At 74.7% G+C, this 48567-nt stretch carries 37 protein-coding genes, 4 tRNA genes and 1 riboswitch; of the genes, 13 read left to right on the plus strand and 28 right to left on the minus strand.

The window, feature by feature from the left end; translation table 11 throughout:
- From ACFVYI_RS25345 to ACFVYI_RS25360, 4 genes are all read right to left on the minus strand, one after another.
- On the minus strand, positions 1-2932 hold a 2932-nt coding region (locus ACFVYI_RS25345), incomplete at its 3' end, for an Ig-like domain-containing protein (protein WP_387889428.1).
- 723 nt (positions 2933-3655) lie between these two features.
- Positions 3656-3731 (minus strand) — tRNA-Arg (locus ACFVYI_RS25350).
- 32 nt (positions 3732-3763) lie between these two features.
- A tRNA-Arg gene (locus ACFVYI_RS25355) sits at positions 3764-3839 on the minus strand.
- A gap of 161 nt (positions 3840-4000) precedes the next feature.
- A tRNA-Ser gene (locus ACFVYI_RS25360) sits at positions 4001-4094 on the minus strand.
- Positions 4095-4272: 178 nt separating this feature from the next.
- Here ACFVYI_RS25360 and ACFVYI_RS25365 point away from each other — a divergent pair.
- Positions 4273-7962, plus strand: a complete 3690-nt coding sequence (locus tag ACFVYI_RS25365) for a PAS domain-containing protein (RefSeq protein ID WP_387889430.1) — start codon at positions 4273-4275, stop codon at positions 7960-7962.
- A gap of 74 nt (positions 7963-8036) precedes the next feature.
- Here ACFVYI_RS25365 and ACFVYI_RS25370 read toward each other — a convergent pair whose 3' ends face one another.
- Positions 8037-9698: a long-chain fatty acid--CoA ligase gene (locus tag ACFVYI_RS25370; protein ID WP_387889431.1), complete on the minus strand. Its 1662-nt coding sequence runs from the start codon at positions 9696-9698 to the stop codon at positions 8037-8039.
- A gap of 264 nt (positions 9699-9962) precedes the next feature.
- The gene (locus ACFVYI_RS25375) at positions 9963-10352 is read right to left on the minus strand and encodes a DUF4259 domain-containing protein (protein ID WP_387889433.1); all 390 of its coding nucleotides are present in this window, start codon (positions 10350-10352) and stop codon (positions 9963-9965) included.
- Positions 10353-10430: 78 nt separating this feature from the next.
- On the opposite strand from ACFVYI_RS25375, the gene ACFVYI_RS25380 reads away from it, so the two are divergent.
- Positions 10431-10628: a hypothetical protein gene (locus tag ACFVYI_RS25380; RefSeq protein ID WP_329488661.1), complete on the plus strand. Its 198-nt coding sequence runs from the start codon at positions 10431-10433 to the stop codon at positions 10626-10628.
- Between the two features lie 111 nt (positions 10629-10739).
- Here ACFVYI_RS25380 and ACFVYI_RS25385 read toward each other — a convergent pair whose 3' ends face one another.
- A complete protein-coding gene (locus ACFVYI_RS25385; protein ID WP_387889435.1) occupies positions 10740-12065 on the minus strand; it encodes a hypothetical protein in 1326 nt (441 codons plus the stop codon).
- A 62-nt stretch (positions 12066-12127) separates the two neighbouring features.
- Complete coding sequence (locus tag ACFVYI_RS25390; RefSeq protein WP_387889438.1) at positions 12128-13006, minus strand: DUF1906 domain-containing protein; 879 nt, start codon at positions 13004-13006, stop codon at positions 12128-12130.
- Between the two features lie 152 nt (positions 13007-13158).
- On the opposite strand from ACFVYI_RS25390, the gene ACFVYI_RS25395 reads away from it, so the two are divergent.
- Positions 13159-14226 carry a DMT family transporter gene (locus ACFVYI_RS25395; RefSeq protein WP_387889439.1) on the plus strand — a complete coding sequence of 356 codons (1068 nt, stop codon included), beginning with the start codon at positions 13159-13161 and terminating at the stop codon, positions 14224-14226.
- A 108-nt stretch (positions 14227-14334) separates the two neighbouring features.
- Here the strand turns inward: ACFVYI_RS25395 and ACFVYI_RS25400 are convergent, their stop codons facing one another.
- The 8 genes from ACFVYI_RS25400 to ACFVYI_RS25435 all read right to left on the minus strand — a co-directional run bounded on the left by ACFVYI_RS25400 (position 14335) and on the right by ACFVYI_RS25435 (position 23447).
- A complete protein-coding gene (locus ACFVYI_RS25400) occupies positions 14335-15093 on the minus strand; it encodes a pyridoxal 5'-phosphate synthase (protein WP_387889441.1) in 759 nt (252 codons plus the stop codon).
- Positions 15094-15565: 472 nt separating this feature from the next.
- Positions 15566-15895, minus strand: a complete 330-nt coding sequence (locus tag ACFVYI_RS25405; RefSeq protein ID WP_387889443.1) for a hypothetical protein — start codon at positions 15893-15895, stop codon at positions 15566-15568.
- Positions 15896-16345: 450 nt separating this feature from the next.
- Positions 16346-17710 carry an FAD-binding oxidoreductase gene (locus tag ACFVYI_RS25410; RefSeq protein WP_387889446.1) on the minus strand — a complete coding sequence of 455 codons (1365 nt, stop codon included), beginning with the start codon at positions 17708-17710 and terminating at the stop codon, positions 16346-16348.
- A gap of 302 nt (positions 17711-18012) precedes the next feature.
- Entirely contained in the window at positions 18013-19293 is a 1281-nt protein-coding gene (locus ACFVYI_RS25415) for an MFS transporter (RefSeq protein ID WP_387889447.1), read from the minus strand.
- A gap of 74 nt (positions 19294-19367) precedes the next feature.
- Positions 19368-20198, minus strand: a complete 831-nt coding sequence (locus ACFVYI_RS25420) for a MerR family transcriptional regulator (RefSeq protein ID WP_387889450.1) — start codon at positions 20196-20198, stop codon at positions 19368-19370.
- Between the two features lie 112 nt (positions 20199-20310).
- A complete protein-coding gene (locus tag ACFVYI_RS25425; protein ID WP_387889451.1) occupies positions 20311-21420 on the minus strand; it encodes a peptidoglycan-binding protein in 1110 nt (369 codons plus the stop codon).
- A gap of 184 nt (positions 21421-21604) precedes the next feature.
- Positions 21605-21692, minus strand: a tRNA-Ser gene (locus ACFVYI_RS25430).
- Positions 21693-21752: 60 nt separating this feature from the next.
- Positions 21753-23447: a S1C family serine protease gene (locus ACFVYI_RS25435; RefSeq protein ID WP_387889453.1), complete on the minus strand. Its 1695-nt coding sequence runs from the start codon at positions 23445-23447 to the stop codon at positions 21753-21755.
- A gap of 278 nt (positions 23448-23725) precedes the next feature.
- Positions 23726-23874: riboswitch (TPP riboswitch) on the plus strand.
- Between ACFVYI_RS25435 and ACFVYI_RS25440 the strand changes: the two genes are divergently transcribed.
- The 4 genes from ACFVYI_RS25440 (at position 23867) to ACFVYI_RS25455 (ending at position 28585) form a co-directional block, all read left to right on the plus strand.
- Entirely contained in the window at positions 23867-25336 is a 1470-nt protein-coding gene (locus tag ACFVYI_RS25440; RefSeq protein ID WP_387889454.1) for a purine-cytosine permease family protein, read from the plus strand. Its footprint overlaps the riboswitch before it by 8 nt.
- A 135-nt stretch (positions 25337-25471) precedes the next feature.
- The gene (locus tag ACFVYI_RS25445) at positions 25472-26296 is read left to right on the plus strand and encodes a glycerophosphodiester phosphodiesterase family protein (protein ID WP_387889455.1); all 825 of its coding nucleotides are present in this window, start codon (positions 25472-25474) and stop codon (positions 26294-26296) included.
- A gap of 531 nt (positions 26297-26827) precedes the next feature.
- Positions 26828-27436 carry an ATP-binding protein gene (locus ACFVYI_RS25450; RefSeq protein WP_387889565.1) on the plus strand — a complete coding sequence of 203 codons (609 nt, stop codon included), beginning with the start codon at positions 26828-26830 and terminating at the stop codon, positions 27434-27436.
- Positions 27437-27598: 162 nt separating this feature from the next.
- Positions 27599-28585 carry a DUF5926 family protein gene (locus ACFVYI_RS25455; protein ID WP_387889456.1) on the plus strand — a complete coding sequence of 329 codons (987 nt, stop codon included), beginning with the start codon at positions 27599-27601 and terminating at the stop codon, positions 28583-28585.
- 326 nt (positions 28586-28911) lie between these two features.
- On the opposite strand, the gene ACFVYI_RS25460 is transcribed toward ACFVYI_RS25455, so the two are convergent.
- Positions 28912-29550, minus strand: coding sequence for a bifunctional DNA primase/polymerase (locus tag ACFVYI_RS25460; protein WP_387889458.1), 639 nt, complete (start codon positions 29548-29550; stop codon positions 28912-28914).
- A 625-nt stretch (positions 29551-30175) separates the two neighbouring features.
- On the opposite strand from ACFVYI_RS25460, the gene ACFVYI_RS25465 reads away from it, so the two are divergent.
- The gene (locus ACFVYI_RS25465) at positions 30176-31660 is read left to right on the plus strand and encodes a PP2C family protein-serine/threonine phosphatase (RefSeq protein ID WP_387889461.1); all 1485 of its coding nucleotides are present in this window, start codon (positions 30176-30178) and stop codon (positions 31658-31660) included.
- A 181-nt stretch (positions 31661-31841) separates the two neighbouring features.
- A complete protein-coding gene (locus tag ACFVYI_RS25470) occupies positions 31842-33341 on the plus strand; it encodes an aminopeptidase P family protein (protein WP_387889462.1) in 1500 nt (499 codons plus the stop codon).
- Positions 33342-33395: 54 nt separating this feature from the next.
- Here ACFVYI_RS25470 and ACFVYI_RS25475 read toward each other — a convergent pair whose 3' ends face one another.
- Both ACFVYI_RS25475 and ACFVYI_RS25480 read right to left on the minus strand, forming a co-directional pair.
- The gene (locus tag ACFVYI_RS25475) at positions 33396-34808 is read right to left on the minus strand and encodes a hypothetical protein (protein ID WP_387889465.1); all 1413 of its coding nucleotides are present in this window, start codon (positions 34806-34808) and stop codon (positions 33396-33398) included.
- Entirely contained in the window at positions 34805-35497 is a 693-nt protein-coding gene (locus ACFVYI_RS25480) for an RNA polymerase sigma factor (protein WP_387889466.1), read from the minus strand. The genes ACFVYI_RS25475 and ACFVYI_RS25480 overlap by 4 nt, the downstream gene beginning before the upstream one ends.
- A gap of 242 nt (positions 35498-35739) precedes the next feature.
- Here ACFVYI_RS25480 and ACFVYI_RS25485 point away from each other — a divergent pair, with 242 nt between their 5' ends.
- Positions 35740-36777 carry a helix-turn-helix domain-containing protein gene (locus tag ACFVYI_RS25485; RefSeq protein WP_387889468.1) on the plus strand — a complete coding sequence of 346 codons (1038 nt, stop codon included), beginning with the start codon at positions 35740-35742 and terminating at the stop codon, positions 36775-36777.
- Positions 36778-36802: 25 nt separating this feature from the next.
- Here the strand turns inward: ACFVYI_RS25485 and ACFVYI_RS25490 are convergent, their stop codons facing one another.
- Positions 36803-37579, minus strand: a complete 777-nt coding sequence (locus ACFVYI_RS25490) for a MerR family transcriptional regulator (protein ID WP_387889471.1) — start codon at positions 37577-37579, stop codon at positions 36803-36805.
- A 356-nt stretch (positions 37580-37935) separates the two neighbouring features.
- Here ACFVYI_RS25490 and ACFVYI_RS25495 point away from each other — a divergent pair, with 356 nt between their 5' ends.
- The gene (locus ACFVYI_RS25495) at positions 37936-38694 is read left to right on the plus strand and encodes an aquaporin (protein WP_387889474.1); all 759 of its coding nucleotides are present in this window, start codon (positions 37936-37938) and stop codon (positions 38692-38694) included.
- A 16-nt stretch (positions 38695-38710) separates the two neighbouring features.
- Here ACFVYI_RS25495 and ACFVYI_RS25500 read toward each other — a convergent pair whose 3' ends face one another.
- The 8 genes from ACFVYI_RS25500 to ACFVYI_RS25535 all read right to left on the minus strand — a co-directional run bounded on the left by ACFVYI_RS25500 (position 38711) and on the right by ACFVYI_RS25535 (position 45745).
- On the minus strand, positions 38711-39931 hold the full coding sequence (locus ACFVYI_RS25500; RefSeq protein ID WP_387889477.1) for a hypothetical protein: 1221 nt from the start codon (positions 39929-39931) through the stop codon (positions 38711-38713).
- Between the two features lie 182 nt (positions 39932-40113).
- On the minus strand, positions 40114-41295 hold the full coding sequence (locus ACFVYI_RS25505) for an LPXTG cell wall anchor domain-containing protein (protein WP_387889479.1): 1182 nt from the start codon (positions 41293-41295) through the stop codon (positions 40114-40116).
- A 413-nt stretch (positions 41296-41708) separates the two neighbouring features.
- Complete coding sequence (locus ACFVYI_RS25510; protein WP_387889481.1) at positions 41709-42287, minus strand: flavodoxin family protein; 579 nt, start codon at positions 42285-42287, stop codon at positions 41709-41711.
- A gap of 111 nt (positions 42288-42398) precedes the next feature.
- Positions 42399-42980: a GNAT family N-acetyltransferase gene (locus ACFVYI_RS25515; RefSeq protein WP_387889483.1), complete on the minus strand. Its 582-nt coding sequence runs from the start codon at positions 42978-42980 to the stop codon at positions 42399-42401.
- A gap of 97 nt (positions 42981-43077) precedes the next feature.
- A complete protein-coding gene (locus ACFVYI_RS25520) occupies positions 43078-43953 on the minus strand; it encodes an NAD(P)-dependent oxidoreductase (RefSeq protein WP_387889486.1) in 876 nt (291 codons plus the stop codon).
- Between the two features lie 153 nt (positions 43954-44106).
- The gene (locus ACFVYI_RS25525; protein ID WP_387889489.1) at positions 44107-44520 is read right to left on the minus strand and encodes a hypothetical protein; all 414 of its coding nucleotides are present in this window, start codon (positions 44518-44520) and stop codon (positions 44107-44109) included.
- A 43-nt stretch (positions 44521-44563) separates the two neighbouring features.
- Positions 44564-44980, minus strand: coding sequence for a PPOX class F420-dependent oxidoreductase (locus ACFVYI_RS25530; RefSeq protein WP_387889568.1), 417 nt, complete (start codon positions 44978-44980; stop codon positions 44564-44566).
- A 204-nt stretch (positions 44981-45184) separates the two neighbouring features.
- Entirely contained in the window at positions 45185-45745 is a 561-nt protein-coding gene (locus ACFVYI_RS25535) for a heme-binding protein (protein WP_387889491.1), read from the minus strand.
- Between the two features lie 170 nt (positions 45746-45915).
- Between ACFVYI_RS25535 and ACFVYI_RS25540 the strand changes: the two genes are divergently transcribed.
- Positions 45916-47355 (plus strand): sensor histidine kinase, encoded by a 1440-nt coding sequence (locus ACFVYI_RS25540; RefSeq protein WP_387889493.1) that lies wholly within the window; start codon positions 45916-45918, stop codon positions 47353-47355.
- Entirely contained in the window at positions 47352-47996 is a 645-nt protein-coding gene (locus ACFVYI_RS25545; RefSeq protein ID WP_387889495.1) for a response regulator, read from the plus strand. Before ACFVYI_RS25540 ends, ACFVYI_RS25545 begins: the two co-directional genes overlap by 4 nt.
- Positions 47997-48567 lie beyond the last annotated feature (571 nt).

The following is a 48567-nucleotide window of genomic DNA, read 5'->3' on the forward strand; positions in this document are numbered from 1 at the left end:
CCGAAGGAGCGACCGCCCCGACACCCGGCGGGACGACGATCGGCAGCAACCCGGGCAGGACGGACTCCAGAACGGGCTCCACGGCAGGCGCCGCAGAGACCGACACCGAGGGCGAAACCGTCGGCACCGGCACGGCAGAGGCCGTTGCCGTCGGCCGACCGGCGACCGACGCCCCCGCGCTCGGGCTGACGACCACCCCAGGGCTGACAGTCGGGCTCGGGGTGGCCGAGGGCACCGAAGGAGCGACCGCCCCGACACCCGGCGGGACGACGATCGGCAGCAACCCGGGCAGGACGGACTCCAGAACGGGCTCCACGGCAGGCGCCGCAGGAACGGACGGGGTCGGCGGCACCGACACCGACGGTGACGGGACCGACGGCGACGGCACGGCAGGGGCCGTCGGCTGACCGACCGGCAGGGTGGCAGCGGGTACGGACGGAGAAGGAACCGCAGCCGGGGCCGGGGTGGCCGCCGCAACGGACGGCGACACCGCAGTCGGCGACGGCACCGCAGACGCGGTCGCCGCCGCAGCGGGCGACGGCACCGAGGACGCCACCGGCGGGACCGACGGCGCTGCCGTCAGCGCGGCCGACGGCGCAGGCGAGGCCGCCGAGGCGGACGGGGTCGCCGGAACCACCGGAACGACCGGTTCGGACGGGGCTCCGGGCGACGGCACGGCAGCCGCCGCGACCCGGACGGTGACGGCGTCCGCCGCTGTCCCGTTGCCCGCCAGGTCGGTCGCGGTGACGACCAGCCACTGCTCGCCGTCCGTCAGATCACGGTTGGCCGTGCAGGCCCAGCTGCCGTCGACGGCGGCGGTGGCCCCGCAGGCCACGACCCGCTCCGCCGAGGCCGAGCTGCCGGACCGGGCGGTGACGATCACCCTGGCCCCGGGCTCGGCCCGGCCGCCCAACTTGGGCCGGGCCGCCCGGAGCGTCTCGCCCGCGGTCGGTGTGGTCAGCACCGGCCGGTCCGGCGGCACGGTGTCGACGACCAGCGCGGTGGCCCGCCCCGCCGTCCGGTTCCCGGCGGCGTCGACGGCGGTCGGGGTGAGCTGGTGGCGCCCGTCCGGCAGGTTCTCCACCGGCAGGCAGGACCAGCCGCCGTCGGACCGCACGGCCGTGCTGCACAGCTCGCCGGCCGCACCGCCGCCGACCCGGTCGGCGACCGAGACGGTGCTGCCCGGCTCCCCGGTGCCGGTCAGCTGGAGGCCCGGGTCGTTGGTGTACTCGGGGAGGGTGAGCACGGGAGCGACGGGCGGCGCGGTCTTCACGGTGACCCGGACGGGATCGCCGCGCAGCACCAGACCGCCGCTGGTGGTCTCCACCGGGGTGAGGGTGTGCGCGCCGGCGGCGAGCGGGCTGCCCGGCCGGCAGGACCAGTCACCGCCCCGCTCGACCCGGGCCTTGCAGAGCACCGCGTCCCCGTCGCGCACCTCGACCGTCGCCCCGGCCACCGCGCCCTCACCGCGCACCTGCGGGCGGGCGTCGGCGACGACGGTGCCGTCGACCGGGGTGGCGATCTCCGGCCGGGCGGCGCCGACCGTCAGCCTGATCCGCTGGTCCGAGACCTGGCCGGAGTCGGCGAAGCCGCCGGCCGGCACCAGTTGGGCCGCGTCCCGGCCGATCCGCAGCCTGGCCCAGGTCTCCCCCGACGAGGCGTTGGCGGGGACGGTCCACTCCAGGGTGGCGCTGTCGGCCGTGGCGGGGACCTCGGTCTGCACCCGCTCGGTCGGGTCGAACCGGCCGTTGCGGTCGAAGTCGACCCAGCCGGCCAGCGTGGCGGGGGCGCTGTCCACCGCGACCGGGACGGTGACCCGGTAGTACCGGCCGATCGCGGCCCCGGCCGGGTAGCCGACGGCCGGGTCGCCGCCCTGGTACTCGCCGCGTCCGGGCTGGAGCTGGGGCGGCGCCGGGCTGGACCAGACGCTGCGCCGGCCGGCGCCGTGGTCGAGCTGGACCAGCGGCTCGCCGGCCGCGTCGGTGCTCCCGGCGGGCGCGGCGGGCGGCACCAGGGGGGTCGTCCCGGTGGTGCCGGCCCGCCGGTCGTGCCGGGCGGCGCCGGCGGCGTCCGCGCCGAGGAAGAGGTCGGAGAGCAGGTGGGAGGCGTTGCCGTAGCCCTGCGGGGCGGTGCCGACGCCCTCGTCCAGGGTGACGGTGTACGCCTGGGTGAGCGGCGCCGGGGCGGTGGTGGAGCCGGCCCGGGCGGTGGAGCGCTGCTCGACCCGGAAGACGGCGGTGCGGAAGGTGCCGGCCAGCTCCAGGCTGCCCTCCGCGGCGGATCCTGCCTCGGCGTCGCTCCCGCCGCCCGCGCCCGCGGGGGCGAGGCTGTTGCCGTCGACCGTCCAACCCGGCCAGTCGGTGCGGTTGACCAGGGCGGGTGCGCCCGGTGAGCCACCGGTGAGCGTCAGCCTGGTCGCGGTGCTGGTGCTGCCGCCCTTCCCGGTGGCGATTGCGGCGAGCCCGCTGACGTGCAGCCGGGGATTTCTGACCGGTCGGGAAAAGGCGAGCCGAAGCGTTCCGACGGTGCGCCAGGAACCATCCGTCTGCGGACGGTTCTCACTGACCCGGAAGGTCTGCGCGGGATCTCCGGGCCGCAGTCCGTCCGTATAGAGGGCGGCCGCCCGCCCGCCGCCGGAGCGGTCAGCCAATTCACCCGGTTCGGCCGTGACGTCGAAACCGGGAGCGGCGGAGAAATCGAGCTGGACGGTGAGACCGGAGGGAAGGACGGCGCGCTGCTCGCCCGACCAGGTGTCGGGGGACTGCTGTGCGACGGAGGAGGGCGGGTTCCAACCGATCAGCAGCGCGGCCGCCAGGGCGGCGGAGGCGCCGGCCGCCGCCAGCCGCGGCCGCCGCACTCCCCCCGTCCGGGGCGCGTGCCGGTCCGGGGCCGGGGCGGACAGGGCGGCATCGCGGGGGAACTGTCGGCTCATCCGGCTCTCCTTCGGTATCGGCTGCCGGGGTGGCCGGGCAGTCTGGGCACAAGATCTGACAAAACGGAATCACGATCCTGGGCCGGTAATACTGCGACACCTGCACTATTGGCCGCGTCCCACCCGTTCGGCGGTCATCCGACCGGCAGGAAAGGATGTACCCGAAAGGGATGGATTTCATCCATTAGGCGGCGTATCGCGCGGAATCCCGGCGAGCCCAACCGAGGTCCACCGTCCGGCACCTGACCATTCATCGAGCGGCTCTGTTCGAATTTCCGGGGCGCCCGGTGGGGCCGGGGCCCGCGACCGCGAACCCGGTACTCGTCAGGAGCGGTTCCGCCGTCGTCGAACCCCCACGGCCCCCGCCGTCGCCGAGCCCTTCCACCGGCGTCCGTTCGAGCGCAGTCCCGGCGTCCGTGATCCCCGCCCCCCGAGCAGCCGGGCGATCAGCCGGGCGAGCGACCGGATCGGCCTTCGGCGCGAGCGCCCGGCACCCCGGACGGCATCCAGGGCCTCCCGTGGACCTGGCGGGACCTTCCGTGGACCCTCACGCCCGCACAGTCGGCCCGCAATCGGCCGGGTCGGCCGGGTCGGCCGGGTCGGCCGGGGCATCCCCCTCGGCGGGCCGCCGGACCTCGACCGGGCCGGCTGCCGGGACGGGCCGACGGGCGACCCGGGCCGGACAACGGAGAAGCCCCCGGCCGGTGGCCGGGGGCTTCTCGCTGGTGCGCTCAGCAGGATTCGAACCTGCAACCTCTTGATCCGTAGTCAAGTGCTCTATCCGTTGAGCTATGAGCGCAAGTGCCGGGCGGACCCGGTCTTGCGAAGGTTTGGTGCGCTCAGCAGGATTCGAACCTGCAACCTCTTGATCCGTAGTCAAGTGCTCTATCCGTTGAGCTATGAGCGCTCGCCCTGGTGAACGTGTCAGCGGGGCGTTGCGGGGACAACATTACATGACCTGCGACGCGGGGCGAAATCGATTGATCCGAGCCCCCGGGGCGACCGGTCCCGACCGGCCCCGGACATGCGAGAAGCCCCGCCGACGTGATCGTCGACGGGGCTCCCGACTGGCGGAGGCTGAGGGATTTGAACCCTCGATGGGCTTTAAGACCCAAACCGCATTAGCAGTGCGGCGCCATAGACCGGACTAGGCGAAGCCTCCCCACACCTGGACCGCGCCCGCGTGGCGGACTCGCTCCGTGTGCCAGTGATGATGCCACAACCCGAGGGCTCGGCACCAACCACCGCCAACGTTACTAGGCGGGTCGTCCCCGCCGCAAAGAAGAATGAGATACTGCCCTCTCCGGAGGAGCTGCCCTGAGCCGAGGAGACCTGTCGACGTGAGCAGCAGGCCGATCCGAGGCGCTGCTCGCCTCGCCGCCATACTCGACGCCCTGCCCGACGCGTTGTTGCTGGTGAACAGCAACGGCACTGTCGTCGATGCCAACAACGCGGCCGTCCAGGCGCTCCAGACGCCCGGCACCTCGCTGGTCGGCATGGGCGTCCTGGACCTGCTGCCGGAGTTCGACCCGAGCCGGATCCCCGGCTCGATGCGACCGAAGCCGCACGCGGACGACGCCCTCGACCGCCCGGTCCGGATGACCGCCCGCCGTACCGACGGCACCGCCTTCCCGGTCGAGGTCTCCGGCAACGACTTCGCCGACGACGGCGCCGGCTCCGGCGACGGGCGCGGCTACGCGCTCTCCCCGCTCGTCCCCTACGACCCGTACCGCGAGGGTTCGCGGCCCTCCGGCAGCGACCTGCTCCTGCTGCTGGTCCGCGACCTCTCCAGCCGGCTCGGGGTCGAGGCGGAACTGCGCCGCCAGCACAAGCAGACCGAGATGATCCTGCGGGCCGCCGCCGAGGGCGTGCTCGGCGTGGACCTCGAAGGCCGCTGCGTGCTGGTCAACCCGGCCGCCGCGCACATCCTGGAGTACCGGGCGAGCGAGCTGGGCGGGCGCGAGCTGCACCCGCTGATCCAGCACTCCCGGGCCGACGGCACCCCGTTGGCGCTGGAGGAGTCCGCCCTGCTGGACACCCTGACCTCCGGGCGCAAGCACCGGGTGCGCGGCACCGTGCTCTGGCGCAAGGACGGCCGACCGGTCACCGTCGACCTCACCACCGCCCCCGTCCGCGACGGCGACCAGCTGGTCGGCGCGGTGATGACCTTCACCGACCGCAGCCGTGAGCTGGCCCTGGTCGCCCGCAACGACCACCTCACCGCCGTCCTGGAGAGCGAGCTGGGCGGCGCCCTGACCGCGCTGCACCGGCGGATCGACGCGCTCGCCGCCGACCCGGCCGGCCAGCTCTGGCCCGAGGCCAACTGGACGCTGCGGCGGCTGGCCGACGAGTGCCGTCGGTTCGGCAAGCTGATCGACGGCGTGCTCGCCCACCAGCGTTCCGAGGCCGGCGGTGACGGCTCGTCGTCCGGCGGCTCCGGCGAGGACGACAAGGACGGGAAGAAGCCCGCCGACCGGGTGCCGGTCAGCCTGGACAAGGTGATCCGGCAGGCCGTCGAACACGCGGGCGAGCTGGTCGGCGCCGGACGGGTGCGGTTCTCCGTGCACGCCGCCGCCGTCGAGGTGATCGCCGACGAGCAGCGGCTCGCCCAGGCGCTGGCCCACCTGGTCGCCGACGTCAGCGGGGTCGCGCTCTCGCTGGACGCCCCGCCCGCCCTCGCCTCTCCCGGCCTGGCCGCCCCCGGTGCCCCCGCGCTGCCCCCGGCCGGCGGCGACGCGCCGATGGTGGTGCTCGCGGCCGCCCAGCGCGGCGACGTCGCCCGGGTGGAGATCCGCGGGCCCGGACGCGGCGGCAGCCCCGTCCACCTGCCGATAGCCCGCACGGTGGTCGAGCGTCACGGCGGCGTGCTCCAGCCGCACGAGCTGCCCGGCAAGGCCGGCACCACGTACGTCGTCGAGCTTCCGCTGGACCCGGTCGCGGCGAAGGCCGCCGCCGAACGCGCGTCGGCCGAGGGCCGGTCGGACCGGCCCAAGGAGACCGACAGCGCCGTGCTGCCCGACCTGCCGGGCATCCCGCAGCTGCCCGCGGCCCGGCGGGCCGAGGACGATGCCGAGACGGCGCCGGTCGACGGCCCGGCGGCCGGCGAGGCGGCCGACCAGGCCTCCGGACCGGAGCAGGGTGCGAAGGACGAGCCGGCGCAGGCGCCGGTGGCCGAGCGGCGCGGACGCCGGGGCCGGCCGGCGGCCGAGCCCACCGCCCCCGAGGCGGACGCGGCTGCCGCCGCCGCTGCCGAACGGTGGCCGAACGCCCCGGCACGGGTCGAGCGGGCCGTCCCCGAACAGTGGAACGGCACCGGCAACGACCCGGCGTACGGACGCCCGGGCCTGGGCGGCCCGACCCCCCAGCCGAGCGACCCGTGGGGCAAGGACGACGGCCGCTCCGGCACGGCGTACGCGGTGCCGGTCGACGGCCGCCCCGACGAACGCGCCGCCGCGCCCGCCCCGACGGCGCAGCGCGGCCCGCTCGCGCTCGGGCCGGCCACGACGCCCACCGAACCCGCTCCACAGGATCCGGCCGGCACCCCGGCGGACGGCACGCCCGCCGGCGGCACCCCGGCGACCGGCGTACCGGTCGGCGAGGCCGCGGCCGAGGGCGCTCCGACCGGCGCCGAGGCCTTCGGCCGGCCCGGCCGGGAAGCCGACGGCGGGGAGGAGCCGAAGCCGTCCCGGCGGCGCCGCGCGCTGCCGGCCAACGAGGACTCGTCCGGCGGGTTCGCACTCCCCGGCATGCCCGACTCCGCCGCCCCGCTCTACCCCGGCCTGGAGCACGCGCTGCCCGCCGGCCCCGCGCCCGCGCCGCCCGAACCGGCCGCCGCGGCGCCGACCGGCCGGCGCCGCCGGCTCGCCGTTCCGCCCGGCCCCGACACCGAGCCCCAGGGGCCCGGCCAGGCGCACGGAACCGCGCCGGGAACGGCTACGGCCGAGGGCGCTCCCGGCGCGCTGGAGCTCGCCCGGCCCGCGCTGCCCGCCGCCGGGGCGGACGGCCCGGCCACCTCCGGTCCGGACGGTCCGCAGCCGGTCGGCAGCGGCCTGGCCGAACTCGCTCCGCCGCGCCCGCTCGGCGCTCCCGGTGCCCCGGGTGGCTCCGCTCCGGGTGGCTCCGGCCCGTCGGGGCAGGGCGGCCCGGCCGCGGCCTTCCCGGTCGCCCCGGCCGACGCACCCCAGTTGCCCGCCGCGCCCGAGGCCCGGACGGCGCCGCGCCCGATGGCCGAACTCCCCGCCGCCGGCCACGACGACCCCGCCGAGCACCCCGCCCAGGCCCTCCCCTCCGGGGACGGCAGCCCGCGCCGCCTGCTGGTCTGGCCCGAGCCCGACCCGGCCACCCGGCAGGCCCTGCAGGACCGCGGCTACCACCCGGTGATCGTCCGCTCCCGCGAGGAGGTGGACGCCCAGATCGCCGGCTTCCCCGCCGCGCTGTTCGTCGACCCGCTGACCGGCCCGATCACCCGGACCGCGCTGCAGTCGCTGCGCACGGCGGCCCTCAACAGCCGGGTCCCGGTGCTGGTCACCGCCGGCCTCGGCCAGGCCACCCGGGACGCCGCGTACGGCGCCGACCCCGCCGTGCTGCTGCGCGCCCTCGCCCCGCGCGACGGCGAGAACCACGCCCCCCGGGTCCTGCTGGTCGAGGGCGACCCGGACATCGCCGCCGCCATGATCAGCAGCCTGGAGCGGCGCGGCATGCACGTCGAGCACGCGACGGACGAGACCGACGCCGTCGCCCGCGCCAGCAGCGTGCAGCCGAACCTGGTGGTGATGGACCTCTTCCAGATCCGCCGCCGGCGGGTCGGCCTGCTGGACTGGCTGCGCACCAACGACCGGCTGCACCGCACCCCGCTGGTCGTCTACACCTCGGTCGACCTCGACCCGCGCGAACTGCCCCGGCTGCGCACCGGCGAGACGGTGCTGTTCCTCGCCGAGCGCTCCACCAGCGCGGACGTCCAGTCCCGGATCGTCGACCTGCTCGGGCGGATCGGCGCGATGGGCGAGGCGGGCGTCGCGGCCGCCGGCTGACGCGGCCGGGGGCCGGCCACCTGTGGTGACCGGCCCCCGGCGCCGTCCGAGCGTGCCCTGCCGCCCGTGTCGGCCTACTCCTTGCCGAGCACCGTGACGTCGAGCTCGTCGGCCGCGTAGCCGGCGCGGATGACCTTCTTGTCGAACTTCCCGACCGAGGTCTTCGGCACCGCCTCGACGATCGCCCAGCGCTCCGGCAGTTGCCAGGAGGCGACCCGCTCGGCGAGGAACGCGCGCAGCTCCCGCAGCCCCGCCGTGGCGCCCGGCCGCAGCACGACGGTGGCCAGCGGGCGCTCGCCCCACTTCTCGTCCGGGACGGCCACCACGGCGGCCTCCGCGACCTCCGGGTGGGCCATCAGGTGGTTCTCCAGGTCCACCGAGGAGATCCACTCGCCGCCGGACTTGATCACGTCCTTCGCCCGGTCGGTCAGCGTCAGGTAGCCGTCCGGAGTGATGGTGCCGACGTCACCGGTGCGCAGCCAGCCGTCCTCGGAGAACTTGTCGTCCGGGCGCTCCGGGTCGTGGCCGGCGCCGCCGTAGTACGCCCCGGCGATCCAGGGCCCGCGCACCTCCAACTCGCCTGCCGAGACGCCGTCGTGCGGCATCCGCTCGCCGCCCGGGCCGGTCAGCCGGGCCTCGACCGAGGCCGGGAAGATGCCCTGGGTGACCCGGTACGGCCACTCCTCCTCGGGGGTGAGGCCGCCGGGCGGCTGGGCGAAGGCGCCGAGCGGCGAGGTCTCGGTCATGCCCCAGGCGTGCACCACCCGGATGCCGTGCCGCTCGTCGAAGGCCTTCATCAGCGAGGGCGGGCAGGCGGAACCGCCGATGACCACCATGCGCAGGCTGGAGGTGTCGTAGTCGCCCGCGTCCAGCTCGTCGAGCAGGCCGCTCCAGATGGTCGGCACCGCGGCGCCGACGGTCGGCCGCACCCGGGCGATCATCTCGGCCAGCGGCTTCGGCTGGAGGAAGCGGTCGGGCATGAGCAGGCCCGCGCCGGACATGAAGGCGCCGTGCGGGATGCCCCAGGCGTTGACGTGGAACATCGGGACGACCGGCAGCGCGATGTCGCGCGGGGTGAAGGCGAAGTTGTCGCCGGTGTTGACCTGGAGGCCGTGCAGAAAGATCGAGCGGTGGCTGTAGAGCACGCCCTTCGGGTCACCGGTGGTGCCGGAGGTGTAGCAGAGCACGGCGGCCTGGCGCTCGTCGATGTCGGTCCGCCACGGGAACGTGGTGGGCCGGCCGGCGATCAGGTCCTCGTAGTCGTGCACGGCGCCGGCGAAGCCGGCCAGCACGGACCGGTCGCCGGGACCGCTGACCACGATGTGCTTGAGCGTGGGGGCGAGCTCGGGGAGGACGGCGGCCAGCAGCGGGAGAACGGTGCCGTTGACGATGATCACGCGGTCGGCGGCGTGGTTGACGATGAACGACAGCTGGCCCGCCGGGAGCCGCAGGTTGAGCGTGTGCAGCACCGCCCCCATGGACGGCGCCGCGAGGTACGCCTCCAGGTGCTCGGCGTTGTTCCACATCAGCGTGGCCACCCGGTCGTCCCCGGTCACCCCGAGTTCGTCCCGCAGCGCGTGGGCGAGCTGCGCGGCGCGCGCCCCGACCTCGGCGTACGTCCGGACGAGGGGCCCGGTGCCGTCCCAGGTGGTGACGGTCGACCGCCCGTGGATCGTCGACCCGTGCTCCAAGATCCGGGCGACGGTGAGCGGGACGTCCTGCATCGTGCTGAACACGGGTCCTCCTTGACCTGGCGGCACTGCGGCTGCGACTGCGCGGCTACCGGGCGGCCTACTGGGCGGTAATACAGGCAGTCCAGCCCGATTCTGCCTCTCCGCCTGCCCGCTGTCAGCATCCCTGCCCCGTTGCCCGGGTCACGGCTTCACGGCACTCGCGGGCGGCGCACCCGCCCCTCGGATCACTGCCCGGCCCGGTCGGTCCCGGTCGGGCCGGGGCGGTCCCGGTCCGTCTCGGGGGTCCTGAGTCGGCCTCGGTCGGCATCAGTCGGCCTGACCGTCCTGGTCGCGCTCCCGGGCCAGGGCCGCCAGGCCGTCGAAGGTACGGAGCAGGACCGCCCTTCGCTCCTCCTTGTGGCCGGGGGCGGGCTCCAGGCCGTCGATGCTCCGCTCCCAGACGGCCATGAAGTCCGCCTTCCAGCCCTCGATCGTCGCCGCGGAGGGTAGCCCGGCGCCGACGTAGTGCCGGGAGGCGATCAGGTGGAGCAGTTCGAGGTTGCAGGGGACGGCCACGCCCCAGTACTCGTCCGGCTCCAGCTCGACCCGGTCGCCGGACATCGCCCGCTCGACCTCGTCGAGCAGCCGGCCGGTGAGCTCGGAGAGGTGGTCGGCCGCCGTGTCGCTGTCGAAGTTGCCGCTGCCCCAGGTACCCATGCGTCCTCCGTGATCGGTCTTTTCGGTCAGCCCCGTTGTAGCGGACCGCACCGACAGCGGCACGCGATACTGAGGGGCATGAGCGACAGTCATGACGATCGCCGGGTGCAGCCGGAGCCGGCCGGGTTCCGAGTGCCGTGCCCGTGCTGTTCCGACGGGGTGCGGACGCGGGCGCGGCTGGGCGTTCGGGCCGACCGGTCGGGCACCGGCCACATCCCGGAGACCTGCCGGGACTGCGACGGGCGCGGCTGGCTGTCGCTCGGCCTCCGGGACTGACCCCGCGCCCCGGCCGCACGGCGGCGCAGCGGGCGGCGCAGCGGGCGACGGGGCGGGCGACGGGGCGGCGCAGGCGGGGGCCGGAGCGGACGGCGCGTCGGCTGCGACCGGTCAGGCCTGCCGGTCGGGACGGTGGAGGCGGACGCAGACCTCGGGTTCCGGCAGGTAGGCCGGGTCCAGGAAGAACCCCTGTTCGGCGGCGACCCGCAGGACGTGCTGGGCACCCGCACCGCGATAGGTCGCGAGGTTGACGCGGATCCGACGGGGGGCCTCGGCGCCCCGGTTGGTGCCCTGGCGGGTCTCACGGACGACGACGCGGCGCACGTGGCGGTCCCAGGCGGCGGCGCTGCCGGAGAACTCCGCCCAGAAGGCGCGCGGCCCGACCCCCCAGCGGGCGCCCCAGCGGTCCCAGTAGTCGGGCTCGGGGTGCTTCACCCAGAAGGCCAGCAGGCTGAGCACCCAGCAGACGGGGACGTAGGCGATCTGCAGCACGAACATGAACGGCAGCAGGAGCGCGGAACGAGTCGGACGAGCCCCCCACGGCGTGCCCGGGGCGGCCGGCGGATCCTGCGGGCCCGGCGCGGACACCCGGGCCGGGGCGGGGAACCGCCGGCTGACCCGGACGCGCGCCAGGTCACCACCGGAGGGCACGCCCTGCCAGCCGTACCGCTCCGCGAGCCGCACCACCCCGGCCGCGCCGAGGCCCCGGTAGAGGCGCACCGCGAGCTTGACCCCCATCGTGCGGCTGAGGTCCGCCCCGACCTCGCCGTCACCCGCGGCGTACGCCGCCTCGGCCGCGCGGATCCGGCGCTCCAGGATCGGGCCGACGTACCGCTCCCAGTCCTCCGGACGGCCGGTGAGCTCGGCCTTGAGGCGGCGCGGCGGGACGAAGGTGCGGTTGACCTTCAGCCAGGAGTCGGAGTCGGGGGCGGACGGGCCGCTCGCGCCGCTCCAGAGCAGGATCGCGAACAGGGCGGCCAGGGCGGCGATCCAGAGCGGTGCGTAGATCCACTGGAGGGTGAACTGCAGCAGCACGGCGATCCGGCTGCGGCGCGGCTGCGGGCCGGGGAAGCCGCCGTCGAAGGCGGCGCCGGGCGCTACGGCGGGCGACTGGGCCGCCGGTGCGGCGGGCGCGGGCCGGACCGGCGCGGGCTGGGCGGGGAACGGCTCGGCGTACGGGTTGGCCTGCGGCCGGCCGCCCTGCGGGTACGGGTTGCCCTGGGCGTACGGATTGGCCTGGGTGTACGGGTTCGGCTGGGCGTACGGGTTGGGTCCGGCGTACGGACCGTCCTGCGGGTGGGGACCGCCCTGCGGGTACGGCGTGGGCTGTGGGTACGGCGTGGGCTGTGGGTACGGCGTGGGCTGTGGGTACGGCGTGGGCTGTGAGCCGGCTCCGTGTCCGCCCGTTCCGGCGTAGTGCCCCTGACCTTCCGACACGCCCGTCCCCCTCCGTGTGACCAGTCGACGGGACACCCTATCCGGCCGGGGATCGCGGCCCGTCAGCTCGCCAGCGGGGCGTCCACCTTGTTGCGATCGACGGTGAGCGTGGCGCCGCCGTACGTCTCCTCGACATTGCCCCGGTACTGGTGGACCCGCTGGCGGTCGGCCCAGAGGTCGGGGGTGAGGGCACCGCCGCCGACGGTGTCGGCGTGGTCGTCCCAGCGGGCGTACCAGAGCGTGTCGGGCAGCGGGGCGCTGCCCGCGCGGGCGGCCGCGGCGAGGTCGGCGACGCCGGAGTCGAGGCTGGAATAGAAGCCGGACCGGTAACTCATCCCGTGCAGCGCCTGGGTCCAGCCGAGCACGAAGTCGACGACCGCCTGGCCGCAGGCCGGATCGCGCATCGGGTACGACTCGATGTCCAGGAAGACCGGACTGCCCTGGCCCAGCCCGACGGCCGTGAGGCCGCGGACCGCCTCGGCCGCCTCGTCCCGGCCCTGCTCGGCCGCGCGCGCCGGGTCGATCCGCCGGGGCTTGCCCTTGAGCTCACTGCACGGCGCCTGCAGCCCGACGTGGACGGGCAGGAACCGCCACCCCATCGCCCGTGCCTGGCGGACCCAGTCGGCGGTGAGCCTCGGCTGGGCGCAGCCGCGCTGGGTACCGCTGGTGTAGATGCCGAGCGCGCCGTACGGGGAGGCGCCGCGCCAGGCGCGGAGGGTGTCGAGCGGGGGCGCGGTGCAGGCGTCGAAGGCCTCGCCGCTGTAGAGGTCGCGGGCCCGCAGGGCCGGCGGGCCGGACCGGTCGGGCAGGACGGTGGCCCGGATGCGGGGCACAGCGGCAGCCACCGGGGCGGTCGCCTCGGCGCTGACGCCTGCCCCGTCGATCGCGAGCAGGAGCACGAGGGAGGCGGCAGCCAGGGCCGCCGGGCGGAGATAGCGCACCCGGCCTTGATACTGACGGACCATCGGACGATTGCGGCAACCTCGCCGCATGAGCCGGAGAAGCTCACCCTTTCGGGCGCACCCGTCCACATCCGTCCACATTTTAGTAACGAGCTTGCCCCTGACTCACTCCTTACGGCAAACTCGCCACCATGCCCACGTCCCATACCGGCCAAACCACCTCCCCGACGCCGGCCGCCGCCGTCGCCGAGGCCCTTGCCATGCCGCCCGCCCCCAAGGGCGAGCCTGCCGGCGAGCGCGGTGGCTGGCGACGAGACGGGGCCCCCGACCCTGGGCTGCCACCGGGCGCGCAACCCGCCGGGCCATCCGGCCGGCGGTACTCGAAGCTCGTGCGGCGCCCGGAGAGGATCCCGGCGCCGCTCTTCTGTCTGGCCGCGATGTTCCTGGTGCAGCTCGGCATCGCGCTGTCCAAGCCGCTGTTCGGCCCGCTCGGGGTGAGTGGCACGACCTTCCTGCGCCTCGGGTTCGCGGCGGTGATCCTGCTCGCCGCCACCCGCCCCCGGCTGCGTGGACGCCGGCCGCGCGACCTCGCCGCGGCCGGCCTGCTCGGGGTGGCGTCCGCCGGGATGACGCTGCTCTTCGCCGGGGCGATCGACCGGCTGCCGATGGGCACCGCCGCGACCATCGAGTTCCTCGGCCCGCTCGCGGTCGCGCTGATCTTCGCCCGCCGGGCCAGCCACCTGGTCTGGGCGCTGCTCGCGGCCGGCGGGGTGGCCCTGCTGACGCTGCTCGGCGAGGGCGGCGGCGGATCGTCACTCGACCCGGTCGGCCTGGCCTACGCCTTCGGGGCGGCCGCCTGCTACGCCGCGTACATCCTGTTCACGGACAAGGTCGGCGCCACGTTCCAGGGGTTCCAGGGGCTGGCGGTGTCGATGACCGTCGGCGCGCTGACGCTGGCGCCGTTCGGGCTCGGCCAGGCCTGGGACGGGCTGACCGCCCCCGGCGCCTCGCCGCTGATGCTGCTGCTCGCGGTGGCCGGGGTGTCGCTGCTGCTCCCGGTGATCCCGTACACGCTGGAGATGACCGCGCTGCGCCGGATGCCGCAGCGGGTGTTCAGCGTCCTGGTGAGCCTGGAACCGGCGGTCAGCGCGCTGGTCGGCCTGGTGGTGCTGGGCCAGCTGCTCGGCGCGGTGCAGCTGGCCGGTATCGGCTGCGTGGTGGCCGCCAGCGTGGGGGCCACGCTGACCGGGCGGCGGTGACGTCGATTCGGTGACCGCGCGGTGGCCGCCGCGCCGCGGTGACCGGCCGTGGCGGCCCGGCCGGCGGCCCTGCAGCCCAACGGCCCGGGCCGCCCGGCCCACCGGCCGCTACGGCCAGAGCAGGGTTCGCGACCACTCCGGGGTGCGGACCGGGCCCGTCCGGGTGTAGCGCAGCCGGACGTGGCGACGGTTCGCGTCGCCCTGCCAGAACTCCACCTCGTGCGCCCAGAGCGTGTAGACGGCGTGCCCGGCCGCGACGGCGTCCGGGGTGGCCTCCAGCCGGCGGCGGGCGACGGCCTCCGCCTCGTCGTACTCGGCCGGCGAGGCCAGCGGCTCGCTCTGCCGACCGACCAGCGCACCGACCCGGGCGGCCGGGGAGCGGGTGGCGAACTCGGCCGCCGCGACCTGGTCGGCAGCCCGCTCGACCGTGCCGCGGACCCGCACCTGGCGGCCCAGCGGCGGCCAGTAGAGGGTGAGCGCGGCAGCCGGGTGATCGGCGAGCTGGCGGCCCTTCGGGCTGTCGGCGGCGGCCGAGAAGACCCAGCCGGTGCCGGAGGCGTCGACGTCGCGCAGCACCAGCACCCGGGCGTCGGGCAGGCCGTCGGCGTCGACCGTGGAGAGCGTGGCCACCTGCGGGTCCAGCACGCCGGCCGCGAGCGCGGTCGCGAGCCAGTCGACGAAGAGCGCGCCGGGCTCGGCCGGGGCCGAATCGGCGTCGAAGGACGGCAGTGGGCGGGCCATCGGAGGGCGGCCGAGCAACAGCTCGGGCACGGACCTGGGCTCGGGCCTCGTCGCGGGCCTCGACTCCGACCCCGGGGCAGGCCTGGCCTCGCCCGGGCCGATCAGGCCCTCCTCCTCCGCTGCCATCGCGCCCTTCCTTCCGGTTGCCGCGGTCGCAGCCCCTCGCCGGCCGGGCCGACGGGGCCCGGGCGCGGGGTGCGCTGTCGGAGCGCAACCGTACCGCCGACGGGTGACGGTTCCGCGCGCGCCCTGGCCCGGAGCGGGCTCGGGGCCGGCCCCGGGTCCGCTCGGGTCGGCGTGCGGCACGCCCGCGGCGGAATCCGGCCCGGCGCCCGGCCTGGCGCCTGGTCCCGCCTCCGGCCCAGCACCCGGCCCAGCACCCGGCCCAGCACCCGGCCCATGCTCAGGGCACCGCGCCCCGAACGCACTCGTGGGCGGTGCCGATGTCGGCACCGCCCACGAGGCCGGTTCGCGGTGACCCTTTCCGCTGCCCGGTTCCGTGCGTCGAGTTGTCTCGCTTCGAGCCCCACCGCGAGCGCTCAGCGCACTCGCGGTCACCCACCTCCGGCGCCCCCGCCGGCGATGGCACCCGCTCCCGTCAGTTGAAGACCGGGGCGAAGACGATGTTGAAGTTCTTGTTGGACTGGCCGGCCAGGATGACGCCCGAGTTGTCCTTCACCGCGAGGGTGTTGGACTGGTTCGAGGCACCGGATCCGGTGGCCGTCTGCTGGGTGGAGACGTAGTTGCCGTCGACGGAGCCGAAGACGTTGCCCGTCCCGGTGTTCGACACCACGCCGGCGTTGGAACCGTCGTTGGCCAGTGCGCCGTTGTCGGCGGCGGCGGACCCGGCACCCGCCAGCAGCAGACCTGCCGCCAGCGGGGCCGCGACCAGAAGACCGGCCAGCCGGCGGTTACGGATGCGAGCCATGAGAGCCTCCAAGAAAGCTGTAAATCGTGCATTGTGTGCGGGAGTTCGTCGGCCAGACGATCACCTGCGGGCTGCGACGCCGAGAGACAGACTTCCGCAACAAATCGACAAAGCACCACCTCGCGGCTCAGTTTTCGCCCGTTAGCGTGATATCCAGGGCAACGGCGAATAACGGGCGCCTCAGCGGATAGTGCGCCGACACACCGGCACCCACCTGCGACTTAGCCCGAACGGTGGCCGCTGGAAGCGCCCTTGCGAGAGGCGTGCGGGGAGCACACGGAGAAGCACGCGCACCACCCTGGCGCGCACCACCGGCAAACACGCCCCCCGAAGGGAGCGCCACCCTCCCTTGTCGATATATCCAGCCACCCTGCGACTATTCCAAAAATCCTACTTAGCCCCCCGGAAAAGGGAAGCCAGAGGGAGGTGGAGGACAGGAAGAGCTGACAATCAGACCGCCTTACCGGGGTTGAGAATGCCCAGTGGGTCGAAGACCGCCTTCAGCTGCCGCTGCAGCTCCATGGCCACCGGCCCCAGCTCGCGCGCCAGCCACTCCCGCTTCAGCAGCCCGACCCCGTGCTCCCCGGTGATCGTGCCGCCCAACTCCAGCCCCAGCGCCATGATCTCGTCGAAGGAGCGCTGCGCCCGGGCCGACTCCTCGGGATCGTCGGCGTCGAAGATGACGATCGGGTGGGTGTTGCCGTCCCCGGCATGGCTGACCACCCCGATGGTCAGGGCATGGCGCTCGGCGATCGCGGCGACGCCGTTCAGCATCTCGGCCAGCCGCGAACGCGGCACCGCCACGTCGTCGATCATCGTCGTCCCCAGCCGGTCCAACGCGGGGAGAGCCAACCGCCGCGCCTGCAAGAGCAGTTCGGACTCCGCCTGGTCCTCCGCCGGCACCACCTCGGTGGCACCAGCCGCCCGGCAGATCTCCCCCACCGCCGCCAGCTCGCCCGCCGGATCCGGCCCGTCGAAGGCCACCAGCAGCAGCGCCTGGGTCGACTCCGGCAGCCCCATCTGCCCCAACTCGTTGACCGCCCGCACGCTGACCGCGTCCATCAACTCCATCAGCGACGGCGTGAGGCCGCGCGACATCACCTCGCACACCGCGGCGCCCGCCGTGTCCGCGCTCGGGAACTCCGCCGCCAGCGCCAACTGCGGTGCCGGCGCGGGCCGCAGAGCCACCACGGCGCCGACCACCACGCCCAGCGTGCCCTCCGAGCCGACCAGCAAGCGGGTCAGGTCGTAGCCGGCGACCCCCTTGGCCGTGCGGCGACCGGTGGACAGCAGTCGCCCGTCCGCCAGCACCACGTCGAGGCCGAGCACGTACTCGCTGGTGACGCCGTACTTGACGCAGCAGAGCCCGCCCGCGCCGGTGCCGATGTTGCCGCCGATGGTGCAGGACTCCCAGCTGGACGGGTCCGGCGGGTAGGCGAGGCCCACCTCCCCGGCGGCCCTGGACAGTTCCGCGTTCACTACACCGGGCTCGACCACCGCGATCCGGTTCACGGGGTCGACCTCCAGGATCCGGTTCATCTTCACCATCGACAGCACGATGCAGCCGTCGACGGCGTTGGCCGCGCCGGAGAGCCCGGTCCGGGCGCCCTGCGGCACCACCGGTACGCGCAGTTCGGTGGCGGTCCGCAGGACGTGCTGCACCTGCTCGACCGTCTCCGGGAAGACCACCACCGCGGGGGTGCCGGCCGCGCAGAAGCCCGCCATGTCGTGGCTGTAGGCGGCCATCACGTCCGGGTCCACCACCAGTGCCCCGGGCGGGAGACCCGGTGCCAGTCGGTCCGTCAGATCACTCATCGCCGCCTCCGATCGCCGCGCGGCGCGCACCACCCGGGCCGTACGCCGCCGGTCGTACGGCGTCCAGCCGTACGCCGTCCGGTCGCAGGAGATCGAGTCGAACGCCGCCCATCGCCCTCTGCTCGCACTCTGCCCCGCCTCCGCACGACCGGCAAGTACGCCGCTCCGGCCCGCCCGTGTCCGGTTCTCGGTCCAGGGGCGGGGTCGCACCACCGGCCCGCCGTCCGGCCCGCCCCGCCCGAGGAACCGGCCCACCCGAGGAGCCGGCCCGCCGGGCGCGGGTCAGGCCCACCGGGCGCGGGTCAGGCCCGGCGCAGCACGGTGGACGCCCATCCGGCAAGCCCGGCCGCACCGGTGGCGAGCGCGCAGAGCGACGTCGGCCACCGGGCACCGGCCGCGTCGGCGAGGAGGCCGAGCAGTCCGGTCGACAGCACCAGGGCCGCGCTCTGCACCAGCGTCAACAGGGCCTGGATCCGGGAGAGATGGGTGGCCGGGGCGCTGCCCAGCACCAGCGGTCCGAGGTGGCAGGCGAACAGCCCCGTCCCGGCCCCGGCCAGCACGCTGCCCGCCACCGCCGTGACCGGCTCCGCCGCCCAGGCCAGCATGGCGATCCCCACCGAGGCCGCACAGAGCCCGGCCGCCGCCCCGACCCCGGGCCGGCGCAGGGCGCCCCGCCAGGAGACCAGGCCCGCCGCCGCGAGCACCCCGGCCCCCTGACCGCCGGCCGTCAGGCCCGCGGCCCAGGCGCCCCAGCCATGGGCCCGGGCGAGCAGCGGCGCGAGGAGCGAGGCCACCGGCAGCAACGCCCCGGCGGCGGCGCCGGTGAGCAGCAGCGCGGCGCGCAGCAGAGGATCCCGCAGCGCCAGCCGGACCCCGGCCGCCGCCTCGCGAAGCAGCCCGGGCCGGGCCGGACCCCGGGCCGCGTCATCCGAGCCGAACGACCGCGACCCCTCCGGCTCCGCCACCCGAAGCCTCAACAGCACCAGCAGGAGCACCCCGAAGCTCGCCGCGTCCGCCAACGCCACCCCCGGCAGCCCGCCCACCGCGACCAGCACGCCGCCGAGCGGCGCCCCGAGCAGGGCCGCGATCTGCCCGCCGGCCTGCCGCAGCGCGAGGGCGCGCGACAACTGCCCCGGGCCCACCAGGCGGCGCGGCATCGAGCCGCTCGCCGGGAGGTAGAAGGCGTCGACGGTGCCGATCACGGCGGCCGCCGACACGAGCAGCCAGAGCGGGGTGCCCCAGCCGCCCGAGGCGGCCGCGAGGGCCAGGGTGGCGACCAGCATCACCGCGTCCCCGGCGAGCATCACCCGGCGGGCGCCGAACCGGTCCGCCACCGCACCGCCCAGCAGGACCAGGACGGTGCGGGGCAACGTGATCGCGGTCAGGACCAGGCCGGCCGCGCCCCCGCCGTGGGCGGAGGCCGCCCACCCCAGGGCGAGGTAGAGCGCGGCGTCCCCCAGCAGGCCGGCCTGGGTGCCGGCCAGCCAGAACAGGTACGGGCCCGGCAGCGCGGTCCGCGCCGGGCGGTCCGGCACGGCGGTCGCGGTCGTCCCGGCGGGTGTGGTCGTGGTGCTCGTTCCCATGGCCGCCGACCGTAGGACCCTCGACCAGGTCGAGGGCAAGGCCCTGCCCCGTCCCGCCGCTCCGTCCGCCCCGCCTAGGAACGGACCACCGGCTCCTGGAACTCCGTCACCCAGTCCGTCGGCGAGTCCGGGCACTCCAGGTACAGCTCCCGCGCGTACCCCGTGGAGCGGTAACCGTTCTCGTCGATGAACCGGGCCAGCGTCTGGAAGGCACCCAGCGCGTCGTCCATCGACCCCCGGTGCACGACGGTCGCCGCCTCCGCGATCTCCGGCAGGTCGACCACGTCGAAGCCGCGCTCCCCCGCCCCCGACACCGCCGCCCCGACCGGGACCGCCACCCGGATCAGCACCGCGCCGTCCCCCTCCGGCACGTCCTCGTACCGGGCCACGGACGGCCCGGCCTCCACCACCCCGGCCTCCGCCAGCCGACGGCAGAGCTCCCCGAACAGCGGCCCGATCACCGGCCCGATGTCCTCCGGCTGGTAACTGGCCGCGACGGCGGTCAGCTCCGCCACCCGGACCGACGGCACCCGCTTCACCACGACATCCTGCGCAGGCATGGTTCCCTCGCTCTCGATCGTCCGGAGCCTCGCCTCGACCCGGGTCAGCCGCCGGGCGTCCGCCGCCATCGCCGCGGCCAGCTCGGCCTGCCGCAGCCGCAGCATCCCGCGCAGCTCCGCCACGTCCACCCGCTCGTCCAGGACGGCCCGCACCTGCTGCAGGGTGAGGCCGAGGTCCTTGAGGGCGATGACGCGGTTGAGCCGAGCGAGCTGGGCGGCCTCGTAGTGGCGGTAGCCGCTGACCGGGTCGACGCGTGCCGGGTGCAGCAGCCCGATGGCGTCGTAGTGGCGCAGCATCCGGACCGACACCCGGCCGTGCTTGGCGAAGTCTCCGATGTTGAACATGATGCCTCCAGTGCAGACCCTCACACCGTGTCATGGTCAAGCACCGGCTCTCCCGGCCGGGCCGCCGGTCCGTCCGTCCACCGGTCCGTCAGTCCGGAGGTCCGTCCGTCCGTCAGTCCGTGACGTCGAACCCGCGCCGCTCCCCCAGCTCCCGCAGACTCCGTTGACCGGGAATGCCGTTGGCGTCCGAGCCGGCGTACCCGAGACTGCGCTGGAAGGCCGCGTAGGCCTGCACCGACCTGCTGCCGAGCGAGCCGTCCACCCAGCGCTGCTCCAGGAACCCCTCGTCGGCCAGCGCCTGTTCGACGATCCGGACCTCACCGCCGTAGGTCTCGTGCCCCTGCTCGGCACCGGGGTCCGTCCGGGCCGCCGTGACGATGTGGGCCAGCGAGACGCGGCGCGGCGAGGGCAGGTGGCCGAGCAGCCGGCGCAGCGACTCCTCCCCCGGGACGCCGTCCGCGTCGCCGCCCGAGTAGCCCAGACTGCGCTGGTAGTCCTGGTAGTTGAGGGTGTCGGCGTCACGCCAGTCCTCGTCCGGGCCGGCCGTGTAGTGCGAGCCGTGCCCGGCCGCCACCAGCGCCTCGCCCACCTCGCGGACCTGCGGCCCGTGCGCTCCGTAGCCGTACTCCAGACCGTTGATCGTCACCCGGTTGCGGGCCGGCCCCGAGTCCGACCGCGGCGGGGGCAGCGGGCCGCCGGAGTTGCCGGCGGCGATTCCGGGCAGGACGACGTCGTAGAACTGCCGCACCCGGGCGTCCCCGGGGCAGGCCGTGCCGCCGTCCGACCAGTCCGGGAAGAGCCGGTGGAAGCCGAAACCCGCGTCGTCCGCAGTGCGGCAGACCCGCGCCGGGATCCCGTGCTGCCGGTGCAGCCAGACGCCCAGCGCGATCAGCGCGGCGACCTGCGCGGCCGTCCACGGGTCGGTGTTCTGGTCGTTGCTGGCCGACTCGACGCTCACCGCCCCCGTGCCGTCCGCCCTGCGGTTGGCCCGCATATTGGCGTCCGCCCGGGTCTCGGTGCCGATGAACTGGCCCACGCTGCCGTCGTAGCCGACCCCGAAGTGCGACTCCAGATTGGTCGAGTCCCGCCAGTACTCGTAGATTCGGCGCGGCGCCCACGGCGCCGCGATGCTGTGGAAGATCACCTGCGTCGGCACGATCGCCGGCTGCTCGTCCGACTCGGGCTGAAGCTCCAGCCTCTCAGCGCCGGGGTACCAGGCCATCCGTCTCTCCTCGCCGGGCCCAGGGCAGTCCGCCCCTTACCTCCGACGAACGAGCCCCTCAGCCCCTCACGAGGACACCCCCGCCCCAAACCCCCCGTTCAGGTGAACCCCGCCCCGGAAAACGCAGAAGGCGGGTGCCGACTCAACGTCGACACCCGCCTTGAGCAGGTGGTTCTCCTACCAGCGGAGAGCGTGGGATTCGAACCCACGGTACGGGGTCACCGCACGACAGTTTTCAAGACTGTTCCCTTAGGCCGCTCGGGCAGCTCTCCAGGCGGAGGTCAGCCTAACGGGTCCGGCGGGGTTCAGTGCACCTGGTTTCGGGAGTGCGGTCAGTCGCCGACGCGCTCGGCGAGGGTGACCTTGGTGGTGAGGGTCTGGCCGTTGCGGGTGTACTCGATGTCGACGGTCTCGCCGGGCTTGTGGGTCCAGATCTTGCTGACCAGGGCCGGGCCGTTCTCGATCGGGCTGCCGCCGAGCTTGGTGATGACGTCGCCGGGCTTGAGGCCGGCCTTGTCGGCGGCGCCGCCGGGGGTGACGGCCGGGGTGCCCTGGATGTCGCGGGTCTGGATCTGCGCGCCGTCGCCCTTGTAGTCGTCGTTGCGCAGGACGTCCAGCTTGGCGTAGACCGGCTTGCCGGTCTTGATCAGCGTCTCGGCGACCCACTTGGCCTGGTTGATCGGGATGGCGAAGCCGAGGCCGATGCTGCCGGCCCGGCCGGTGCTGGAAGTGTTGGACTGGATCGCCGAGTTGATGCCCATCACCGCGCCGCTGGCGTCCAGCAACGGGCCGCCGGAGTTGCCGGGGTTGATGGAGGCGTCGGTCTGCAGGGCGTTCATGTACGAGGACTGCGCGCCGGTCTCGTCGCCGGAGGCGACCGGGCGGTCCTTGGCGCTGATGATGCCGGTGGTGACGGTGGACTCCAGGCCGTACGGCGCGCCGATGGCGATCGTGGAGTCGCCGACGTTGACCTTGTCGGAGTCGGCCAGCGGAAGCGGCGTCAGCTTGTCCTTGGGCGGGTTGTCGAGCTTCACCACGGCGACGTCGTAGCCCTCGGCCCGGCCGAGCACCGAGGCGTTGTAGGAGCTGCCGTCGGCGAACTTGACGGTCAGTTTGCCGCCGTTGGAGGCGGGGGCGACGACGTGGTTGTTGGTGAGGATGTGGCCCTCGGTGTCGAAGACGAAGCCGGTACCGGTGCCGGACTCGCCGTTGCCCTGCGCCTTGATGGTGACGACGCTGGGCAGCGCCTTCTGCGCGATGCCGGCGACGGAGCCGGGGGCGGGCTCGTTCTTCTGGGTGTTGTTGGCCTGGACGGTGGTGCTCTTGTGGTCGTCCGAGGCGGTGATGCCACCGCCGTTGCGGTCCGCGACGGTGACGCCGAGCGCGCCGCCGGCCACACCGGCGACCAGGGCGACGGCGGCGATCAGCGCGATCAGGCCGCCGCGCTTCTTGCGCGGGCCGCCGGGCTCGGGGGCGCCGGGGTACTCGGCCGGGTAGCCGAGCGGGCCACCGGGGTAGCCCGGGCCGCCCGGGGTGCCGGTGCCGCCGGGCGGGGCGTCGTGGGCGCCCCAGCCGCCGAGCGGCTGGCCGGCGCCGAACGGGTGGTGCGGCGCGGGCGCGGCCGGAGCGGCCGGAGCGCCGTACGGGTCGTGGGCCGCCGCCGGGACCGGGGTGCCCGGGGTGGCGTACGGGTTGGTGACCGGCGCGGGGGCCGGGGCTGCCGGAGCGGCCGGGGCCGCGGCCGACACCGGGGCCGGGGCGGGCGGCAGGACCGGCGGAGGTGCGTCGATGTACCCGGTCTCGGCCGCGACGGGCGCCGGGGCCTGAACCGGCTCGGCCGGGGCCGCGGGTGCCGGCTCCGGGGCGGCGATCTTGCCGAACGCCAGCGTCGGCGTGAACCCGCCGGCCGGCGGCGCGGCCGGGGCGGCGGGCGCCGGACCGTCATGAGCGGGACCCACTACCCCCTGGCCGTCGGAGGGCTGCTCCCCCTGTGGCCCGGTGGGCCCAACCTCGCGCTCGGTGCTCACGGACGACCTCCATAGCTGACAGGACCAACAACCATAGTTTTTCGCACAATCGATTCGATTGCCGTAAGGACCCCTCTGAAGAACTCATAAGAATCCTTAGCCCGGCCCGACAACCGGCCCGACAACCGGCCCGACAACCGGCCCGGCAGCGGCCCCGGCAGGCCCCTCGCAGGCCCCGCGCAGAAGGCCTCACGTGGCCGCCCCGCGGCGTCCCGCGATGCGGACCGCCGGACGCCTGGCCTTGGCGTTCAACCCCGCGCCGGTTAGCCTGTCGCTCCAAACTGACACGCGGGAGCTTGGACCCACCAGGCTGAGAGTGCGCCGGTCGACCGTACGCCACGGGATCCGTGGACGGACCGTCGAGGGGGCGCAGACCGCCGGAACCTGTCCGGGTAATGCCGGCGTAGGGAGTATCGGCCATGCCGCCTGCTTCGCCATCCTCTTCTTCGGGCGCGCCCGCGTCCAAGGGTTTCTCCGAGTCGTCCGCGACCGATCCTTGCGACGCCGCCGACGGCGCTCCCGGTTCCACGGGCGCCGCCACCGCCGTGCTGGACCGCCCGGAGCGGGCCGACCGGGTCGAGGCCCCGTTCGTCCTGGACACCGAGCCGCCGCGCACGCTCCGCTTCCGGGACCACTTCGCGCTCTGGATGAACCTCGGCGTCAGCCTGATCGGCTTCACCACCGCCGCCACCGTGCTCGGTGCGCCGGGCAGTGAGCTGTCGCTGGCCGCCGCGATCACCGCGATCGTGGCCGGCACCGTGGTCGGCACCGCGATGCTCGGCGTGGCCGCGCTGATCGGGGCCCGGACCGGTGCGCCGGCGATGGCCAACCTGCGCGGCCTGTTCGGGACGAAGCTCTCCTACGTGCCGACGGTGCTGAACATCGTCCAGTGCATCGGCTGGGGCGTGTACGAGCTGCTGGTCATCGCGATGGGCGCGCAGACGGTGGCGCACACCGAGGGCTACCGCTGGGTCTTCGTCGTGCTGGCGGGCGCGGTGACCACCGCGCTGACCATCTGGCCGCTCGGCGCGATCGCGGTGCTGCGCCGCTTCGTCGCCGCGGCGGTCGCGGTGGCGATGGTGTACTTCACCGTCCAGCTGGGCCGGGGCGGCGTGTCCGACCCGGGTGCGGGCAACTGGCACGGCTTCCTCAAGGCCACCGACGCGATGATCGCGGTGTCGATCTCCTTCGTGCCGCTGGCCGCCGACTACACCCGGCACTCGCGCACCGCCCGCTCCGCGTTCTGGGGCAGCTTCTCCGGCTACACCGTCGCCCAGGTCTGGTGCTACGTGCTCGGCCTGTTCGCGCTGCTGCAGGCCGACGGCGACGCCACCCGGATCTTCGACTCCTTCCTGGGCGTCTGGGCCGGCTGGTTCTTCCTGCTGGTGCTGGTGCTGCGCGAGACCGACCAGTCCTTCGCGAACGTGTACTCGACCGCGATGTCCGTCCACAACCTGCTGCCGAAGGTGGACCGCCGGGTGCTGACCGGCGCCACCGGCCTGCTGATCACCGTGCTGGCGCTGCAGATCACCGAGTTCACCGACTCCTACTACGCCTTCCTCGGCCTGATCGGCTCGGTGTTCGTGCCGATGTTCGCGGTGCTGGCGGTCGACTACTTCCTCGGCGCCGGCCGGCGCGGCTGGAACCTCGCCGACGACGCGCCGTCCCGCTGGCTGATGCTGCTGCCCTGGGCGCTCGGCTTCGCGGTCTACCAGCTGATCGCGCCGACCGCGATCGCCGGCTGGTGGACGGACTTCTGGACGTCGGTGCAGGAGGCGCTGCACTTCACGCCCCAGGAGTGGACCTCGGCCTCGCTGTTCGGCTTCCTGGTGCCCGCCCTGGCCACCTGGGCGCTCACCCCGCTCACCCGCCGCACCACCGCGGCCTGACCGGCCGGGCGCCCGGCACCGAGCAGCCGAAGCGCGGCAGCAGGAAGCCCGACGCCCGACGCCGAAGCGAAGACGGCCCCGCAGGTTGGGGCCGTCTTCGCCTGTGTGTCACTTCCGCCGCCTATCGTGGACGGCGTGACCAGCCCCGACCTCTCCCCGGCGGCGGCGCGCACCGCGCCGCCCGTCCAGGTGATCGCCCACCGCGGTTCCTCGCACGCCCTGCCCGAGCACACCCTCGCGGCCTATCGCCGGGCGCTCGACGAGGGCGCGGACGCGGTCGAGTGCGACGTCCGGGTGACGGCCGACGGGCACCTGGTCTGCGTGCACGACCGCCGGATCGGCCGGGTCTCGGACGGCCGCGGCACGGTCTCCTCGATGACGCTGGCCCAGCTGGAGGCGCACGACTTCGGCGCCTGGAAGACGGGTGAGCCGAGCGCGGACCCGGACCTGCGCGGCGTCCTGCGGCTGGAGAGCCTGCTGGAGCTGGTCACCGACTGCGGACGCCCGGTGGACCTGGCGATCGAGACCAAGCACCCGGTCCGCTTCCGGGGCCGGGTGGAGGCCGAGCTGCTGCGGATGCTCGACCGGTTCAAGATCGGCGGAGCGCCGGAGGGCGACCGCCCGCAGGCCCGGATCATGAGCTTCTCCTCGCTGGCGCTGACCAGGGTGGCCGCCGCCGCACCGGAGTACCCGCGGGTGTTCCTGTTCGAGCGGACCCTGCCCCTGCAGGGCCGGCTGCGCCCGGGTGCCTCGCTGCCGGGCGGTGCCCGCATCGCCGGTCCGGGCATCGACCTGGTGCGGGCCAGGCCCCGGCTGGTGACGCGGCTGCGGGAGCTCGGCCACCAGGTGCACGTCTGGACCGTGGACGAGCCGGCCGACGTCGAGCTCTGCCTGGAGCTCGGGGTCTCGGGGATCATCACCAACCGCCCGGCGGAGGTCCTGGCCCAGCTCGGCCGGTGAACCGGCCCGCGCCCGCGGGGCGGCGCCGGTCCCCGGGTTCACGGGTTTCCCGAGCGCTGCTGCATCCCGTCGAGGACCGTCGAGAATCCTGGGGTGCGTCGAGCACCATCGAGCGCGTCGAGCACCATCGAGCGCGTCGAGCACCATCGAGCGCGTCGAGCACCATCGAGCACTTTTGGGTCCCACCAGTCCCGCTGGTCCCACAGGACTCTTCGTGCCCGGGAACCCCGGTGACCACGCACCTCAGTTCGGCCTTGTCCGGCACTTCGGGCCCGTCCGTCGACGGTCGCTTTGGTAGGGACTCAAACCTTCCCCGTCGTTTTCTGTCGGAGATTATGCGTTCTCACGACAGAGGGTGAGCGCGGAATCACCTGACGCGCACCGTCTGTCGCTCGGCTTGAAATGTCCGCGCGGGATCGCCGTGCGGTCGTTTCCGACCCATTACCAAGGGGCATCCATCCCTCGGCATACGCTGAAGGAGGTCCGGGGGTGGCGTTGATGGTGGCGCGTGAAGTGCCGACTTCATCGACCATGGCAGTGCCGCACGGCCCAGCGAGTGTCGGGGTCGCACGGCGCCGACTGCGTCGAGATCTGGGAGACCGGGAGATACCGGAACCGGTCATTGATGATGCTGTTCTGATCCTTTCCGAACTGCTGAGTAATGCATGTCGTTACGCGCGGCCGCTCGGCCCGCTGCCCGTGCTCGGTCGCTCCGGCCGGGCGGAGATCGTCGACCAGGTGCTCGTCGCCGTCCCCTCGGGGCCGGCCGAACCGGTCAGGGCGACCGGCGCTCCCGCGTCGAGCGGGCCCCCGGCCCGCCCCACGGGGCAGGGCAGGGGACAGCCGACGGCCCAGGCCCAGCCGGACGACGGCGAGGGCAACGGTGGCGTCCTGGTGCGCTGGCAGATGCACGCGGACGGGATCCTCACCGTGGAGGTGACCGACGGCGGTGCGCAGACCCGGCCGTCCCCCGCCAGCCCGTCGCTGACCTCGCGCGGCGGCCGCGGACTGAGCATCGTCGACCAGCTGGCCAGCGACTGGGGCGTGCGCGACGCGCCCGGCGAGGTCACGGTCTGGGCCGCGCTGCCCGCCCGGGCCCGGCACGCCAGGCGCACCGGCGGTGATGCCCGCAGCGCCTGACCCCTGCCCGAGCGCCCCCGCGCGGCGCCCGGCGGCACCCGGTCCGACGCTGCCGCGACAGCCTCCGCGGGGCACTCCCCGCCCCGGCGCGTGCCCACGCGCCGGGGGAACGTCAGTAGGCTGCCCGGAGCACACCAAAACCGCCACCGGGAGAGCCGCACCATGGGCAAGAAGGCCGCCAAGAAGGCGCCGCAGCGCAGCCAGTCCACCACCGCCGTCACGGGTGAGGTCCCCGTGGTCGGAGCCCGCGAGAACTGCCCGTGCGGTTCGGGCCGCCGGTACAAGGCCTGCCACGGCCGGGAGGCCTCGCACGCCGTTCAGGAGCTGGTGCACCGCCCGTTCGAGGGCCTGCCCGGCGAGGCCGACTGGGTGGCGCTGCGCGAGCTGGTCCCGGCCGCGACCGTGCCGCTGACGCTGGCCGCCGGGGTGGCCGAGGCCGCCAACGGCGACGTCCCGTCGGTGACGCTGGCCACCGTGCTGCCGCTGGCCTGGCCGGCGCTGCGCCGCCAGGACGGCTCGATCCTGCTCGGCCTGCAGACCCAGTCCGCCTCCGGCGACCTGAGCCGCGACCTGGCGGACGCCCTGGAGCTGGCGCTGGCCGCCGAGCCGGGCTCGCCCGTCCCCGCCCGCCGGACCGTCGCGGGCGGCCGCCGCCTGCAGGACCTGCTGGACGGCTCGGCCGAGTTCACGCCCGCCGTGCACACCGGCTTCGAGTTCTGGCTGGAGGACGCCGAGACCGCCACCGGCGAGGTGGCCGCCTCCCTGGAGCGCGCCAACGCCTCGGCGATCCCGACCGAGAAGCTGACCGGCGTGGACTCCGCGTACTGGTGCGGCACCCCGGACAAGAACCACCTGCGCTGGGTGATGACCGTGCCGGAGGAGCAGCTGCTCGACGCGCTGGCCCGGCTCACCGCCGCCGACCAGTCCTCGCTCGGCCCGGACACCCGGCTGGTCGGCTCGTTCCGCGCGCACGGCCTGACCGTCCCGGTCTGGGACCTGCCGCTCGCCATGACCGCCACCGACTGCGAGAAGCCGGCGGCCGAGTTCGCCGAGCGGCTCGCCGCGACGCTGGCCGACCCCGCGCCGCTGACCGGTGAGGAGCGGCGGGCCCGCGCCAACCTGGTGAACCGTCAGGTCACCCTGAACTAAAGGGGACTCGGATCCGGGTGATACGCGTCACATTGGCCGCCGGTACTGCAATTTCCGGGCGGGCAGGGCCTCTTGGAAATTGGCGCGGGCGCGGATCCTTGTTACTGTCTAAAGAGTCCGGTCGCTGGTGCATCCCCCGTCGCCAGCGGCCGGATCTTTTGTTTTCCGGCCCGGCCGGTGGACCGTGCCCGATCAGTACGCCGACCGGCACCGCAGGCCCGGCCCGGCCGGCCCCCGCCCGCCGCATCAGCCCGCCCCCGACCCGGACGAGAGCGCGGGCAGGAGCAGGGGCGATGCCGCCGGTGGGAGCCCCGCCGGAGCGCCGGTCAGTACGCCGAGCGCCCGCTGTCCAGTTGGACCGTCGCCTCGACCAACTCCCCCAGCAGCGGCCCGACCTCGGGCAGCCACACACTGCCGTCCGCCGCCGGGCGCGGCGGCAGCACCCAGCGCACCCCGCCCCCCGACCCGCCGCCGGGCGGCAGCGGCAGGAAGCCGCCCGACCCGTGGTACCGCAACGACCCCGGGACCCAAGGCAGTTGAGCGAGCATCTCGCCGAGCGCATCCAGCGAGTACGGGGCCACCAGCATCGCGTACCGGCCGGGCATCGACAGCACCGGGCCGAGCGGGAGCCGCAGCGCGGCGAGGTAGGCCAGCGCCCGGGCGCCGGCCGCCGCGGGCAGGCTGACCGCCGAGACCGTCCCGCCGGTCGCCGCGAGCACCGGCGCGTCCGGGCTCTGCCGCTCCCACCACCAGCGCACCATCCGGGCGTCGGTGGTGGCCGCCAGCAGCGGCGGGTCGTGCGGGTGGGCGCCGGGAACGGAACAGTCCTCGTCCCCGCACGAACAGTGGCCGCCGAGCAGCAGCGTGCCGGGGACGACCGGCCAGCGGTGGTCGACGGCGGCGGCCAGGGCGGCGGCCAGCCGGACGGAACGGGCTGCCGACCGGCTCCTCGAGTTCTCGCGCATGACGCTCGTTCCTTTCCGTGACCGCTCGGGGTCGCTCCGGCCCCGCCTGCCCACATCGGGGAACGCCGCACCGGCCCGAACCGGGCTGGCGGGCTTGGCGAGCGGCGTGGCGGGGGTGGAGCACGGTGTGGAGCACGACATGAAAGAGCCGCGGATGAGAACAGCCCTTGGAACGAGAATCCCGTATGCGACCGGATGGACGCCGCCCGGGCGCGGTTGGTTCCACCGTACGAGTGAGTGACTTCCGGCCGACCCGGCCGACGGGCGGCGAAAGCATACGATCCGGACGGCCGTGGGAACCGTCCTGACGGTTCTGCCCGTTCTCCGGCCGCTCCATGCCCTCGGGCCCGGCCGGGGCGCGCACGAACGGAGCGGTCCCCGGGCCGGGCCTCGCACGACGGGCAACGCGACGGGCAACGCGGCGGGGAACGCGGCGGGGAACCGGCCACCCGCGTCGTCATGGATCTGGACATGCCCCGAATGGCCTGTGTAGAAGTGGTGGCATTGCTGTCGATCAATGACGAGTAGTAGCGAATCGAGGCGAAACACGCCCTTTGGCCGTGCTCGCTCCAATCGGCCGTACCTGGGGGTTCCGCATGACACGTACCGCGTCAGGAGTGGCGGCATGACCGAGTCCCACCCACCGTCGACATCCTCCGAGCCGGGCGATCCCCGTCGCCCCCGCGGGCTCTCGGTGCTCGACCATCCGGGCTTCCCCGGGACCCCCGCCGGACCGGCCGGGCAGCAGGTCTGCCCCGCCGACGAGCCCCGGACCGCTACCGGGCCGGCCGGCGCCCCGGAGGGCCGCACCGCACCCCCGGCCGGCCTGCAGGACCGTTTGGCCGGACGGCTGTCCGATTTCACCAGCCTCCACGAGCACACCGAGCGGCTCGCCCGCGCCCGCGGCCTGACGGCCACCTTGGAGGCCGTGTTGGCCTCCGGCACCGCGCTGCTCGGCGCCCACCGCGCCCTGCTGGTCACCGCGCTGCCCGGCGGCGGGCCCAGCCAGCCGATCGGGTACGGCCTCGACCGGGCCAGCCTCGGCGCGCTGGAGACGGTGCCCACGGAACAGAGCCTGGTCGCCCGGCTGCTGCGCGAGCACGACCGGCCCGCCCAGGTGCAGTCGCACGACCTCGCCGACGACCCCGCGACCGGCGCCCGGCTGCGCGAACTCGCCGCCCACCTCGGCCTCGGCGGCTGCCACGGCCTCCCGCTCGCCACCGAGGAGGACGGCCCGCTGGCCGCCGTCCTCTGGTTCTACGACGGGCCCGCCGAGCCCACCGAGCGCCAGCGCGAGCTGGTCCGCCGGTACTGCGACGTCGCCGCCCCGCTGCTGGCCAAGCAACTGGACGCGGAGAAGGTCCGGCGCACCACCGAGGCGTTGCGGGCCGGCCTGCTCCCGGACCGCCTCCCGCAACCCGCCGGCCTGCGGCTGGCCGCCCGGCTGGTCCCGGCCGGGCTGGACCGCTCGGTCGGCAGTGACTGGTACGACGCCATCCCGCTGCCCGACGGCACCGTCGGGCTGACCGTCGGCAGCGTCTCCGGCGACGGACCGGGCGCCGGCCCCTGCTCCGCCCCGGGCGCGGCGGCCGCGATGGGCCGGGTCCGGGCCGCGCTGCGGGCCTACGCCGTCCTGGAGGGCGAGGACCCGGTCTCCGTCCTGGGGGACCTGGAGCTGCTGCTCAAGACCACCGAGCCGGCCCGCAGCGCCACCGCCCTCTACGCCTGGATCGAACCCGACGAGCGCCGGATCACCCTGGCCGGGGCCGGGCACTGCCCGCCCGTGCTGGTCACCCGGCAGGGGGCCGAGTTCGTGGAGACCTCGCTCTCCGCGCCGCTCGGCATGCTCTCCTGCTGGGAGGCGCCGGGCGTCGAGCTGACCGCCGGGCGCGGCGACACCCTGGTGCTCTACACCGAGGGCCTGGCCCGCCGCTTCGGCCCCACCCTGCACGCCGGGCAGGCCAACCTGCGCCGGGCCGCCGCCGACGCCCCGCGCGACGTGCGGATCGACCCGGACCGACTCTGCGCCCACCTGCTGGCCGTCTGCGCGGACCGGGGCACCGGGCCCGCCACCGACGACCTGATGCTGCTGGCCGCGCGCTTCGAGTAGCCCCCGGGGCCCGGGGCCACGGCCCCGCAGCGGTACCTCCCGGCCGAAGGGCGCCGGAGGTCGAGCGGCCGGGCGTCCGTACCATGGACGCACGGCCGCCCACGTGTGTCGCGATCCGACGCCCCCCGGCCTTCGCCCGGGGGACCCCCATGGGCGGCACCCGCGCAAGGAGGCGACGTACGTGACCGAGGACCGCACCCCCGCGGTGGCCGAGAACCCGGAGGCCACCGGCGGCGAGGAGCCGCAGCAGTTCAAGGGCCGCAAGAACGGCCTGTACTCGGAGGTCTCCGACGAGCTGGCCGCCTCGATGAAGTCCGGCTGGGCCGACACCGAACTGCACGGCCTCACCCCGGTCGCCCAGGCCCCGTACGCCGCCGAGCGCCGCGCCCGGCTCTCCGCCGCCTTCCCCGGCGAGCGCCTGGTCGTCCCGGCCGGCACCCTGCGGGTCCGGGCCAACGACACCGACTACAACTTCCGCGCCGCCAGCGAGTACGTGCACCTCACCGGTGACCAGACCGAGGACGCGGTGCTGGTCGCCGAGCCCACCGGCGAGACCGGCCACGCCTTCGGCCTCTACCTGCTGCCTCGCTCCGACCGCGAGAACGGCGAGTTCTGGCTGGACGGCTACGGCGAGCTGTGGGTCGGCCGCCGGCACAGCCTCACCGAGCAGGAGCGGCTGCTCGGCCTGCCGGTGCGCGACGTCCGCAAGGCCGCCGAGGAGCTGGCCGGGCGCGCCGCGGCCGACGCCGTCCCGACCCGGATCGTGCGCGGCTACGACGCCGGCCTGGAGGCCGCGCTCTCCGACGTGCTGGACGCCGACAAGGACGCCGGGCTCAAGGAGTTCCTGAGCGGCCTGCGGCTGGTCAAGGACGAGTGGGAGATCGGCGAGCTGCGGGCCGCCTGCACCGCCACCGTCAACGGCTTCACCGACGTGGTCCGCGAGCTCGGCCAGGCCGTCGCCACCTCCGAGCGCTGGATCGAGGGCACCTTCTGGCGCCGCGCCCGGGTCGAGGGCAACGACGTCGGCTACGGCTCCATCTGCGCCGCCGGCCCGCACGCCACCACCCTGCACTGGGTGCGCAACGACGGCGAGGTCCGCCCGGGCGAGCTGCTGCTGCTGGACGCCGGTGTCGAGACGCACACCCTCTACACCGCCGACGTCACCCGCACGCTGCCGATCGACGGCCGGTTCAACGCGCTCCAGCGCAAGATCTACGACGCGGTGTACGACGCCCAGGAGGCCGGCATCGCCGCGGTCAGGCCCGGCGCCCGGTTCCGCGACTTCCACGACGCCTCGCAGCGCGTGCTGGCCGAGCGCCTGCTCGCCTGGGGCCTGCTGGACGCCTCGGTGTACGACCTGGAGAAGGTCCTGGAGCTGGGCCTGCAGCGCCGCTGGACCCTGCACGGCACCGGCCACATGCTCGGCCTGGACGTCCACGACTGCGCCCACTCCCGCACCGAGGAGCACGTCGACGCGCTGCTGGTGCCCGGCATGGTGCTCACCGTCGAGCCCGGCCTGTACTTCCAGCAGGACGACCTGACGGTGCCCGAGGAGTACCGCGGCATCGGCATCCGGATCGAGGACGACATCCTGGTCACCGCCGACGGCAACGAGAACCTCTCGGCGGGCCTGCCCCGCCGCGCCGAGGACGTCGAGGCGTGGATGGCCTCACTGGCCTGACCGACGCACGCGGGCCCGGCTCCCCGAACGGGGGCCGGGCCCGTGGCGCGTGCGCTACTTGGCGACCACCTGGAGCTGGACGGTGCTCTCCCCGGCCAACCGGTAGCTCCCGGCGCCGTCCGACATCTCCAGTCTCATGACCAGCGGAAGGGTCCCCGGCCCGTAGTCGGTGGTCAGCGTCAGCCGGTAGTTCACCGTCACGCTCTGACCCGGGGCGACGGAGACCGGATAGCCGTTCTCCAGACCGGAGAAGCTGTTGAGCCCCCAGAGTTCCATCGGGGACCAGGCGCCCCCCTGTCGGCGGTCCAGCGTGGAGGTCCGCTTCTTCCCGGGCGGCGCACCCGGGTAGGGGTCCGCGTACACCACGGCCTTCGTCGTGTCGTAGTTCGTCTTGCCGGTGTTCTTGAAGGTGACCGCGAACTCGACCGGGGTCCCGTCGTTCGGCACCTTCTGCCCCGCGGTGAGACCGGCGACCGAGACGCTCACGTCGTTCGCGTACGGCGAGGTGTGGCCGCTGACGTCCAGGCTGTTGACGATCGCCTGCAGTCCGGCCTGGTAGTCGGACTTGAGACCGATCGCCGTCACGTACACCTGGTCCTTGGGCAGGGCCCACATCTGCGCCGTGAAGGACTCCTTCGCGTTGCAGGTGACCTGCCACTGCGACTTGCGCGCGGGGCGGCCGGCCACGGTGGGCGTGGTCTTCACCGGCGGGGAGCTCTTCAGCTGGTCGTCCGCGGGGTGGGGATTGCCCCACACCGGGCAGTAGGGCTGGTGGCCCCAACCACCGGAGGCGTCGAGGTCGCCCATCGACGGCCAGGTGACGGGCTCCGCGTCGTACACCGCGAGCTCCGCACCGTACGGATCGCAGTCCTTGTAGGCCGCGCCGGCCGGAGCGCCCGGGCTCAGCAGGCAGAGCCGTACGCCCTCCCCCTGGGCGCCCTCCGTGACGGCCCGCCAACCGTCGGGGATCTTCAGCTTCACGCCGCGGAAGGTGTACGGCGTCGACGGCGCCGCCGGGGGTGTGGTGGTGGTCGGGGTGCCCGTCGTGCTCGGGGCACCGACCGGCGCCTCGGTCACGCTGCCCCCCGTCGGGTCGGCGGCCGGCGAAGTGGTCGCGGCCGTCGGGCTCTCGGAGGGGGTCGGTTCCGCGGTCGGACTCGCGCTCGGGCTCACGGTGGCCGTGACGGTGGCCGCCGGGCCCGGGTCCTCCTGCTTGGCCACCGTGTCACCGCGGAAGCCGAGCACACCGAACGCCATCGCGGCGGCCAGGCCGAACAGCGGCACCGCGGCGAGGTAGACCGGCTTCAGCCGGCGCACCCGCCGGCTCGGCGGCGCGGCCGGACGCAGGTCGTGTGCCGTGATCCGCATCGCCCGGGCGCTCATCGCCTCGCGGAGCAGCCGTTCCATCGGGGTGTCGTCCGGCCCGTCACCGTCACCGCCGGTGCGGCGGGGAAGCTTGTCGGTCATCGAACCTTCTCCAGATGCTTTTCCAAGGCGTCCAAGGCCCGGCTGGCGGTGGACTTCACGGCGCCCCGGGACAGCCCCAGGGTCTCGGCTATCTGTGCTTCGGACATGTCCGACCAGTAGCGCAGCACCAGCACCTCACGCTGGCGGGAGGTCAGCTCCTGCAGGGCGACCAGGACGCGCCGGTGCTCGTCGTTGAGCACCGCGTGGTCCTCGGCGGACGGCGCGTCGGCCTCGTGCGGAGGGACGTACTCGCGGGCGGTCTTACGGCGGCGCAGCATCGACCGGGCGCCGTTGACGACGCTGGTGCGCAGGTACCCGAGGGCGTTGTCCAAGTCCTCCAGCTGCTCGCCGTGCCGCTGGTAGAGCTGGGTGAAGGCCTCCTGGACGACGTCCTCGGCGAGGTCCTGGTGGTCGACCAGCAGGACCGCCATCCGCACCAGGCCCAGCCGGTGCGCGTGGTAGAGCTCGGTCAGGGTGGGTCGTTCATCCGGCTCGGTCCGGCGCCCGCCGCGCAGCAGTCGGAAGCCCGCCCGCCGCTGCACCACCTCCTGCCCGGAGCTCGACGAGGCGCCGGGGAGGACGGGTGCCCCACCCGCTTCCTGCGCACCGAAGAGCAGCCCGACCAGTCCGGAGCGGAGGAAGCCGCCGCTCCTCCCGCGTCCCGCAATCGGCCCGATGGCCATGGACATCCGCGCTCTGCTTTCCCCCGGGACGGCGCCCGGCGTGGACCGGACCGTCATGACACATGATCAAGATCGTTATCGGCGGGAATCCTGCCATCGCCTCGGCTGCCGGCATCGTCCGCCCCCCGTATGGATGGACGCGCGGCGAGGGCCGGGGTTGCAGGTGACTTTCCGGAGGATTCCGGCCTGGCCGGCACGACTACACTCACCGGCATCCCGCCACCCGCCGCGCAGCCCGAGGGGACCTCATGGCCGACCAGCAGACCACCGGCCCGGTGGCCGTCGCGATCGGACGGCGGCCGGAGCCGGTGCACGACGTCGCGGTGTACGCCTTCGACGGCATGACACCGTTCGAGCTCGGTGTGGTGGTGGAGGTCTTCGGGCTGGCCCGGCCCGAGCTGAGCGGGCTGCTGGCCGCCCCCTGGTACGGGCTCAAGGTCTGCGCCGACCGGCCGGACACCGCGCTGCGGTCGGTCGGCGGCTTCTCCCTGACCGCCCATCACGGCCTGGACGACCTCGCCGCCGCCGACACCGTGGTGATCCCCGGGGTGCCGAACGCCTTCAGCGGCGAGGTCTCCCCCGGGCTGGTCGCCGCGCTGCGCACGGCGCACGAGCGCGGCGCCCGGATCGTCTCGATCTGCTCCGGGGCCTTCGCCCTGGCCGCCGCCGGTCTGCTGGACGGCCGCGAGGCGACGACCCACTGGCGGTACGCCGAGCTGCTCCAGCAGCGCCACCCGTCGGTGCGGGTCAACCCGGACGTGCTGTACGTGGACAGCGGCTCCGTCCTGACCAGCGCGGGCAGCGCGGCCGGGATCGACCTCTGCCTCCACCTGGTCCGCCGGGACCACGGTGCCAAGGTGGCCAACAGCGTCGCCCGGCGCTTCGTGGTGCCGCCGCACCGGGACGGCGGGCAGGCCCAGTTCATCGAGGCGGCCGTCCGGCCGGTCGAGGAGGCGGACGACGGCATCGCCCGGTCCATGCGGTGGGCGATGGACCACCTGTCCGCCCCGCTGACGATCTCCCTGCTGGCCCGGGCCGCCCGGATGTCCGACCGCTCCTACCTGCGGCACTTCACCGCCCGCAACGGCACCAGCCCGATGCGCTGGGTCGTCACCCAGCGCATCGCGGCCAGCCTGCCTCTGCTCGAATCCCCGGAGGGCTCGGTGGAGGAGATCGCCACCGCCGTCGGCTTCGAGAGTGCCGCGACCTTCCGCCATCACTTCGGCCGGGTGATGCGCACCTCCCCGACCGCCTACCGGCGCAGCTTCGGCCTCGGCGTGGCCTGACTCCCCCGCGACGGCGGGGCCGGGCCTACTCCTGCCCGCCGGTGCGCAACGCCGCGTTGGCGAGCATCGCGTCGTGCAGCCACTGGGCGAGGCCCGGGGCGAGCTGCTCGTAGGTGGCGGTGAACCGCGGGTCGGCGACGTACATCCCGGCGATGCCGCGGTGGATCTCGAAGGTGCAGTCGTAGAAGTTGTCGCAGATGTGCTGCCGGTGGACCTCGGCGAGGTCCATGGCCGGGCCGCCGTCGGCCGGTTCGCCGGCGGTGAAGGCCTCGACCAGACGGGCGTTGAGCGCGTCCGTCTCGGCCTTGATCCGCTGCCAGTCGTCCTTGCCGTAGCAGCCGGTACGGCGCTGCGACTGCGCCCAGGCGTCGGTGTCGCCCCAGCGCTGCTCGGCCTCGGTCTCCCAGTCCTCCTGGTAGGACTCGCCGAAGACCTCGAACTTCTCCTCCGGGGTCAGCTGAATGCCCATCTTCTGTGCCTCCATGGCGTGTTCGACGGCCGCGGCCAGTTCCTGGAGGTGGCTGATGCGGTCGGTCAGCAGCTTGTGCTGGCGCCGCAGGTGCTCGCTCGGGCTGACCGAGTCGTCGTCCAGGATGGCCGCGATCTCTTCCAGGGGGAACCCGAGTTCGCGGTAGAACAGGATCCGCTGCAGCCGGTCGAGGTCGGTGTCCCGGTACCGGCGGTAGCCGGCCGGGGTGCGCCCCCGGGGGGCGAGCAGTCCGATCTCGTCGTAGTGGTGCAGGGTGCGGACGGTGACCTTGGCGATCTTCGCCACCGCACCGACCGAGTAGTCGCCGCTCATGCGCCCACCTCGCCGCGCTCGGCGGTCGCTTCGCGACGCGCGCTCCTTCCCCCGACCCGCTCGCTGCCCTCGCTCATCCGGGTTGCTCCCTTCTCTCTGACCACGACCCTCCCGCCTCCCGTTGCGTGAGGGTCAAGCCCAGTCTCGCGGGCCGGGGGTCACGGGCCGCGCGGCGCCGGCTCCGTGCGAGCCAGTCCGGCCGTCCCGCCCGTCGGGCCCGTCCCGCCCCGCTGCCCCGTCCCGCCCCGGGGGCCGTCGGCCCCGTGCGAGTCTCCGAGCGGAGCGCCCCGGACGGGCCCCGGCTTGGACGAAGCCGCCTATTGCCGGGGCCGGACGGCAGCCGCGACCATGGCGCCATGACCACCACCGCTGCGCCCCTGGTACGACGGCTGGCCGCGGAGGCGGTCGGCACGGCCGCGCTGGCCGCCGTCGTGGTCGGCGCGGGCATCCAGGCCGCCGCACTCGGCCAGGACGGCGGGGTCCGCTTCCTGGCCGACGTCGGCGCCTCCGCACTGGCCCTGGCCGTCCTGATCGAGCTGTTCGGCCCGGTCTCCGGCGGGCACTTCAACCCGCTGGTGACGGTCGGCGTGTGGTGGGCCGGCCGGCGCGACGGCAGCGGGCCGACCCTGCCCGAACTCGGCGGGTACACCGCCGCGCAGGTGGTCGGCGCGGTCACCGGGACGGGCCTGGCCAACGCGATGTTCGGGCGGCCGTTCGTCGAACCCTCCGGACACGCCCGCGACGGCGGCGCGCTCTGGCTCGGCGAGGCGGTGGCCACCGGGACGCTGCTGCTGGTGGTCGCCGGGCTGAGCCGCAGCGGGCGCGGCCGACTGGTCCCGGCGGCGGTCGGCCTCTGGGTCGGCGCGGCCTGCTGGGCCACCTCCTCCGGCGGCTTCGCCAATCCGGCGGTGACCCTCGGGCGGGCCCTGACCGACAGCTACACCGGGATCGCGCCCGGCTCCGTCCCCGGCTTCGTGCTCGCCCAACTGGCCGGGGCGGTGGCCGGTCTGGCGCTGGCGGCGGCGTTGTTCGGCCGCTCCGGACCCGCCCGGCCCGCCTCCGTGCCGGACGACGCGCGCGATCTCGTCCCCGGCCCGGCGACCACGGCCGGCTGAGCCGGCCGCACCGCCGTCAGCCCGCCGCCCCCACCAGCGCCCGCTCGCGGCGCCGGGCGGCCCGGCCGCCGCCGTCCTGCCCGGGGCGCGGACGGCGGTCCTGCCGGGTGGGCCAGAGCAGCACGTACGCGGCCGACAGCACCACGAAGGCCAGCCGCACGAAGCCGCGCGCCGAGTCGGACGGGATCAGCAGCGTGCCGCCGTAGAGCGCGGCCAGGGCGATCCAGCTCCACCACGGCACCAGCCGCTTCTGCCCGACCGCGTCCCAGAGCAGGGTGCCGAGCAGGATCGACGCGGTGTAGTAGGTGTAGACGCTGGGGTCGAACAGGATCCGGGCGTCCGCTCCCAGCAGCACGACGGCCGGCCACCTGCCGCGCCACACCGCGATGCTGCCCAGCGCCAGGCCCAGGCCGAACTGCAGCGGCCGGTCCCACCACGGGGTGGTCGGGTCGGTCACCCCGAACCAGCGCAGCGCCGAGGCCGGCTGGTTGGGAATGGTGAACTTGGCGGCCGCCACCGTGTCCAGGTTGCCCAGGTAGAACGGCAGCCAGGCGACGGCCACCAGGGCGACGAACCAGAGCGCGGTGCGCAGCCAGGCGGGCCGGGGCAGTGCGAGGACCAGCGGGGCGAAGGCCAGCGCCCAGGGCTTGGAGTCCACCGCCAGCGCCAGGTAGACGCCGACCTCGACGGCCCGGCCCCGGCTGAGCGCGTGCGCGGCGAGGGTGGTGAAGAAGAGCGCCAGCACGTCGTCCAGGTGCGCGAAGCGGACCGAGACCTCCACCCACATCGGGATGAACGCCAGCCCGGCGACCAGCAGTCGCTGCTGCAGCCGACGGTGGTTGGTGCCGGTGCCCAGGTAGTACCGGGCGGCGGTGCGGCCGACCAGCACGAGCATCACCAGGCCGAGGCCGGACATCGCCGCCTCGGCCACCACCTGGCCGGTGTGCGCGGGGAACGGGCTGAAGAGGCGGGCGACGGCCAGGCTCACCGGGCCGATCTGCAGCTCGGGGTGGTGGGCGTAGAGCGAGAGCCCGCCGTCGGCCTGGCCGCTGAAGAGCAGTTCCTCGCCCTGGCGCAGGTAGTGCCAGGAGAAGCCGCCGCTGGGCTCGACCAGCAGGAACCAGAGAACCGTCCAGCCGACCAGCAGGACGTGGTGCCTGCGCACCGGCAGACCGGCGATCCGCCCGGTTGCGGCCTCGTAGTCGGTGGTGGACCGTGCCGACCGTGCTCCCCGCACCCCTGTACCTCTCCCGACGCCGAGCCCCCTTCGGCCGGTCATCCTATGCGACCTGACGGAAGCGACCGCGCCCCCTCGGGTGTCCGGTGGAGGGACACCCGAGGGGGCGCGGTCGTCGGGCCGAACCGGGAACCCGGCACGGCCGGGTGCTCAGTGGAGCCGGGTGCTCAGCGGAGCCGGTGTCAGCCCTGCTGGGCGGACTTGCGGCGGCGGAGCAGCACGAGGGTGCCGGCGCCGGCCGCGAGGACGGCGCCACCGGCGATGGCGATGACGGTGGTGTCGTCACCGCCACCGGTCTGGGCCAGCGCCTTGTCGGCGTTGTCGGCCGCGGTCTTGGCCTTGGTGACGGCGGCCGGGGTGAGCTTCGGCGGCGTCACGGCCGGCACGGTCACCGGGAAGTCGATCGGCTCCTGCACGCCGGTACCGCCGGTGGGCGCGGCGGAGGTCGTCGAACCGGTCGGCTGCGCGGTCGCGGAGGACGACGCGGTGGCGGACGCCGAGGGGCTGGCCGACGCCGAGGCGGTGGCCGTGGCCGACGGCGTCGGGGTGGCCGTCGCCGACGGCGTGGTGGTGGCGGTGGGCGTGGGCGTCGCGGTGGCGGTCGCCGTGGCCGTGGTGGTCGCGGTCGCCGACGGCGAGTGGCTCGGCGACTGGCTGGCCGACGGGCTGCCGGTCGGCTTCACCGTGGGGCTCGGCTTGCCGGTGCTCGGGCTGGCGGTCGGGCTCGGCTTGCTGCCGGCCTTGATGGTGAAGCCGGCGCCGGTGATGCCGTCGCAGCTGAAGTGGCCGTTGCCGACGGGCTCGTGGGTCTGGTCGTCGAGCTGCTCGGAGAAGACCACCGGCACCACGCCGGCCTTGCCGAGCGGGGCGTCCTTGGTGAACGAGGCGCGGACCTTGATGGAGACGTCCTTGCCCCGGTTCACGCCGAGCAGCGCGTCGTCGGAGTCGACGCCGCCCAGCAGGATGAGCACCGCGTCGTCGTCGGAGTCCCCGCCACCGGGGGCGACCGAACCGGGCAGCCAGCCGCCGCCGGGCAGCTGGTACTCGACCTTGAGGTCACCGGCCTCCAGGCTGCCCGCGCGGTTCTTGAACTTGAGCAGCGGGATGAAGACGAAGTCGTGCCGGGTCGAGTTGTCGATCCGGAAGGTGAACTCGCGGGCGTCGCCACCCGCGACGAAGGTGTCCGGCACCCCGCGCACGGAGAGGTCCAGGCTCTGGCGCGAGGCCTTGTCGGCCTGCGGCGCCGCGGCGGCGGACGGGGAGCCGGTGGTGCCGACGGCGACGGCGCCCTGGGCACCGGCCAGCACCATCGAGGAGGCGAGGGCGGCGGCGCCGGCGAGGGCGAAACTGCGACGTATGGACATGGGCAAGGAAGACCTCACGAGAGAGTCCGGGCGCGGCCCGGGAGCGCGGAAGGACAGGGCTGTCCGAACAGTGGTCCCCCCACAAAGCTGAAAGTCCGACGGAGACTACCGAAAGATCCAGCCACTCCGGAAGGCGGGTGCCACCCTTCGTGCACCACCCTGACCGGATACTGTCCGATTGGACCAACTCCGTCACTTCATAAGGCTTTTGTGGCCAACCACCAGGTGGCTCCAGCATGACCGGTACACGTCCGGAACGCTGCCGCCGGTGGCCCTGCGGTGGCGGAAAATCGCCGTCGGGCGGCCGGACCACAACCTACCGCCCCCTTGGCGGCCGGTCTGCCCGGCCCGGCCCGGGTCAGCCCCGGTCGGCCCCGATCAGACCGGATCGGACCGGACACGACCGGCCTGGATCAGCCCGCGAAGAAGGACTTGGCGGCGACCAGCGCCCGCTCGTCGTTCAGCACGTCGCCCGGGCGGGTGCCGTTGCCGAGCAGCGCGCCGCCCCAGCGCATGCCCATGTAGTCGGCGCAGAGCCGCAGGGTGGCGATCAGCGGGTCCGCCTTGTCGGGCTCGGTGGCCAGGGCGGTGACGGCCCAGATGGTGCCGCCGGACAGCCGGGCGCGGAAGTCCGCCCCGGGCACCCGCAGCCAGGCGGACCAGTGGTCGAGGTAGAGCTTGGCGCTGGTCGGCAGCGAGTACCAGTACACCGGCGCCACGAAGACCAGGTCGGTCGCGGCCAGCGTGGCGTCCAGCAGGGTGCGTTCATGGCCGGACGGCGTGCGGAAGCCACCGTCGTCGCTGTGCCGGCGGTCCTCGAACGGGGGCAGCGGGTGCTCGCTCAGCCGCAGCCACCGCTGCTCGGCGCCGGCCGGCAGGCTCGCCTCGGCGGCCAGCCGGGCCAGCTGCTCTGAGTTGCCGTCGCTGCGTGAACTGGCGTTCAGGAAGAGGAACGAACGCGGCGCTTCGGCGCCGGCGGCGTGCTCGGACATCAGGACCCCCGTGCGGACGGTGACAGAAACCCCGAGCCTACGACAGCGCTTCGACGGCCCCGACGGGCGCTGCGGCAGCGGCTCGGCACCGCAGCAGTACGTGGCCCGGCGCTAGGACAGCGGTTCGGCGGGCGGCAGCGGTTCGGCGAGCGGCAGCGGCCGGTCCGCGTAGAGGTGCAGCAGGTCGCCCTGGGTCGGGTCGCGGCGCAGGCCCTGGTCGGTCAGTCCGAGCCGGTCGGCGACCTTGCGGGAGTCGGCGTTGTGGCTGTGGATCCAGGCGACCAACGGCACCGCCGGCGCGTGCCGGTGGGCTGCGGTGATCGCGGCGCGGGACAGCTCGGTGGCGTAGCCGCGCCCCCAATGGGCGGGCGCGAGCCGGTAGTAGAGGTTCCAGTAGCCGGTCGCGGCCTGGAGCTGGGCGCCGCCGACGCCGACCACCGTGCCGTCGCCGGCCAGTCGCGCCGTCCAGTAGCTCAGGCCGTCCTCCTGCCAGCGCCGGGCGGCCCGTCCGATCCAGGCCCGGGTGGTCGCCTCGTCCCGGTGCCGGCCCTCGGGGAGGTGGCGCCAGGTCCGGGGGTCGGTGTTGATCTCGTACAGCGCGGCGAGGTCCTCGACCCCGACCGCGCGCAGCTCCAACCGCTCGGTGCGGACCGACTGCTGGTCCCACGGCGTGGGTTCGTTCGTGAGCGTCACGCCGTGACCCTAGTCGGCCGGCCACCGGCCGGGCACCGGGATTTCACCGCCGCGGGCGGGCCCGGGAGGCCCAAGCCCGGGCCCGGCCCTCCGGCCGCTACGCCGGCAGGCCCGCCCGGCGGCGGGCGACGGCCGCGACGGCCGCCCAGTCCTTCTCGCCGTCGCCGTGCGCGAGCGCGTCGAGGAAGGCGTCCCGCAGCACGCTGCCGAAGGGCAGCGGCACACGGGCCGCGGCACCGGCGGTGAGCGCGAGGTCGACGTCCTTGAGACCCAGCGGCAGCTTGAAGCCGGCCGGCTCGTACCGGCGCTCGGCGACCATCGCCCCGTAGCCGGAGTAGACCGGCCCGGGGAAGAGCGTGCCGGTGAGCATCTCGACCAGGTCGGTCGGGCGGACGCCGTTGGCCTCGGCCAGGCTGCACGCCTCGGCCATCGACTCGATCGCGCAGGCCAGCAGGAAGTTGGTGCTGATCTTGGCGGTGTTGGCCTGGCTCGGGCTCGCGCCGAAGTGCCACGTCCGCCGCCCCATCGCGGCGAGCAGCGGCTCGGCCCGGGCGAGCGCCTCCGGGTCGCCGGCGGCCAGGATGTTCAGCTCGCCGGCCGCCGCCACCGGGGGTCGGCCGAGGACGGGCGCGGCGACGTAGCCGACGCCGTGCTCGGCGTGCAGGGCCTCGGCCCGCTCCGCGAGCGCCACCGAGACCGTCGCCATGTTGACGTGCACGGTGGCCCGGGCTCCGGCCAGCAGGGCGGGGTCGAGCAGCAGCCGCTCGACCGCGGCGTCGTCGGCGAGCATGGAGACCACCGCCTCGGCGGCGAACGCGTCGGCCGGTCCGTCGGCGGCCTGCGCGCCCTGGGCGACCAGCGCGGCCACCGGCCCGGGCGAGCGGTTCCAGACCCGGACGGGGTGACCGGCCCGCAACAGGCTGGCGGCCATGCCCTGCCCCATCGCGCCGAGCCCCACGAATCCGACCGTCATCGCGGCCATCGCACACTCCCGTCGTCGCCCGGCGAACCGACCGGCCGGGCCGGAGAAGCCGGATCAGGTGGGCCGGATCAGGGTGGACCGGCCGGCCACGATCCATTCGTCCCGACTGTACGTCAGCACGTCAGCCCACCGGCTCCGCCGCGATCAGGCGCACGCACGCTCCGGCAGCCGGGCCCGGCCGGTCTCCAGCTCGGCGACGACCCGGTGGCGGAGCAGCTCGTACTGGGCCTGGAGCCGCCCCGGGCGCTGCGGGCGGGCGACCGGCCGACCGGGGCCGACCCGCTCGTCCGGGCCGAACTGCTCGCGGGTGAGGTCGATCTCGAAGCCGGTCGCGAACCGGTTCCACCAGTGCAGGTCCGTCCGGACGCCGCCGACGTGCACCTCGCCCATCATGAGCTCGCCGCCGAGCAGGTCGTGCAGCACCATCGCCGTCACCCCGCACTGACCACGGGCGGGATTGTCGGGACGCCAGTGGGCCAAGTCCTCGGGCGCACAGGTGTCGACACCCCAGGAGGAGCGGATCGCACGTTCGATGTCGTTGAGGGTCCACGCCGTCATAGCGGGAAGCCTGCCACGCCCCACTGACAGCGGCACAGGCTTTTCAATGGGCCACCCCGTGTTCTGCGCTGACCTTCTCGATCTTCACCCGTACGAGCAGCTCGCCGGGGACGCCGTTGCGGGCGCCGTACTGCTCGGCGAGTTCCTCGCCCATGTACCGGGCGGCGATCCGGGTGGCCCAGTCGCGCACCTCGGCCAGATCGTCGCCGAGCCGGGCGGTGCCCTGGACGAGGACGTAGGAGAACGGCGGCCGCTCGTCGTCCACGCAGATCATCACCCGGCCGTCCCGGGCCAGGGTGCGGCCCTTGACGGTGCCGGCGCCGGTGTTGAACAGGATCTCGTCGCCCTCCAGCAGGAACCAGACCGGCGCGACGTGCGGCCGGCCGTCCGCCCGGGTGGTGGCGATCTTCGCGGTACGGGTGCCGGCGGCGAGGAACGCACGCCATTCGGCCTCGGTCATGTGGGGCATGCGTTCATCCTGGCCGCTCCGGCGCTCCGGCGCAGCGGATACCGCAGACCCGCTGGGCCGGACGCGGGGCACCACCCGACGCGGGAACCACCGGGCACGGGGACGCCGGGTACGGGGACGCCGGTGCACCGGAGCGGTCGGGGGTCCGCTCCGGTGCACCGGCCGCCGCGGCGGGCGTCCTCCGCCCGCCGGGCCCTACTTGCCGAGCGCCGCGACACCCGCCTGGGCGAACTGCTCGTCCAGGTCGCCGCTGGGCGCGCCCGCGACGCCGATCGCCGCGACCGGTGCGCCCTTGGCCTGCACCGGGGCGCCGCCGGCCAGGAACAGCGTGCCCGGGATGTCCTTGAGGTTGGGCGCCTGCGCCAGGCGCTTGGCCAGCTCGGAGGTCGGCGCGTTCCAGGAGACGGCCGTGAACGCCTTGCGCTCGGCGGACTCCGGCGACTGCGGGCCGGCGCCGTCGCCCTTGAGCAGCACCCGGGTGATGCCGTCGCGGTCCACCACCGCGACCGAGACGTGCTGGCCGGCCTTGGTGGCCGCGTCCAGGGTGGCCTGGGCGGCCTTGGTGGCGGCCTCGATGGTCAGACCGGTCGTCTGGGTGAGGTTCTTGTTCTGGGTGTCGGCCTTCACCGCGGCGGGGACGGCGGGGGTCTCGGTGGTGTCGGCACTGGCCGAGACGGCGCCGACGGTGGCGGCGGCCAGCGCGGCGGCGGCGACGGTACCGGTCAGCACCCGGGTGCGCACGGAGGTCTTCTTCATGGTCAAGCTCCTCGTCGGATCGGTCGGGGGGCCACGGCCGGGATCAGGGGGCCAGGTCGGGCTCGACGGCTTCGGTACCGATCCTCCGGCCGCCGACCCCCCGGGCACATCGACGGTCCGGCGGCTGCCGGCGCGCATGATGGAGGACGGCCCCGTCAACCGATCGGCTGATGCGCGCCCCGGTCGGACGGGTCACCATCGAGGGATCGGCGCAGGTCAGCGCGGCGGGCCAGGAGTGTCGACAGCAGCGTGGAAGGAGCCGCCCCGTGCAGCAGGACCGTCCCGCCGGCGGCGAGCCGGACACCGGTGCCACCCACCCCGCCGCCGACCCCGCCGCCGACCCCGCCACCCGGGACGCCGCCCCCGACGCCGGCCTCCTCGCCGCCGACGGCCCGGACGCCGGCCGGCTCGCCGTCCTGCTCGACTCCGCCTTCCTGCTGCTGCTCGCCACCGCGCTCAGCCGCTACCTCAGCCACCACCCCGGCAACCCCCGCATCCCCTGGGTGATCGGTCTCGGCCTCGCCCTGGCCGTCACCCAGCCGGTCGGCTCCTGGCTGGCGCACCGCCGGCCGCCCGCCCCCGGGCGCCGGCGCAGGCTCTGGCCGCTGGCCCTGGTGGTCGCGCTCTGGGTGGTGCTGGTGCTGGTGGCGCCGAGCTTCTCCTGGTGCGCCGTCCCGCTGGTCTACACCGCCCTGCGCACCCTGCCCGCCCGGGCGGCGATCCCGCTGGTGGCCGCGCTCACCCTGCTGGTGGTGATCGGGGAGGTCCGGCTGCCGGGCGGGGTGGACGCCAACCTGGTGCTGCTGCCACCCGCGGTGGCGGCGCTGGCCACCGCCGTCTTCCTGTACATGGAACGGCAGGCCGAGCGGCAGCGGGCGCTGATCGCGGACCTCGTCCGCGCCCGGCGCGAACTCGCCGCCACCGAGCGGCGGGAGGGCACCCTGGCCGAGCGGGAGCGGCTGGCCATGGAGATCCACGACACCCTCGCGCAGGGGCTCTCCAGCCAGCAGATGCTGCTTCAGGCCGCCGACCGCACCTGGGAGGCCGATCCGGCGACGGCCCGTACCCACGTCCGCACCGCCGCCGAGGTGGCGGCCCGCAACCTCGCCGAGGCCCGCCGCTTCGTCCACGACCTCGCGCCCGCCGAACTCGCCGACGGCCGCACCCTGGACCAGGCGCTGCGCTCGCTCGCCGAGCGGGAGTCCGCCGAGAGCGGGTTGCCGGTCCGCTTCCATCTGGACGGCGCCCCGGTGCCGCTGCCCGCCGCCACCCAGTCGGCGCTGCTGCGGATCGCCCAGGGCGCGCTGGCCAACGTCCGGGAGCACGCCGGGGCCTCGGCCGCCGCACTGACCCTCTCCTTCCTCGGCGACCAGGCCGTGCTGGACATCGCCGACGACGGCCGGGGGTTCCACCCGGTCGGGCCCGGCGGCGCGGCCCCCGGCCCGGTGGGCGCCACCGGCGGCGGACGCGGTCACGGCCTGCCCGCGATGCGGGCCCGGCTGCGGCAGCTCGGTGGCACCCTGACCGTGGAGAGCTCCCCCGGCGAGGGCACCGTCGTCTCCGCCGCGATCCCGCTGGAGCCCCGCCGAGCCCCCTTGGAGTCCCGATGAGCACTGCCCCCGCGACGCCTCCGGTCCGGCTGCTGGTCTGCGACGACCACGCCGTCGTCCGGGCCGGCCTGCTGGCGCTGCTGGCCAGCGCCGGTGACATCGAGGTGGTGGGCGAGGCGAGCGACGGCGAGGAGGCGGTCGAGCTGGCCGCCCGGCTGGCGCCGCAGGTCGTGCTGATGGACCTCCAGCTCGGCGAGGGCATCGACGGTGTCGAGGCCACCCGGCGGATCACCGCCGCGCCCGGCGCACCGCACGTCCTGGTGCTCACCACCTACGACACCGACGCCGACATCACCCGGGCGATCGGTGCGGGCGCCACCGGCTACCTGCTGAAGGCCGAACGGCCGGAGGAGCTGTTCGCGGCGGTGCACGCGGCCGCGCGCGGCCGGACGGTGCTGTCGCCGCCGGTCGCCTCCCGGGTGATGGCGCAGATGCGCGCCCCCGTACCGCAGCTGACCGAGCGTGAGCAGGAGATCCTCGCCCAACTCGCGCAGGGGCTGGGCAACCGGGAGATCGCCCGGGCGCTGTTCATCAGCGAAGCCACGGTGAAGACCCATCTGGGCCGGATCTACGACAAGTTGGGGGTCGACACCCGGGCCGGCGCGGTGGCCGTGGCCAAGGAGCGCCGCCTGCTGCGCTGAGCGCCCGTCCGGTACCGCTCCGTACCGGACACATGCCCCCGGAGTGTCCGGTTCCGGGCTCGGCGGACGCCCGGCACCCGGTCCGCGTTCGGCCGAACGGGTGAGGCCGGACGAGCCCCGACCCCTCGTCCACGCTGCTCCGCCCTCCCCCGCGGGCCCTTCGAAGGCCGATCGGCACGTACACGGATCACCCTTGCGGGAGAAGGCCTTCCCGGCCCTCGATCGGTGACGCCCCCTCACCCGACCGGATGCACCCGAAGGCCCACTTCGGGAATGTGGATGTTTCGTGGACCTCGCTATTGACAAACCAACCACTCGGTTTGTTAGCGTGGAGATCAACGACGCCCCCGGTGGTGGGGCCTCGCCGGGGCCTGTGCGTCCCACCCTCGCCGGAGGGTGGCTGCCAGGGGGGTGCGGCGAGGGGCCGGGGAGTCGGGGGGTACGGCGCGCCGATGCCGTGTGCTGGGAAGGCGGGGGGGGCGTGCGGGGGGGGACGCGACCCGCCGCCCCGGGGCCCCCACGCAAAACCCCCGGTAGACGCCGCGGCCCCCCCCCCGCCCCCCCCGCCACC

The organism is Kitasatospora sp. NPDC058218 (assembly GCF_042882445.1).
In the GTDB taxonomy this organism is placed as follows: Bacteria; Actinomycetota; Actinomycetes; order Streptomycetales; family Streptomycetaceae; genus Kitasatospora.

What these genes read in the sequence shown, in the direction of transcription:
- ACFVYI_RS25375 (WP_387889433.1), bottom strand. Translation starts at nt 10,352, where the DNA reads ATGGGTACCTGGGGCAGCGGCAACTTCGACAGCGACACGGCGGCCGAC.
- ACFVYI_RS25380 (WP_329488661.1), top strand. Translation starts at nt 10,431, where the DNA reads ATGAGCGACAGTCATGACGATCGCCGGGTGCAGCCGGAGCCGGCCGGG.
- ACFVYI_RS25395 (WP_387889439.1), top strand. Translation starts at nt 13,159, where the DNA reads ATGCCCACGTCCCATACCGGCCAAACCACCTCCCCGACGCCGGCCGCC.
- ACFVYI_RS25400 (WP_387889441.1), bottom strand. Translation starts at nt 15,093, where the DNA reads ATGGCAGCGGAGGAGGAGGGCCTGATCGGCCCGGGCGAGGCCAGGCCT.
- ACFVYI_RS25405 (WP_387889443.1), bottom strand. Translation starts at nt 15,895, where the DNA reads ATGGCTCGCATCCGTAACCGCCGGCTGGCCGGTCTTCTGGTCGCGGCC.
- ACFVYI_RS25410 (WP_387889446.1), bottom strand. Translation starts at nt 17,710, where the DNA reads ATGAGTGATCTGACGGACCGACTGGCACCGGGTCTCCCGCCCGGGGCA.
- ACFVYI_RS25415 (WP_387889447.1), bottom strand. Translation starts at nt 19,293, where the DNA reads ATGGGAACGAGCACCACGACCACACCCGCCGGGACGACCGCGACCGCC.
- ACFVYI_RS25420 (WP_387889450.1), bottom strand. Translation starts at nt 20,198, where the DNA reads ATGTTCAACATCGGAGACTTCGCCAAGCACGGCCGGGTGTCGGTCCGG.
- ACFVYI_RS25425 (WP_387889451.1), bottom strand. Translation starts at nt 21,420, where the DNA reads ATGGCCTGGTACCCCGGCGCTGAGAGGCTGGAGCTTCAGCCCGAGTCG.
- ACFVYI_RS25440 (WP_387889454.1), top strand. Translation starts at nt 23,867, where the DNA reads ATGCCGCCTGCTTCGCCATCCTCTTCTTCGGGCGCGCCCGCGTCCAAG.
- ACFVYI_RS25450 (WP_387889565.1), top strand. Translation starts at nt 26,828, where the DNA reads ATGGCAGTGCCGCACGGCCCAGCGAGTGTCGGGGTCGCACGGCGCCGA.
- ACFVYI_RS25455 (WP_387889456.1), top strand. Translation starts at nt 27,599, where the DNA reads ATGGGCAAGAAGGCCGCCAAGAAGGCGCCGCAGCGCAGCCAGTCCACC.
- ACFVYI_RS25460 (WP_387889458.1), bottom strand. Translation starts at nt 29,550, where the DNA reads ATGCGCGAGAACTCGAGGAGCCGGTCGGCAGCCCGTTCCGTCCGGCTG.
- ACFVYI_RS25465 (WP_387889461.1), top strand. Translation starts at nt 30,176, where the DNA reads ATGACCGAGTCCCACCCACCGTCGACATCCTCCGAGCCGGGCGATCCC.
- ACFVYI_RS25475 (WP_387889465.1), bottom strand. Translation starts at nt 34,808, where the DNA reads ATGACCGACAAGCTTCCCCGCCGCACCGGCGGTGACGGTGACGGGCCG.
- ACFVYI_RS25480 (WP_387889466.1), bottom strand. Translation starts at nt 35,497, where the DNA reads ATGTCCATGGCCATCGGGCCGATTGCGGGACGCGGGAGGAGCGGCGGC.
- ACFVYI_RS25485 (WP_387889468.1), top strand. Translation starts at nt 35,740, where the DNA reads ATGGCCGACCAGCAGACCACCGGCCCGGTGGCCGTCGCGATCGGACGG.
- ACFVYI_RS25490 (WP_387889471.1), bottom strand. Translation starts at nt 37,579, where the DNA reads ATGAGCGGCGACTACTCGGTCGGTGCGGTGGCGAAGATCGCCAAGGTC.
- ACFVYI_RS25495 (WP_387889474.1), top strand. Translation starts at nt 37,936, where the DNA reads ATGACCACCACCGCTGCGCCCCTGGTACGACGGCTGGCCGCGGAGGCG.
- ACFVYI_RS25505 (WP_387889479.1), bottom strand. Translation starts at nt 41,295, where the DNA reads ATGTCCATACGTCGCAGTTTCGCCCTCGCCGGCGCCGCCGCCCTCGCC.
- ACFVYI_RS25510 (WP_387889481.1), bottom strand. Translation starts at nt 42,287, where the DNA reads ATGTCCGAGCACGCCGCCGGCGCCGAAGCGCCGCGTTCGTTCCTCTTC.
- ACFVYI_RS25520 (WP_387889486.1), bottom strand. Translation starts at nt 43,953, where the DNA reads ATGACGGTCGGATTCGTGGGGCTCGGCGCGATGGGGCAGGGCATGGCC.
- ACFVYI_RS25525 (WP_387889489.1), bottom strand. Translation starts at nt 44,520, where the DNA reads ATGACGGCGTGGACCCTCAACGACATCGAACGTGCGATCCGCTCCTCC.
- ACFVYI_RS25530 (WP_387889568.1), bottom strand. Translation starts at nt 44,980, where the DNA reads ATGACCGAGGCCGAATGGCGTGCGTTCCTCGCCGCCGGCACCCGTACC.
- ACFVYI_RS25535 (WP_387889491.1), bottom strand. Translation starts at nt 45,745, where the DNA reads ATGAAGAAGACCTCCGTGCGCACCCGGGTGCTGACCGGTACCGTCGCC.
- ACFVYI_RS25540 (WP_387889493.1), top strand. Translation starts at nt 45,916, where the DNA reads ATGCGCGCCCCGGTCGGACGGGTCACCATCGAGGGATCGGCGCAGGTC.
- ACFVYI_RS25545 (WP_387889495.1), top strand. Translation starts at nt 47,352, where the DNA reads ATGAGCACTGCCCCCGCGACGCCTCCGGTCCGGCTGCTGGTCTGCGAC.